The following is a 55,371-nucleotide window of genomic DNA, read 5'->3' on the forward strand; positions in this document are numbered from 1 at the left end:
ATACTATCGCTCGGTCCATCACGACCGAGGTTTCATCCACCCCCCCCCCCCCCCCGCCTGCGGGTGGTTAAGGCCCGCAGGCGGCAACCCACTTTGGCCTCGAAACGACGGAAAATCATGAGACAAAGGTTCCGAAATACATTTCGTATCTCTGGGATTCATCAAATACCAGGGAGACACCATGAGTCTTGAGTTGCAGAGCCAGCCCCGTATCTGTGCAGCGCAGTACATCCGGATGTCCACTGAACATCAGCGTTATTCGCTGGAAAACCAGGCGGTGGCCATCGCCGAATATGCCGAGCGACGCGGATACACTATCGTCCAAACCTACGAGGACGCTGGGAAAAGCGGCCTGAGCATAAGGGGGCGGGACGGACTTAAGCAGTTGCTGGCCGATGTCGTGACCGGCCAAAAGACTTTCTCGGCGATCCTCGTTCTGGACGTCAGCCGCTGGGGCCGGTTTCCGGATACCGACCAGTCAGCACACTACGAGTTTCTCTGTCGTGATGCAGGCGTGGCGGTGGAATATTGCGGCGAGCAGTTCGAGAACGATGGCAGCATGGTGTCTGCAATCCTCAAAAATATGAAACGGGTGATGGCAAGCGAGTACAGCCGCGAGCTATCCGCAAAGGTCTCCAGAGCGCAGCTGCAGCAGGCTCGTCTCGGGTTCAGCCAAGGGGGACCCGTACCCTACGGCGTCCGGCGAATGTTGCTGGATAAAGATGGGGTGCCCCGTTTCCTTCTCGGCTCTGGAGAACAGAAAGGGCTCGCTGGCGACCGTGTTCTCCTTGTCCCTGGCCCGCCAAACGAAATCAGGCTTGTGAGGCGTATCTTCAACATGTTTGTTTCTGAAGGGCAAAGCATGGCTGGCATATCGGTTCGTCTGAACAAAGAGGGAGAGCCGTCCACATGCGGCGAGCCATGGACGACTGGGCGCGTGGCATCCCTCCTCAAAAGCGAGTTGATGATAGGCTACTATGTCTACAACCGAACGTCGCACAGTATGAGTAGCCAATCCAGGCCAAACCCTCCTGGTAAATGGGTCCGAATTCGGGTGATGGAGCCGATTGTTACCGCCAAAATATTCAAGAAAGCCCAACTCGCGAGGGGCAAACACGGATATACCTATACAAAGCCGGAAATGCTCAAGAATCTGAAACGGTTATACAGAGAGAAGAAAAGACTTAGCCTAACTTTGATCAATGCCTGTCCGTATACGGCGTCAGCCAGCTGCTACATCCGGCTTTTCGGCAGCTTGAAGGCCGTCTATGCGGCCGTCGGCTACGTCGCGTATCGGCGGTGGTCTCAGCGGCAGTACTCGGACGGAGAGCTTCTAGACGGATTTCGGCGCTTACGCGCCGCTCACGGGTACCTCACGCGGTCGCTAATTAATGCGGACTCCGATCTGCCCATATACCGCGTGTTCAAAAAGCGGTTTGGTTCGATGGCCGCCGCCTATACGCTGGCTGGCTTTCCAGGAATGGAGTCGGAGCTAGAGCTGAGCGCGGTCGCGCGTATACGGCCCAGCGGCCCGGAGGGACTGCGACGCGACGTCTCGAAGCCTCCGAGCGAAGGCTTGGGCAGGGACCGTGTTCATAGATTTCGGAATTAAGATTGTACCGAGAGCAAGAGACCCCTGCGTGACACTGTAGCTGAGCCGCCACTGTTTGTGAGGTGGGTAATCTGAGAGCCAGAGACTGCGCACTTTTATGGGAGAAGTTTGGAGAGGCCCTACTGCAACATGACGAACCCAGCCCGTTGAAGGACCAAGAGATAATGTTAGCAAACCATTGACGTAACGGATGCGGATGTCAGGCGGGATCGAAGCGTCCGCTACCAGCCTCCGCTACCAGCCCATATGCTTAGCTCGGAAAGGTCGGCGATGTCGCCATAGATCATCGAACCTTTGACGAGAAAACACTTGTCTCCGAGGACTTCGTAGAGTGAGCTTGATGCGGTGCAAACCGGCCGGTTCTTCGAATTGGCGTACGTCCCCAGGGCTGCGGTTTCGACCTTACGGTCCTTGGCTTCGGCATAGCCGACGCTGATCGCGAGGAAAGCGATAGCAATGAGGGGGTTAGGTCGCGCCATGCATCAAAGTAGCATCGGCCCATGGGGCTTCATCCATCGATTGGATGACGCGAGCTCAAGCATCTGGATCAGCACCAGCAGCGAAGTAGTTCCGCCGCGGCCGCTTCGCTGATATGCTTCGCTCATCGCACCGCCCCTCGCTCGCCTCCCTCGCCGGAGTCTGAAACAATGAAATCCGCCAGAATTTGCCTCGCACTCCTAGTGATGCTCGCGCCTTGCGCACTCTCGGGACAGGCGACAGCTGGAGAAGCCATCGCCGGTCGATTCCGCCGACCAGTTCTTCAAGGCCGGGGAGTTTGCTGAGGCCGGCGAACAATACGCCAAAATCACCGCCGACCACCCCGATGACTATTCGGCAACGCTCCAGTTGGGTCGGATCGCGCTGCTTTCCAACCGGCTTGATGATGCCGAGCGTTGGCTGAAAAAGGCCATCGACCTCAGGCCCGGCGAGGCCGACCCCAAGGTCATGCTCGCCGAGGCCTATTATCGCCGCGACGATTTCGAAAAGGCGGCGGCTGCGCTGAATGGCTTCGACGTGGGTACCAACCAGTTGATCGTCGATCAGTATCCGACACTCAATGTTGCGAAGTTGCAGAGTTTCAAGGGCCAGACACCCTATGAGGTGCAGGGCGACGGGCAAATCATGCGTCTCAAGTTCCTGAGGACAGATCCGCTGCCGTTGGTCAGTATCCGCGTAAACGGGGGCGACGAGGTCACTTTCTTCATCGACACCGGGGGCTCGGAGGTTGCACTCGACACGGACTTCGCCAAGGAGCTTGGCGTCCAACTATTCGGAACGGTGCAAGGCACTTTTTCCGGCGGCCAGACCACCGAGGTTCAGCAAGGGCGGATCGAATCGCTCACGATCGGCGACTGGACGGTGAAGAACCTGCCCGTCGCGGTGCTACCCCTCCGCCAACTCTCCGAAGGCCTTCAAGCCAAGCGGATCGACGGTATCATTGGCACCACGCTCTTCTACCATTTCCTTGCAACCCTCGATTTTCCGAACGGCGAGCTCGTCCTCCGCCGGAAAAACGCGGCTAACCTCAAGGAATTCATGGCTGCCTCGGGCAAGAGCGTCGCGGTCCCTTTCTGGATTGCAAGCGACCATTTCATGGTGGGGCGGGGGCGCGTGGAGACGCTTCCACCTACGCTTCTCTTCGTCGACACAGGGCTGGCTGGCGCGGGAGTCAAGCTGGCGGCGTCTGTGATCAAGAAAGCCGGGATAAAGCTTGAGGAAGACAAAGCTACTTCAGGGGCGGGCGCTGGCGGGACGCTGAAGACCGTGCCCTACGTCGTGAATCGCCTCTCCTTCGGAGAGGTGCAGGAAGAGAACGTCCCGGGCCTCTACGATGGGCCATTCCCCTGGGAGAACCTTTTTGGCTTCCACCTCGCGGGCATGGTCGGCCACGATTTCTTCATGCCTTATGCAGTAACCTTCGACTTTGAAAATATGAAGATTCTGTTGCAGTAGGGCTTCGATCCGATGGCTTGAGGGGTGTCCTGTATGGGTCATTTTGCGAAGTAGCTGGGCGGCGCGGCCATATCCACTTTGACGGCGACTCCGGAAGTTGATTCCAGCTCCCCAACACTCGGAGCACGAATCATGCGGTATGAACTCAGCACCTACGAATGGAGTGTCATCCGACAGCGTCGACATTCTTCAACAAGTGCCACACTGGAGAATGAAAAGTATAGCTGCCGCGGTGGCGGCTACTCTAAGCGACAGCCCGCCACCGCAAGGCAGCGGGCTTTGGCATTCTCCAGTCGCGAAGGGCTCATGCCCCCGTTTTCATAGCCCTGCTGTCGGCGAGCACCCTGCTAAGACAGGCGTCCGCCGCTTGGTTCAGTCGTTCGGCGAGGTCCCGACCGATCATGACCAGCGCGCATATTTGGTCCGGCAATGTGACCCTCTTCCCGTCGCGCTCGAACTCCTGCTCCATGGTCCGATCAAAGAGCACTTCGAGCAACTGGTGCAGGTTCCCGATGTCCGATTGCAGGTCGTTGAGGTCGTTCGAAGGCGCGGTCATGATGCCTTTCCTTTGAAGGCTTCATAATAGGCCTCCTTCACCTTGTGGGTCATGTCCACTGCGACGTTGACCATAAAGGAAATCAGCTCCCGGTCCCGGTCAGTAAGCACCTCGTCGTTGGATGTAAGGCCGGTCTGATCCAGCATGTTCACGAGAACGTCCATCATATTATCCGCATCACAGATCAGCGGCTCCAGGTCGTGGAAGGTCATCTTTTCCTTGGCAGCGGCCATCGTCATGCCTCACCTGCCAAGCGCCTGATGTCGGCGGCGATCGACAGGAAGGCTTCGTTCGGATCAGCAAACTTTGCCAGTCCCAACATGTCGCTCACGCGAAGCTTTACCTTCATGCCTTCAAGGGTATGGGCAGGGACCGCGCAAATGCGCATGCCAATTTCCCATTCCTCCTGGCAAATCGCGTTGAATGCCTCTTCGGCAGCGTCCACCCCGCCTTCGCGGTTGATCTCTTCCCATTTGACGTGGCACGCATCATGCAAGGCCTTGTTCGCGGCTTTCTGTTCTTTGATCTCCTTGCTCCATGCGGCGTAGATGGCCGGCCTGTTGTTCAACGCCATGTCTTCAATCGTCATGGAGTTGAACACCGCTCTTACGTCCTCCGGCATGTCCGGCTCCTTCCACTCTGGAGCTCTCGGCGGGTAAAGCTTTTCGCACCGTCTACCGACCTTCCTGCATACCTTCGCCGCCCTTTCCATCCGGGCGTGGGCTTCTTCCAGTTCCTTATCGAGCCGGAACAGCTCGGCGTCTGCGCATTCGAAATGCGAACGGTGGTTGATCATGTTCATCGGGCTTTCCTTTCTCTCTTGGAAGCCTCCCGCTTTTGTCAGTGCAGTTGATTCGGCTTTACCTAAGGTTACTGCGGTGGCCGTCGCTGCGCCGAGCCCGACGAGGATGGTACGGCGGCTGATCGCGGGCAAGCCTTCGGCGGCTGCCCGAACAGGGGTGTTCGGCATTGTAAGCTCCTATCGGTTGATGTTGTTATGCGGCGATGCTGGACAGTGCGGCCTCAAGCGCGCGGCGTCGGGGCCCGATGTTGACGTTGAACGACTTGAACTTGAGGCCGTCGATTTCTGCGCGGATTGCCTCGGCGCGGCGCTGCGCGGGAGTGGTGCCCGACTTGGCTTCTGCCCATGCGGCCTTGAGGCCTGCCGCCAGAAGAAAGGGATATGACCAGTCGCGCCCCTTGTAGGCTTGGGCGTAGCGGTGGGCGGCCTTCATAATTTCCGAGCGGTTGAACATCTGGGGCTTCCGGCTGCCGATTAACGCTTTTCGTTAACTGCAACCTAAATCATTGCCTATAGCCATGTCAAACGATTTTCGTTATAGGTGGTGAAATTAGTTGGGAAAGGAATTAACCCGCACCATGACGCCAGAGCAATGCAGAGCGGCCCGAGGGCTGGCCAACATATCGCAAGACGATCTCGCCAAGGCTGCAAGGGTCGGATTATCGACGGTTCGAAACTTTGAAGCTGGGCGATCCGTCCCCGTGGCCAACAATCTCACAGCTATGGTGCAGGCCATGGAGCGTCTTGGCGTGGTATTCATCCCCGAGAATGGCGGCGGCGCCGGCGTGCGACTCGCAAAGCCTGGGACCAAAGGCTGAACCATGTTCCGCAAGATGAAGCACAATGCGCGGACACGAAGGGCAATCGAGTATTTGCGCAACCATCCTGAGGACGAGGCGGCGGTTAAAGCCATCCTCTCATCGACGCACATCCTAGACGCCAGAAGCGCTCGGGAAGTCGCGCAAAGCACGGGCGGCAGAGAAATGACGGAAGAAGAGTGGCACGTCTTCGGCCCGCGTTGGGAGCGAGCTTGGTATGCAATCGTTCGGTAGTGGTGGAGCGGGCCGACCTTATGAAACGTAGGCGCGAAGATCTGCTGGATGATGACCCAATCACTCTCAAGGAGGCGTGCGACCTTCTGCTGAGGGGAATCGTGTCAGTCTCTGCCCTGCGCGCTGAAATCAGGCGTGGAAACCTGACCGTTGAGCGCATTGGGAAGAACCTCTACACGACACCAGCCCACATTAGGACAATGAGGCTGAAATGCCGCGTGCCCTCGTTATGACGCCCTGGCGCGCATTCATAAGCTCCTGGTGGCCTGGTCGAGATAAAAAAGCCGCCGGGATTATGTTTATCGGCCAAAACGGCAACGGCCCGGGCGACCGCCCGGGGCAGAAAGTTTGATTGGGAATGACCCGCGTTACAGCAGCACTTTGCATACTATTGATTGGATCCAGCGCCTCCTACGCAACGCCTTACACAGTGATAGGCGCGGGCATCCAAACTTGCCCCAGTTGGGTGGCGACCAAAGAAACCACGCGAGAAGTCTCCATGAGCTGGGTGCTGGGCTATGTGTCCGGATTGGACATGGCTAGCTCTTCGCGAAGCGGGAAGAGCTCGCGCTTCAAAACTGTCGATCGCGAAGCGCTGGAACTGTGGCTCACCAACTACTGCACTAGCAACCCGCTAAACTCTATTTATGACGCCTCGCTTGCCCTTTACCTTGCAGTTACCGAGTGACCCATTAGCACCTTCCGGCGGCGGCATTCCTTCTGCTCGAATCGTTAAGCTCACCCTTGCAGATGCGAGGCTTTTGAAGTTCACTGCGTGCAGGGGGAACCATCATGCGCAAACGCCATATTTTCGCGGCGGCGGCCGCGACTATCCTTTTGAGCGGCTGCTCCGGTTCGGGGCTGGGTATGCCCGGCTCGCCTGCTTGGTTGCTTCATCATGCGAAGCCCGAGCATCTGTGAATTGAAAGTGTGCGGCATCCTGCGCATGAGCGCTGGCCCTACTGATGCCGCGCGAACCGGTCCATGGGTGCGTTTGCTTTGGCCAAAATAGCCAGCGCTTGCTCGACTTTTTGAGCCGAGGCGTCAGTGCGCCTGATGTGCCAGATCATTTGCTGCCTCACCCGCGCGAGCCTTTCGGCGCGATATACATCGCCGTATCTCGCAGTTTCAAGGTGGAGGGTCGCGAGCCTCATGGGCGACGATTCCGATTATCTAGCAATAGAATTCGTGAATCCGTCTTTCGTTCCGCCAACCATGACAGTCATGGCTTCATGACCACGAAGCCGAACGCCCTTGTCGCGCACCTTTCCGCGCGACCGTGAGGGCCCACTGGACTCTCGGGAGCAAAGGTCACATTGTTCCCAGGGGGAGTGGGGAACTTGGACAAATCTCGGTATGACAATCGGTCTGGCCAGAGGCGGAAGCGCGCTGCCTTAAGGTGGTATCGTGCGCGACGGCTTTCGGGCGTGCCGATCCGGTTGGTGTATGTGACCATCGCGGCAGTGACCGCCTTGGCGACACAGTACTTTCTGCAGCAAGACGGTTTCCAAGCCGTCTCGAAATGGGCTCCCGTTCCAATAGCGGGTGTTGCTTCCGTGATCGACGGCGACACGATCGAAATCCGCGGCCAGCGTATCCGTTTCAGTGGAATCGACGCCCCGGAAGCCGCGCAACAGTGCGATGACGCCAGGGGCTTCCGCTACCAGTGCGGTGCTAAGTCCGCCGCCGCCCTTGACGCCTTTCTGGCAGCCTCGAGGCCGGTCCGGTGCACTTTCGTCGCTTGGGACCGCTACGGCCGCTTTGTTGCCGACTGCTCGCGGGCCGACGGCAGAAGCGTTGCCTCGTGGCTGGTGGAGAACGGCCAGGCTCTGGATTGGCCTAGCTACAGCCGCGGCGCCTATGCACCGCAGCAGGCAAAAGCGGAAGCGGCGAAAGTCGGTCTTTGGGCTGGCGAGTTCGAGGCGCCATGGGATTGGCGCGCTGCGCACGCGGGAAATGTTCGACCGGCCGTTAGCCTGCCTCTCGGCATCATCAGCGGTCAGAAGCTCGCCCAGAGCTACTCGTGCCAGCCGCGGCGGACTTGCTCGAAAATCAACTCATGCGATGAAGCCCAGTGGTATCTCAGCAACTGCTCATGGGGTGGCAAACTGGACCGTGACGGCGACGGAGTTGCCTGCGAAACGCTCTGCTAGACGAGCCGAGTCCAAGTGCTGGCTGAGGAGCTGAGGGTCCAGCCGTAGGGGAATGGCAGCGGTAATTTCAGGCGGGCCGGCGGCGGCCTGCGCGTGCGGCCCGGGGAGGCTTCGCTTGCCCATCACGGCGTGCTGTTCCTCGACGAGTTTCCCGAATTCTCCGGTGTTATGGAGCAAACTCACCAAATATGATGATGTTTGCCGTCAATTCCAGAGCGGCAACTTTTCCCAGTCGGCCGGGAATCCCATATCCGAAACTTTGATGTTCGGCGCGGCCGGGAATGTTGCCATATGCGCTTTCAGGCGGTCTGCCCATTTCGTTCGTGGATTTATCTGTTTGAGCAGCAGGCGGATAATGGCCAGCGCCGCGTAGAGCCGTTTGTTGCCACCCGCAATCATGTGGTCAAGGACAGGAATTTCCCCCTGACTAGGCAGCGCTGGTTGATCGATCAGTGGCTTGTTCCAAAGGCGCGAGTGATGTGCACAAACATTTCTGATTGCAGAGAGAGACCTAATCCAGGATTTCACAAGATGGAATCGTATCCCGTAGCTAGCGGCGATTAACTGGAGATCGGCATATTTCATGCCCGACAGGAAGATTGAAAGCGGGCCAAAATCTAGCAGCTCTACAGCGACCCAAACCGGCATTTGGTCACCGTTGTATTTGGTGCGAAAATGAACGGCGAACTCCTCCTTTGAATCCGCCTCTTTCCCGTCCAGCTTGTTTAGCCAATCCGTATACATGGACTGCTGCCTTGGCGGGGCGATAGTCGTGAACCGCTTGTCGACCCTAGCAGGGTCGCGGTGCGCTTTAGGCGCATGACGGCCTATGGCTAACGCCACCTCTGTTCGAACAGAAATTTCTATTCGTTCGATTGCGTCCAAAACTAGAAGCCGCAACCCTTTGTCAAAGGCATAGAGGTCCGTAGCGTGCTTGAAAGCGAAAGGCGCTCAGGGGAATAAAGCGAATATTAGGACAACATTTGACATGCATGTGACCGGCTTCAGACGCGGCGGCGCATCGTTTACCGGCCGATTTGCAGAAACGCTCGTGCGACATTGCACATAGGCATCCGACCCAACACGAGCACCGAGAGACTGGCAGTACGCAGCATCCGGGAAGCGTTTGCCGCACCACGTCTTCGCGAGCCGCTGGCCCATGCCCGCCGACGATCTGGTTGCGAAGCTCGTCCTTGAGGCCGGCTTGGACCTCATTCATGGCTTCGGAAACGGCAAGCTCGCTGTCATCATAGGCGCGCTTGAGAATAGCGCTGAGATAATCACTCTTGAAATCGAGCCGCATGTTGGCTTCAATTCCATAGAACCCTGCTGGCCCCCATGCCCCACGAAATGGCTACCTTCATACGAGCGCAAGACGGTACGTCCTACTTTGGTGCCAATGGAGCGGCTGGAAGCATCGTCTTGTCACAGAAGACGGGACGTCTCCTCCTCCAAGAGCGTTCGCCTAATGTGCAGCACCCGCACACGTGGGCCACAATAGGAGGTGCGATCGAGACTGGCTCAAATCCGTTACGCACGGCGGCAGACGAGCTTCTCGAGGAAACTGGCTTCGATGGACCTATTCGCTTCGAAGCCTTAAGCACATTCCGAACCGACTGCGGACGTTTTTCTTATCAGAGTTTTCTCGGCATCGTCGACCAAGAATTCGAGCCTTGGCATAGCAGAGAAGGTTCCCGCACTCGATGGATCGAGTATGGAGATTGGCCAATTCCACTTCATTTCGGCCTTAAGCTCTTGGTGGAAAATGATGATGCAATGTCCAAAATTCGTGACTTTATTGTGCGAGGTAGGCGCGGCGAGAATCTGCTCGCTGCCCAAACGATGCCTGTGCGGACGCTATACCATTGTCTCAACAGGCCACTGGTGGGCAATAGCCTTCGACCGACCTATGTACTTGACGGGACTCTAAGATTATTTGCCGCGAGCGTTGTTTCGAAAGCCGCCGTGTTCGCTTTCGATTATCACAGGAGAAACGAAATTGTGTTCAACGGACCAATCGAGGGTACTCCTGACGAGTTTTGTCTCGTGTATGATTGCGCGCTTGAAGCGCTTTCGATGAGAGGGGCGTCAATCTATTCCTTTCAGAGCGAGGGGTTTGAGTCCTGCCGCAATGCCCCGAGACAATGGATCACCACTCGCGAACTGCCCATCGATTCCTGTATGCTGGCGTTCCAGACGAAAACGGTGGATGATCTTATGCGGCTTGGGGTCCAAGTTTTCTCGCTCAATCTGCTGCACGACCAAGTCAATCTTAATCACGTCCTGAGTGAGTTCACTTCGCTAGGACCGATCGGCTATCTTCGAAAGCTCACCCTGAAGAAAATGGTTATCTGGGAGAACCTCAATCGAGGCATCAACCCGAACGCTGTCCTGTTGGAGCGCATTTGTTGACGGGGCACCCTCCGTTCGACGCCGGGCGCGCCACGCTAACCACTAGGCAGTAATCGTGTGTATCCTCTCGTGGCGCTGTCTTATCTCGTGGCCGACCGATGTTGGATAGCACCCCGATCTCGGAACACAACCGGGCGGGCAGGCAAGCCTCGTCTCGCTGTCTTCGTCGCCCATGAAATATATGGTCTGAATGAGCCGCTGACCTGAGTCCGGCGCATAATGCACAATATTCTCTCTGCCTGCACTAATTGCTTCCACCGCTCTCCACCCGAGCGGTGGCGCAGGAAAGTCCCGTCTCAAGAGGGCTAGGCCGACATAATCGCTGAGACCAAGGACGAATACGTGCTCGCAAAATTCCTCCGCGAAAGCTGGTTTGCTCACCAAGAGGTTGTTGGCCTCATGCACGAGGGGATCGGTCGAGAACTCTATTGGACATAGGACATATCCTTCAGAGCCTCGACAGGCCCGAAAACTCCACGGTACAGCTTGTCCGAATATCCGCCCAGTCGCCCTTCGCGGTGAAGTCGTCAGCGCGTCGCCGTAATGCGGATGACGTTGTCGGGTCTGCACCATCGCTTCACCGCCGCGAAGTGTATTGTGATTGTGCAGAAGACAAATACCGAAATAATCCGCTATCAAGTGACGCTTGAAAACACCTCGCAATGTTTCAAGGTCATCTTCGAAGAATCTCTGTTTCCTAAGCAGATCATCTACAAACTCGATGCCAAACAACGCGTTGTACATTTCATGTGAAAACCGACCAAATGTCGGGCTGGCTCCATCTGTGTGCATCGGCTTCCCCTCCAGATAGTGGACGCTCTACACTCTAGGCGGTGTAACCAGAAGTGGCAAGGATTACCTTCTCGCGTCGATACGTGAACGCTTCTATTCGCAGTTGCTTCCATAACTAGAGACTGCCGATTCAAAATCGTCCTGAGCCGACTTAAGGCGCCGGAACTCGGAATAGCAGTCGTCGCGACCTTGGCTACCACCGACACAATTCGCATACCGTTTGAGCGCGTACGAGATGTCGCTTGTTGCGCTGTTGAAGCTGTCGACCGCATTCTGACATTCCTCAGCGTCGGCCCTGGCAATCTCTGCGGATGCTGCGACGAGCACAAAAACGACTGCAAGCCTAGCGATTGAAGTCCTCATCTGTAGTCCCTCCCATCATGTCGAGCCGCGCAGCTGGCATGCTGATATTGGGCTTGCCCTTGGCGAATGCCAAGGCGCGTTCATAGCAGTCAATCGCGACCTCAGACTGACCGAACAGCTTTGTGCACTTCATTTTCTTCGACGATGGGGATATTGAGTGCATTAGGCGAAAGAATAGGGGGGACATTCCATGAAGACCGCGCCCGCACTTTGTGCTGCTCTCGTCGTTTCTGGGTGCGCCGGAACCAGCGTTGTTCAGACCTCAGGTAATACCGCCATCGTGACGGCCCGTGCAGCGCCTGTTTGTGGCGGTGTAGGCGCCGAGAGAGTCGCCGTAAGAGAAGCCGCCATTGAGACGATTAAAGCTGGGTTCGACAAATACATCATCTACGATGCTGCGGCTCAGAATACGGTCACTGCTACGCAGATGCCGGAGACGGCCACGACAATGGGCACTATCAATGGCGGAATGCTAAATGCGACAACGACCTATCAGCCCGGGCCAACGATCTACTCGGGTCACCATTCCCAGGCTTTCGCCATAAAGATGTTTAAGACGAGCGACCCGGCTGGCGCCAATGCTGTCGATGCTAGGACCACGCTCGGTCCAGAGTGGCCGAAACTGATCAAGCAAGGCTCATTGACGACCTGCACATAAAGATCAACGGGGTCGCTTACTAATGGCCATGAAAAAGCACTTGCGTGATGAGTGGAATAAGGCGGGATACGGTTCACAAATGGGGAGCGCGGAAGTTGTGCCGCCGCCCCCGAGTGAAGTCCTCAGACTGTACCATTTGACATCTGCAGAGTTTGGGATCAGCGATATCGCACTCGGAAGAGTCAAGGTTGCACGCTTTTCAGAGTCGAACGATCCGTTCGAACTCCTCTCTATGAACTGCAAGTCGAAGGACGTTCGGGATGCGGCAAACAGTTACAAAGACGAATATAGCCGCGCACATGGCATCGTATGTTTTAGCGCTAATTGGACCAATCCTGTCTTGTGGGCCCACTATGCAAACAAGCACTCGGGACTGGCTCTCGGCTTTGATTTGCCGGTAGGGCAAACCCTTGTCGTAGACTACCAGGAAAAGCGATCCGCCTTCGCTTTAAGCGGTCCCGTATCCGACCTATCGGACAAGGTTCGAGATCAGCTGTTACGCACCAAGTTCAAACATTGGGAGTACGAGGCCGAACGACGTTTGATAGTCACTCTTGAAGCAGCCCAAAAGGAAGGAAACCTGTATTTTCTCCCCTTCGCCGGTCATCTGACCCTCAGAGAAGTGGTTTTGGGACCGGCATGTAATCTGGCTCTCCGCTCTGTGCGTGCCCTAGTGGACGCTGTCTACGGTGTCTCGGATCCGGTGAGGGTCTTCTGCTCCAGGATTGCCTTTGGCGGTTTCACGGTGGTGCCGAAGGAAAGCACAGTTAATTGGTGATGGTCTGTTCCTACGTGCGCTCCGGTCCCCACGCCGGGCCTAGGATTCAGATGCAGTTTTCAAACCTGACTCCCCTGAAGCCGCTCGGCAGCGTCTAGATATCCGCAATTGTCGATTTCGACAGGGCCAGAAGCAGACTTAGGGAGCGCTTCGCCGCGATGACTTCGCACGTGAAACGGCCATGCTTATACAGCCCATGAGCCTTACCTCTGGGCGCGCCACCACCGGCGCCATGAAACCGGCAAACGCGATGACCCCGCATTGCCGGAGCTTTGCAGCCAACCCCGCTCCGCTTGCTGCGAGCTTTGCAGCGCGGTGCGCGGTTCATGGGGTTATCGATCATTTTCTTCACCTACCCCGCCCCCATGGGCGACGTTGCCGACGATGGCCTGGCCGCCCTTTTCCACGTTCACCCGCTCGATAATCACGCGCTGCTCTCCCTTGCTGCGGTAGCGCTTCAAGGCCTCCACCTGGGCCACATACGTACGGGAAAGGCGGTTCAATGCCCGCTCGTGAGCTTCCCTCAACTCCCACGTTTTGGCTTCTCCCATGCACATAGCCGCATTCATAGTGGCAATGTGAATGGCCGCCATCTGGACACCGAGAGTCGCTTCGATCTGGTCCTTCGGCCGGAGCCCGCATACTATGGAGAGGGCATAGTTCATGTCGCCCTCACGTATCACGTTGCCGACCTGAGCAACCTTGGCCAGTGAATCGAGAGTGCCGGCAAGGAAAGTGCCGCTATCTGCCCCTACGGCTTCGGCCAATAGCTCATAGCCTAGTGCGGGGTCAGGGTGATCCACCGCGAGCGATGCGATGCGCTTGCCGCCATCTTCGCTCATCGAGACTTTCATCTGCGGAACCGGCCGCGTGCTCTCACAGCGCTTTTTGTAGGCGGCCTGGGAGGCAGTTTCCCGCGCGGTGGGTTCGTGCGGCTTTGCAATGGGGTTTGCTGTCTTGGCCCTCTTGGGCATGGGAACGACTGTCATCAGTGCCTCACCACGCCCGTCTGTTGAATGCCGATCGCCATCAAATCCCCAAGCGCGTCCGCAGCCTTGCTGAGCAAGTCCTGGCCCATGGCGTGAAAGAAGCCCGCGTTGCTGATGTCGCCGCGCTCTCGACAAGCGTCCGCCAAAGCATGACAGCCATGGCCGTAGGCGATGAAATTGAACAGGTCGGTGTCGCTCACAGCGGTTGTCGCGAAGACGGCAGAAAGGCTCGTGGCCAAATCCGGGTCCATCTCGCCGCATGCTGCTTCCATGCGCTTTTCGACGTACACCATGTAATCGGAAAGGGTCGGGATGGTCATCTTGCTACAGCTTTCCTTAGGCTAGCTCTCTGGACAGCCTGACTAGGCGCGCTTATGTGTTTCAAATGGATAGGAACATCCGAGGCTTTCTCTACGCCGCTGCTTTCATAATGTTGGCGGCCGCGATGTTCGGCGTTCATTGGCTGATGACCGGCATCAGCAAGGATTTCGGCATCGGCATGACTGTCGGTCTCTTTCTCGGTATCGGCATTGTTGCCTTAGCCTCCAGGCAGGTCAGAGAGTCCGACTAGCGCGCTGGCAGAACTTGCCGCTGCTTCGCGGCTTCCACCGACATCGATTGAATAAGTTCGCGAGCCTTCTGTGCAGAGATATCGCCGCGCCGCTGGGCTGCTTGAACGAGCTGCACCTTGCGGGCTATCGCTGCCGGGTCATTCGATGTGAGCAGCCGTGCCAACTCTGTGTTTGATGCACGCTGGGCTGCCGACTTGGCCCCGCCAATGACCTTATCTACCGTATCGGCCGCAGTGTCGCCAAAGCGCAGATTGAGCGCTGAGCGGACAATTCCGGGGCCGCCCTTCTGCGGAGCGATGTCCTGCATGGCGGCAGCACGGGCAGCGGTTTCCGAGTTGCGCGTTACGATGCCGCTCGTGTCAGCAAACGTGCGCTCACGGTCGAGAATGGCAATGATGCGGTCAGCCCGGCTCTGGCCGAACAGCGATGCCAAGCGGTCGCGGTTCCAATCACCCTCACCCTTCACAAGCCGTTGAAGCGCAACCCGGTCGTTAGCGTTCGTCCCCACGATCCGATCGATTTCCGCCCGCGTACCTTGGCGAAGACGAAGCGGCACGGCTGAGGGCCCGAGCATATCGCCTTGTGGCAGTGCGCCGTTGTTAATCTCTGTCTGCAGCTCTGCCGGCCTTGGCGCAGTGCGACCGCTATCAAGCGCCTGCTGGCCACGCAAAAGGGCGTCGTTCTGCCGGGCGAGTTCCGCGAAGCGAGCGTCCACTTGGCGAAAACCGGGAACCGCGCGTTCAAGCTCTCTGTTGATCTGTTGGCGCGTGGCGGTCAGGGCGCGGATTGCATTGCCGTCTGTCATCCCGTCCATCATTCCGTCGATGGCGTTGCGGGTCTGGAAGAGTGTCTGAGGATTGGGATCGAGAACGTCGGTGCCGGTGACATTGAGCATCCTGCGAACCTGCTGCACCGCCCTTTGTGCATCGCCTCTCAAGCGCACCGCCATAGCGTCAAGATTGTTTGCGATCGGTTCAGCGTTAACAGCGCGGGCGGCCTGGAATGCCTCTTCATAGGCGGGGCCTAGAGCGCGTTGATTGGCTGCTATCTCTTCCGCAATTTGCGAAGGCACGCGAGCCGGGCCAAGCTCGCGTCCGAGCCCTTGAGCGATGCGAGCGTTTGCAGCCGCATCGCGGGCGGCAATAGCAGAACGCACAATGCTCTGCCCTTCACCTGGGGTCGCGGCCAATGCTCCAGCCTGGCGCTGGAGGTTCGGGCCAAGATCCATCGGCATGGCCCTATCGCCGAGGGCCTGAAGGCGCGGAGGCATGTCGAGAGCGGAATCCGCCGTAGCCGCCCGGCCGAACATGCGCTCCGCAGCAGATATCGCTGGCCCGCCATAGCGCTGCGCGAGCGCACCAACGCCTTTCCCGACAAGCTGGCCGATGCCGGGCATTACTGCCCCCAGGCCACCGCCCCACGCCAGACCCTCGGGGATAGCGGCCAGCCCGTTTCGGACCCCGGCATCTGCTCCGCCGATTGCAGCGCCAGTCGCGCCTCCAGCGAGCATCCTGGCCAGCAGGGAAGCAGTCCCCGCACCAAAAGCCTCCGGAGCGGCAAGAACGGCCGGGACAGTCCCAAGAACGCCGCCGGCAATACCGCCGGCCTGAGCTGTACGCGGGTTTTTCGTCCTCACATGCTCATCCGCGCTAAGCATACTTTTTCGAATGTCATTGTAGGATTCATCGGCAAAAGGCCGCGCCAGCCCCGCTGCAATAGCTGCCGCGAGGTTTGTCATTCCTGGTCCTAGAATAGGCATCCCGTTGATTGCGCCCCCCGCGAAAGCGCCGAGCTTATCGCCGGGGCGGTTGATCTCGCCAGACTGCGGGTCATAGCCCGGCACGCCCGGGTCATAGGCAGGCACGCCCGGAGGCTGATTTGTCGTCGGATCAACCGCTGTCGCTGGAACCATCTCAAAGCCTGGCGGCGGCGGAGCGGGCATCGCATTAGCTGCCGGCTGCCGGCGAGGGTCATCCACGATGACAAAGCCCGGCGGCGGGGGCGGTATCTGACCGTTCATTGTACTGGCACCCAGTTGCTGCCGTCCCACTCTATGGTCTCGCCGGTCTGCCGGTTCACGGCTCGATTCCGGTATTTGCCGCCACCTGGAATGGCAGAGGGCGGATTTGGATTGTTGACCCGAGACGGCGCATCGGAGCCTTGCCGCGTTGCATCGAAAATCTGATCGCCAGCGCTCTTGCCGTGAACGACACGGAGCAGGGTCCGCTCATAGTCGTCTAGCTGGTCTTGGAAATAAGGCGACTTCGGATCGAGCGCCCCCGACTTAGCAGCAAGCATCTTGCCTTCGCCCTCGGTGACATTGCCGAGTGCACCGCCGGTCTTGGACTGCGCCCGCATGGCGTTGAGGTTTTCAACAGTGGCATTCGACTTCAGAACATCGACCTGCCGATAAACCTCGGCAGCCGGGGTGTTCGGGATATAGGAGGCGCCAGCCCCAACCAAGCCGGTTGCGCCGGGCTCCTTTGAAAGCGTCCTGATTTTGCTTGCCGCGCCCGTGATGACATCTGTTGCCGTGGCAGCGTTTTCACCTTTGGCCGCATTGGCAAATGATTCATCAGCAGGACCACCCGGAATAGGCTCCATGGTCCAAGCACCGGTTGCCTGGTCTTGTTTTGCCGCATAGCCGGGGGGAATAGTTCCGATGTTCGGCGCCCCAGGCAGGTTGACGTTTACACCGCCCTTGTTGTCTTTCGTCCACTGCTCAAATGAGCCCCGATAGCCGTTTTGCTTGGCGAACTGGAAATTCTGGATGTCGCTGGTCGGTTTGTTTTCGTCGCCGCCGAGCTTCCCGGTCAGGATGTAATTCCGACCCTCTGGCGTGGCGGGGTCTAGATTGTATTGCGCGGCCACCGCAGCCCGCTGGTCGTATTCATTCGGCTCCTGGCTTTTCGACCTCTGAACGATGTAGGAGCGCAATGCGCCCTTGTCCGACGCAAGCACTGTGGCCGTGCCAGGATCGAGGCCCTGGCTTTGCAGCCACTTTGCCGTGACATTCTGGGCGGCACGATTGGGCGCGATGATGTTCTGCAGGAAATCACCAACGCCGCCAAAACCACCAGGTGCGGGCGAGGTGGCGGTGGCCTGTGGGGAGCTTTCCGGGGCCGGCGCGCCTTGCCTGAGCTGCGGTGGCGTTGCTGGCCGCCTCTGGCCCTGCGTAGGCATCGCCTGCTGCTGAGGCGCTTGCTGTGGCATCTGAGGGGCAAAACTCTGCTGTGCCTGCATCAGGGCGGCGGGGTTCGCGTGGTCCCCGACTTGCGACGGGAAGCCGACAGATGGGCCTTGGCCACCGAACAGGCCAGCTAGAAGCTCTTGGAGGTCCATTTTCAGCGTCCTTTCGCAGACTGCATGGCCGCAAGCGCTGCCGATGGATTTAGCACGGCAAATCCGAAGCCGCTTTCCAGCGGTTCCACTCCGGCAAGTTTCCCGGCGCGAGCGTCAGCGACTATTGAGCCGATCGGGCGGCACTCGTCGCGGTGAAGCCTCCAGAACTGCATCAGGGTGAATGGCGAGCTGCCCAAGTCTTCAACCATCAGATGCGCCAGAACTTGGCGCGGGCGTAAACTTCAGTCCCCTGAGAGCTAGCCAAGCCAAGACTGCTTCCGCCTCCGGCGAAGGCGTAATACTGAACGGCGTAGGCTTTCCCTGCGACAACCGGAGCGCCCCCAACAGAGACCATGCCAGTGTCGGGAGAGTTATTCGATCTTGCGGACATGCCCATTCCCGCAGTCGTGCCATCAGTGATGTTTTGCAGCCGCGTGACCAGGCCATTTCCAGCTTGAGCAAGAACTTCCCATTCAACCCAGCCGGCGACGGTGGTTGTGAACTGGTTGGAGGAGATCGAGACGAGGCTATCCGGGTCATAGACTTCGGTGTTGAGAACGTGCGTCGTCCAAGTGGTCGCGACTGTGCTGCCGCCGTTTGTTCCTGAAGTTTTCTGGTCCTCTATAACCGCATCAGGAGCGCCGCCAACCCGAGCGGAGCCTACATAGAAGCCGCCAGCGGCTGTGACAGCATTCGTGTCACTGATGGAGACGCCAGAGGTCTGCGTGGCACCCTTGGTGCCGTCAAAGCGCGGAACGGTGTTGTCTACCGTGGTCGCTGGGTTCTTCGAAAATACCGCTTGCGCGGCCCCATCTCCGATAATCAGCCGATCGTCGTCCGTATCCCACTGAATATCGCCTTCAGCAGTCGGGGTTGGCGCGGTGCCCTGCTTCAAGGTTAGGGTCGGGGTGGTGACGGTTGCCGTGGTGAACGTCGCCCCGGCGTTGGTCCCACCGTTGATCATCGGGCTGGTCAGCGTCTTGTTGGTGAGCGTCTCGGCCCCGGTCTTAGTGACAAAGCTGCTGAAATCCATTGTCGGATTAAGTAACTGCCACCCGCCAGCGGAGGCGTTGAGCGCGCTCGAATACGTCAGCAGATAGATGCCGTCCGCTTGGATCTCTGCCCCTGAAAGAGCAGAGTCGCCGCTCGCGGTCACTTTGCGGATCGACTTTGCTCCGATGCTATTCACATTGAGCGTTGCGGCTGCCGTGTTATCCGTAGCGCCTCGAAGGGCTAGGATCAGCCCGTCTGCATAGGCGGTGAAAGCCGAATTTGCAGTCACGGTTAGGACATTCGCGCTGCCTCCAGCCGTCAACGCACCGCCGATGTCGCCGAGCAATTCAGCATTGCGGGCCATCATTTGCCGGGCACTGCCGTTCACGGTGCTCGGCGGTTGGCCTTCTTGCCAGTTGACGGCACTATCGGCCGTCGCGTTTCCCGCGGCTACCTTGCTCCAGTCCCAGATCGACGACACTAGCGTTCACCTACCGGCCGGGTAACGGCGGCGCGCACGTATTCGGATAGAGTTAGGCCACGCCGCTTGGCAGCGAGGCGAAGTGCTTGCTTCTCTTCGGGCGAAACTCGAAGCCGGATGTTTTCGATCATCGCTGCGCTGAGGCGCATGGGAAATCTCCTGTAACGAACACAGGAAATGTATCATCCTGGGCTATTGCTGGCGTTCCGCATCATCGGCAAAGTGAGGCATAATCCCGCATCAGGGCGATCGAAAAGATTGAGCCTGAATTATTGGATTGGATCATTCACAAGCAGCGGTGACAGTCCCATCTAGCGCCGCCTCACAAGTAAATAGAACTTTAATTCTCAAATTTTTAACCACGACCTGCAATCTTATTAGCAGGGGATACTGCTATGAATGAACTGCATTTCGGTGACAACCTAGACGTGCTGCGGGCAATGCCTGCGGAGTCTGTCGATTTGATCTATCTTGACCCGCCGTTTAATTCGAACGCCAATTACAATGTCCTGTACGGGACTACCCACGGAGGGGCGTCCAAAGCTCAATCCCATGCCTTCGTAGATACATGGACTTGGGGACGAGATGCACAGCGCGCGTTAGACGAAACCGCGTCACGGCATTTGGAGGCCGGCGCGCTTCTCGATGCGTTTCAGAAGGTTTTTCCCACCAGTAATATGATGGCCTACTTAGCCATGATGGCCGTTCGTCTCATAGAGATGCAGCGCGTGCTTAAGCCGACCGGTTCGCTCTATCTTCACTGCGACCCGACCGCGAGCCACTATCTGAAAATCCTGCTCGACTCGATTTTCACCATCCGGGGGTTCGTCAATGAAATCGCGTGGAAGCGCTACGGCGCACATAACGATGTCGGTCAAGGGTCGAAACATTTCGGCCGGGTGCATGACATCCTGTTGTTCTATTCGAAATCCGATGACCGCAGATGGTCGCAACAGTTCACGCCGCTCGATCCGAAATACATCGAAGAGACCTATCGGATGATCGATGAAAAGACCGGGGAGCGGTTTACAACGACGCCCTTGACCGGTCCCGGTGGGGCAGAGAAGGGCAACCCTGTCTTTGAATGGAACGGGCATACTCGCGCATGGCGCTACAGCAAAGAGACCATGCAGAAGCTCCATGACAAAGGGCGACTGTACTACTCGCGAACAGGCTACCCGCGAAAGATTCTGCTTCTCAGTGAATCGCGCGGCGTGCCAGCGCAATCGATATGGACCGATATACCCTCCCTATCCGGCGCGCATGGGGAGCGCATCGGATACCCGACGCAAAAGCCACTGGCCCTTTTAGACAGGATTATTCTTACCTCGTCCAATCCTGGTGATGTCGTTCTTGACCCATTTTGCGGTTGCGGAACGGCGATTGAATCGGCGCAGCGGCTTGGCCGAAAGTGGATAGGCATCGACGTTACTTATCTGGCCATCCACGTCATTGAAGGCCGGTTGCTTAAGGCTTTCAAGGAACCCATCAAGCAACAGTACAGGCTATTTGGCCGGCCCAAAGACCCGGATGATGCGCTTGTCCTCGCCGCGCGCGACTGGCTGGAATTCCAGAAGTGGGCGGTCTTCGCGTTGGGGGGACTTCCAAAGGAAAAGCCGGGGGCGGACGGCGGTATTGATGGGATTATCCGCTATCATCAACTCGGCAGCGAAAGACCGCACCGGGCTATTGTGTCGGTGAAGGGCGGCCTTCACGTCGGTGTCGATGCCATTCACAAGCTGAAGTCGGTTGTTCAGCGGGAGGGTGCGGAAATCGGCGTTCTTGTCTGCGTCAACCCGCCGACCGGGCCTATGATCCGCGAGGCCGCATCAGAGGGCGAGATCGGTCCCACTTCGAGGAAGGTTCAAAAAATCCAGATTGTCACCATCGACCAGTTGTTTCAGCCATATCCTGTGCACTTACCCGGCGTGCTGGATTCGCCGGAGGTGATGGCGACAGCCCCACCGCCAGCCAAGCGCGGGCGGAAGCGTGTCGAAGGCCAAACCGAGATGCTTTTCCCGATTGAGGGCGCAGCAGAAGTACCGAAGCGCAAGGGAAACCGGTCGATACGGGCCGTAGACATCGAAGTGACCCGATCGGGCTACCGCCGCAAGTCGAAGTAGATAAGATTTCTTCTTTTCGCCCTTAGCCGGTTGCGACTTCGCGAGCTTCTTCAACACGCTGAGCATCGTTGGTATGCTGCAAGCGCTGCGGCGTCCCCCGCCATGACAATTGACAGGCCGATTGGGTCAACGCGCCATGGTGCCTTCCTGTGAAGCTGCTTCCCAATCCCGTAACGCTTGCACCACCTGGCAATCGTGTCGGGAGAGGCGCCAGCTATGCCGGCCGCCTGTTGAAGGGTGAGGGTCTTTGGCTTATCCATGCCGGTCCCCGTTCTGTGCAGCAGCCTTTTCCGCCAGATAGGCAGCGATGCTGACAGATCGGACGGCCGACGCCGGGCCGAACGTTCCAAGCTCGGAGCGCCCCGGAACTGGCAGGCGAAAAGCGGCATTCTGGGCTTTTGCCATCGTGGGGCAGAGCGTGCGCTGGATCTTCAGCAGAGCAGGGAAGAGAGGCTGGAGCCGATGCGGCATTTTCTTGCCCTGGCGGCCGAGCCTTATTGCCAGCCATAGCGCCTGCCGTTCGCTCTTGAGGGCGCCGACATCGACACCATGCTTGCGAAGCCAGTCCCGCAAGGGATAGAGCGCTTCCGGCCATTCGTAGGAGCGCTCATCACGCCGTGATGCTCTGAGGTCGTAAGGTGCTGCCTTCGAGGGCTTGCGTCCTTTCTTCCCTCCAAAGCCTCTTGCCGACGATGAGGGAACGCGGTCATTCGAGAAAATGACGGTGTGTGTTTCAGTCTTGTTTCGGTCTCGGTTTTTGTCTCCGTCTCGGTCTCTGTCTAGTTTCAGTCTCTGTCTCTGTATATCGGAGTGCTTGGAAAGGGCTTTCATAGGGCTATCCCCTCCCGTTGCCAGAGAGGTAGTTTGACCCGGTTAAACGGTCATTCCCTGGAAACTTCTCTATTGCAGAAACCACGTTTGTCGAGGTCTGCGCCTTTGTCTCCAAGCTCTCTTCAAGTTCCGCATCTGCGGCCTCCCGAACCGGGTCACTGTCCAGCTCGGAAATCAGCCGCATCACGCCTTGCAGGTGCTTGGGGTTGGTTGTCGGGTTGTGGCGGAACCAACGCGGAACGAAGTACTCAAACGTTTCGGGGTCGTGGACCACCAACTCGCAAACCACTAGCGGCGTGCGGGCCGCCTGCACTCGTTCGATGGGCCAATTAAGGTTCTCTGCGGCGTAGGCGTCGGGGAGCCTGAAGCACCCCGCGCTGGATTGATGCTCGCATGTGAGCAGATAGATGTAGAGCAGCCTGGAATCGTCTGTCTGGCTCCGAAACCTTGGAGAACGCCACACCTTGGGGCTGATTTTGGAATAATCGCGCACCTTAGCCTCCCCCAATCCGGTCAGATATGGACTTGAGGAATTTCAGCCGCTCCTGATAGCCCTCACGGGCAGCCTGCCGCAGATCCGCAGCGGTTTCGGGGGAGAAAACCGCACCACCGCCCATAATGGAGACGACGGTTGCAGCTACTTCCTCGAGACCTTCCGGGCTCTGGGTGATACCGACGTGGATATCGGAATCGGCTACAAGCTTGGCGAATGCGCGGGCTGCATCTTTGATGAAAGGGTCGTCAGGGGTCATCATGCCGCCGCCCTCGCTGTGTCGTTGTCTTCGAGGATGGCTACACTGGAGCGAAGCACATAGCGACAATGCGAGCCCGGATAGGCGCCGGCATGTGCTTCGTGGATGCTTTCGATTACAAGCCCGAAATCATGCCGCAGATCGTGGACGTACGCGGCGAACCGTGGCCCAGGATGCGAAATGGGAGTGCAGCCCTTTTCGCCGGCCTCGATAAGGCTGCGAAGGCACCAAGCCTCACGGCCATAGATGGTCATCGGCTCGCCATCCGGCAGCACCCTGGCGCGAACCCAGATCTTATCCTTGGAGCGGCTCATGATGCGCCTCCCAAACCAGAGAGGGTGCAAACAACACGAGCCGTTTCGATCCGAAGGCGAAAACGGTCCGTCAGCTTTGCAGCGGCGTAGTCGAAGCTTGTTGCGATGTCGGTGCGGTTTTGGTAATCCTGAGGCGCGATACCTTTCGAGACTACCGAGCCGCAGGCCTGCCAGCCTGCGGTTTCATTTTTTGGGGTCATGTCCGCACCTCACGCGGCCACAGAAGTGGATTTGCGGCGGTTGCCTTCCATCCATGAGTCAAGGTCGGCTGTGCTGTAGACCACCGTGCGGCCGAGCTTGATATACTCGGGGCCGTCACCGGTAAGCCGCAGCTTTTCGAGGGTGGAAGCTGAGAGCCCGACATGAAGCGCCGCGCCATCGGTGCGGAGCCTGCGGGCTTCTTGGGTATAGGTGGCGTTCATTTCTTTCTCCGTGCAACACCGCGATAGAGCGGCTAACACGTTGAAAGTGAACCCCATTCCGAGAGTTTGGCAGGGTCAGCAAGGGACAACTTGGGCCAGGGTAATTTAGCGCCAATCTGTCCGCAAATGGGCGCTTATTGTCCTTTTTCCTTGAGATGCCGTCTAATTGTCCGCTGATCGGGAATCGACAGCCCGTAGGCCTTGGCAAACTCTTGTATTTGGGCGTCTCGTTTTTTTGGGGCTAATCCGCGCGGAACATTCCCGCCCCACTGTGGAATTTCAGCCAGAGCGCGGTCTATCGCGGCCCCCTGCGAAGTTTGCCTGCGCTGCGTCTCTGGCGCGCCCGTCTTGTCGGCTCCTGGCGCGGGCAAAGAACGCAAAAGGGCGTCAAGGCTCTCCTCTCCGAAATACAGATAATGGAAGGCGTCCCCGCCAAGAGCGTAGTCAAATGGCTTGGCTGGGTTCATCTGTCCCCAATCAAAGCGAATGGCGGCGCGTTCGGGCTCAGTATGCCAAAGATACACGGGCAGCGGGTCGCTCATCTTGCCGCCCTGCTTGGGCCGCAAAGCAGAAACCAGTTTGCCCTCTCCGCACGCTCTGGACATCAGCGCAACCGTTTCGTTGAAACGCCAGCGCTGCGCTATCAATTCCCCATCAGCCTGTGCGGCGAGGTCTAGGCCAGCATCCCATTCTTCATCTGTAAAAATCAAAGGCTTTGGGCCATAGGCACCGTATTCAGCGGGCTTCCGACCCAGATCCGGCCGATACTTCAGCAGAAGCGTGTTGATGCTTTGCTTCTGCCCCGGCTTTGCCGAGGATTGAGAAAGGCGGATTATGCGACCGTCTGGAAGAGTAAGCTTTGGCAGTCCATATGGATCGGGCGACACGGGTTCTGTGCCAACCCAGTCTTTCCCATGAATCGCCGGCCCAACCTTGAGAACAGCGCGAGCTGCAAACACAAAGCCCGGAACCTCACTAGGCCATCGCCCCCGGTTACTCCAAAACTGAATGCGTCCGCTCATCGCAGCACCTTCGCGATTACACCTTGAGGGCCGCAGGGAAACCGGTGGTGCTAACCGGCTTATCGGATGGCCGTCCTATCCCTGCGGGTCTGTCAGACCTTTTGAACCTTTTGAGTGTTCCGGTTCTGGGGCATTTGAGAATTTTTCATCCTCTTAGTTTCACAACATTTTCCGCCGCTGGCGGCTCTGCATCGCCCATCGCTTCGGAAATGCGCTTGCCTATTGCGTTCGATGCCTTGCGCAGCGGGTCGGCTTCAAGGTGCGCATAGCGTTCGGTCGTGCGGGATTGCGTGTGCCCGAGCAACTTGCCCACGATAGGGAGGCCAAGATTGGCGCCGACGCCTATTGATGCATGGGTGTGCCGCAAATCATGGATGCGCACCCTAAAGCTAGGATTGTCAGCCTGTGCCGCGAGGCCGGCGCGCTTGCGTATCATCTGCCAAGGGCGCTTGAGATCCGAGCGCGGACGACTTTCCATCTTGCCATTCTTGAGAGCTCGCGGTTTGCCGGGGATAACGTAACGATCGATGCGCGGCAGCTCGGCAAGGACCATCTGAGCCGGGGCGTTCAGGATGATTGTCTTCTGTCCCGTCTTGCTGTCGGGCAGAAGCAACAGGCCCCGTTCAAGGTCCACCATGTCCCATGTCAGATGCAGGATTTCCCGCAACCGGGCACCAGTCAGGATAAACAGCCGAAGCGCCGCAGCCGATGCAGGATCTAGCTTAACAACCCGGTTGCCCGCCTTAGGGGCGTGCTTGGCCTTTTTGGACGGGTCAGGCTCCCATGCGATGCCAACGGTTTCAGCTTCACGGATGGCAGAGCCCAGCCGAAGGATTTCCTCTGACGACAGAAACCGCTCTCGCTTCGCCTCCCGATACTTGGCGATGCCGGCAGCGGGGTTTTCCATCTTGGGCAGAATCTTGCCCTTTATAGCCCATCCGTACATCGAACTAATCACGTCCCGAACCCGGTTCGCGGTCGTCGGCTTTGCCTTCAGGCTTATGTGCAGGCCGGCGATATCGCTCGGGGTGACTGCAGCCGCCTTGCGCGTTCCGAATTGCGGCACTGCGTAAGCGTTCAGCATGTGGGCATATTGTGCGTGAGTGTTCGCTTTCTTGAGCGCTTCCACATGGTGGAGGAAGGCATCGGCCAGTTTCGCGAACGTCACGGCGCCGCGCTCTTCGGCTCTGTCCCGCGACGGGTCTTGCCCTTTGACGACAGAGGCCAGGAGGTCCTTCGCAACGTCGCGCGCTTGATCAGGCGTCACCTTGCCCACCTTGGCAATCGTGACCCGCTTGACCGGGGCATTCTTTCCCGAGCCGGCGCGATAGCGGACGATATAGGACATGCCACCAGTAGCGCGGACGCGAAGGCCAAACCCGATCAGCTCGCTATCGAACACATAGAAGTCTGTGCCGTTCGGCTTGGTGGCATCCACCACGCGCTTTGTGATTTTGACGGACTTGGCGCCTTCTGACATTTCCGCTTGCCCGGTTTGAGGTCGGGGCACCGCCGGGGCACCCTAAAAAGGGAAACCCGGCGATACTCACGGAAAGACAGTAGCTGATTTGCCTTGAAAACAACAGGCTTGCGGAAACTCGGTGCAACGAACGGAAACAGAACGAAAGTCAGACCCTATGAATGGCATTCAAGAGGTCGTCGGTTCGATTCCGATTGGCTCCACCAAAAGTTCTTTCACGTTTTCAGAAAATTAGTTTCCACCCCCTCAGGGGCCTTGCCTTGGAAAGGTCCGGGGCACCGCCAGCGCACCGCACAAAACATTTTTCAGGTCCGAAGCAGCAATGCCTGACAGCGGTGGACGAGATATCGATCTTGGCGCCAGTAGCTTGCGTTCATGCACGCCCGGCGGCAAGGATATCGCGGCAACATCGTATGTGGGGGCAATATGGAATCGGAAAACTCGCTGCTCGGGATCTTCATCTCCTGGATGCCGATGCTGATTTATCTCGCAGCAAGCCTTTGGGTTTCTATCTGGCTCACGTTCAAACTCATCCACGTTCAGCAAGCGATGGTGCAGGCGCAAGAAGGCATCTTGACCAAGTTGACTGATATCGACAACCGCATGTCTGGTAAGCCGAGCCAAGACTGAGGTCCGAAGCTACTGTTCCCCAACTGTTTTCAGCTGCAGCGGTCGACCGGGATACCGCTAATTATACCGGCCAATTGGATGCGGTGGCTCGACGGCGCCCGGTATCGCCACATGAAAATCGGTCTTTTGGACTAACGCTTCATTTTGTCGATACGCTCGCTAAGAGCCTTCACCGCTGCCGTATTTTCCCGAATTTCTTTGGCGATCTCTTTCGCGGCGTTTGCCATGACGATCCTTGAGCGGTTTGCCATCCAAAGCAGAAACGCCATAAGAATCAGGAAAGGGATGCCAACGAGAAGTGCTCGCATTATTGCAGCTTGGTGGCTCATTTCGCTTTCTCCGAGCCGTAGGCTGCCACGCCGTCGACGATCTTCGTGATGTGCTGAGCTTCTGCCATCGGTTCCCTCTTCAGCTGTGACGGACGCCAGCGATAATCGCGTTTATCGGTAGTCACCCCCAAGCCGGAATCGATTCCCTTTTGGGCCGAGGCCGAGCGGCTTCAATTCGTCCAGATCGAACACTGAACCACTTGACCCGTTGCCTGATCACGAACCCTTTTCGAAAACACGCGATGGAGGCCCATTGCGCGTGATCTAGCTTCCTTCGTCGCAACGTAATCGGGATAGCCGACATGCCACTGCCAGAGGAAGTTTGGTGGGGCAGGTTTCCACGTAACCTTGGATCCAAAGGCCGCATTGTCCGGATCTGTTCTATCGAACCGGCAGTCGACGGCTACGGGCATCATGCCCTTCTTAGCCATTGCGTCGGAAACCCCGTAAGCAGTTCGCTTCGTAAGCCATCCATCCGCGCCGCTAGTCGAAACTGTAGTGCACCCTGCCAGAGATATGCTCGACATCAAAAGCCCGATGGCCAATGCGTTGCCTGCGAATGATCGCCGAGTGCCAACCTGATTCTGTTTCATACCCGATCCCCACAACTGAAAGTAGTGCAGGCTAGATGGGGATACGGCGCGAAACAAGGGAGCGCGCCTCTTCTTTGGTTCGGCCGGTCGTGCGCCGTGCGCGGTGCGACAGGCGAGCGGCGAGCGGCAAAATTTCAAACTGAGACACTATCTAACTGCCACCTAATACAGGTTCTTTGAGCTAACTCCCCCTGGCGCGCGTACTGGTCGCGAATCCCATTCGTCGCGCGCTATTGGAGTCTGGATATAGTGCGCCAGAATCCAGGGTCGCGTCCCGTCTGTTTCCGGTCTGTTTTCAGGCATGAAATTCCCTTGCCCGGGTCGCTGTTCCTTCACTGTTTTCAGTGCGCATCGGACACTGTTCCGCCGCTGTTTTCAGCGAGAGTGCCAACTGTTTCCTAACTGTTTTATCAGTTGCAGCGCTTAACCGAAATCGTCCATTAAATTGGACTAAGCCATCGTCGCATATAACTGGCTTGGAAATGACTCCCCCACTCTTTGCGCTCCCGGGCTGCCCGCCGCCTATCGCGGAACCTAGCTGAGACTAGTGTAGTCGGCCGCCCGGCTTGGGCTCGCCGGTCCAAAAGTAGTGAGCCCGTGCCCGGTCAGTGCATTTTTCTGGCTGTGGTTTGAACCGCGAGCGCCGGGTCTGAACCAGGCAGCGGGCTGAAATGACCGCTGAGCAAAACTCCGTTACTTGTTGCAGTTCTGCATATCCGACGTCATGGCGCCGCTGGGGGTATTGTTGTCGGTATCGCTGCCCGCCGTATCCTTGCAGCGGTCCTCCATACCGTTTGTCTGCGGCGTGGTGGCGTTCGTTGCGTTCGGATCGATCGTGTTCGGGGTAGTTGCGCTGCCGGTCCCGATGTTGCCGCCGGAAGTGCCTGTGTTGACGCCGGTATTGCCATCGGCGCTACCGGCCCCGGAGCCCATCGATTGTGCCATGGCAGATGTGGCCAGGCCGATAGCAAGTAGGAATGCAGAGAGAATTTTCATCATCTTAGTGTCTCCATCGAGTTGCATCGCTCTATCGCGATCTATACCCAACGAGAGTTTTTTCGAGATGTTCCGTTTGGCATAAATAGTGATCGATACAACCATTATGGATCTTTGTTGCTCGTCGTTTCGTGAATGCGGCTGCGAAATTCCTGCCGCATAGCGGCAATTTCGTCTGGAACCAAATCGAGCATGCCGCGTTATGGCGCTTGCGGGGAGTTGTGTCGGCCGCAGGGGACAGTTTCACCAGGACATTCAAGAAATCCGTGAGCTGGGAGGGGCGCTGTGAGCGTGCTTGCATCCACAAGGCAATTGGACCACCGTCAAATACTGAACGCGCTGAAGGCTTTTCGGAGCGGTGATTTCTCCGTTCGCATCGATAATGTCTACACCGGCCTCGATTCCGAGATCGCCGACACCTTCAACGAAATCGTAGAACTCAACGATCAGGTCACGCGCGAGTTCGAACGCCTCAGCAAGGTCGTCGGCAAGGATGGCCGGATCGGCGAACGCGGCCGTGTCCGCAACGCTACCGGCAGTTGGGAATCGAGCGTCCGTTCCGTCAACGATCTGATCGAGGACATGGTTCAGCCGACGGCCGAAGTGGCGCGCGTCATCGGCGCGGTCGCCAAAGGCGACCTGTCGCAGACGATGATGGTCGAAATCGACGGCCGGCAGTTGCGCGGCGAATTCCTGCGCATCGGCAAGATCGTCAACACCATGGTCGGGCAACTGGCCTCCTTCGCCTCGGAGGTGACGCGCGTGGCGCGCGAGGTCGGCACCGAAGGCAAGCTCGGCGGCCAGGCCCGCGTGAAAGGTGTGGCCGGGACCTGGAAGGACCTGACCGACAACGTCAACGCCATGGCGACGAACCTGACCGGGCAGGTGCGCAACATCGCCGAGGTGACGACCGCCGTCGCTTCCGGCGACCTGTCGAAGAAGATCACCGTCGATGTGAAGGGCGAAATCCTCGAGCTCAAGAACACCATCAACACGATGGTCGACCAGCTCAATTCCTTCGCCTCGGAAGTGACGCGCGTTGCGCGCGAGGTCGGTACAGAAGGCAAGCTCGGCGGCCAGGCGCGCGTCGAAGGTGTCGGCGGCACCTGGAAGGACCTGACCGACAACGTCAACCTGATGGCAGAGAACCTGACCGGCCAGGTGCGCAATATCGCCGAGGTGACCACTGCTGTGGCGCTTGGCGACCTGTCGAAGAAGATCACGGTCGACGTCAAGGGCGAGATCCTCGAGCTGAAATCAACCATCAACACCATGGTCGACCAGCTGAACTCATTTGCCGGCGAAGTGACGCGCGTCGCCCGCGAAGTCGGCACCGAGGGCAAGCTCGGCGGCCAGGCGCAGGTGCGCGGCGTTGCCGGCACCTGGAAGGACTTGACCGACAACGTCAATTCGATGGCCGAGAACCTGACCGGCCAGGTCCGCAACATCGCCGAGGTGACGACCGCGGTTGCTTCGGGCGACTTGTCGAAGAAGATCACCGTCGCCGTGCAAGGCGAAATCCTCGAGCTCAAGGACACCATCAACACGATGGTCGACCAATTGAACTCCTTCGCCTCGGAAGTGACGCGTGTGGCGCGCGAGGTCGGCACCGAAGGCAAGCTCGGCGGCCAGGCCGAGGTGAAGGGCGTCGGCGGCACCTGGAAGGATCTGACCGACAACGTCAACCTGATGGCCGCCAACCTGACCGGCCAGGTGCGCAACATTGCCGAGGTGACGACCGCCGTGGCCCGCGGCGACCTGTCGAAGAAGATCACCGTCGACGTCAAGGGCGAAATCCTGGAGCTCAAGGACACCGTCAACACGATGGTCGACCAGCTGAACTCCTTCGCCTCCGAAGTGACGCGTGTGGCGCGCGAAGTGGGATCGGAAGGCAAGCTCGGCGGCCAGGCGCATGTCGAGGGTGTCGGCGGCACCTGGAAAGATTTGACCGACAACGTCAATGCCATGGCCGGCAATCTGACCGTGCAGTTGCGCGACGTGTCCAAGGTGGCGACGGCAATTGCGACCGGCGACCTCACCCAGAAGATCACGGTCGATGCACTGGGCGAGATCCTGCAGATCAAGGACGTCATCAACACGATGGTCGACCAGCTGAATTCCTTCGCCTCCGAGGTGACGCGCGTGGCGCGCGAAGTCGGTTCCGACGGCAAGCTCGGCGGCCAGGCGCAGGTGCGCGGCGTTGCCGGCACCTGGAAGGACCTGACCGACAACGTCAATGCGATGGCCGCCAACCTGACCGGGCAGGTGCGCAACATCGCCGAGGTGACGACTGCGGTGGCGCTTGGCGATCTGTCGAAGAAGATCACGGTCGACGTGCGCGGCGAGATCCTCGAGCTGAAGGACACCATCAATACGATGGTCGACCAGCTGAATTCCTTTGCCTCGGAAGTGACGCGCGTGGCGCGCGAGGTCGGCACCGAGGGCAAGCTCGGGGGTCAGGCGCAGGTGCGCGGCGTTGCCGGCACCTGGAAAGATCTGACCGACAATGTGAATTCAATGGCCGAGAACCTGACCGGCCAGGTCCGCAACATCGCCGAGGTGACGACGGCTGTGGCGCGCGGCGACCTGTCGAAGAAGATCACGGTCGACGTCAAGGGCGAGATCCTGGAGCTGAAATCGACCATCAACACCATGGTCGACCAGCTGAACTCCTTTGCCGGCGAAGTGACGCGTGTCGCCCGCGAGGTCGGCACCGAGGGCAAGCTCGGCGGCCAGGCACGGGTCGAGGGCGTCGCCGGCACCTGGAAGGACCTGACCGACAACGTCAACCTGATGGCGACGAACCTGACCAACCAGGTGCGCGGCATCGCCGATGTCGTGACCGCGGTCGCGCAAGGCAATCTCAAGCGCAAGCTGACGGTCGATGCCAAGGGCGAGATCGCCTCGCTCGCCGACACCATCAACGGCATGATCGAGACGTTGGCGACCTTCGCCGATCAGGTGACCAACGTCGCCCGCGAGGTGGGCATCGAAGGCAAGCTCGGCGGCCAGGCCCGCGTGCCCGGCGCCGCCGGCCTTTGGCGCGACCTGACCGACAACGTCAATCAGCTTGCGGCCAACCTGACCACCCAGGTGCGCGCCATCGCCGAAGTGTCGACTGCGGTGACCAAGGGCGATTTGACCCGCTCGATCAGCGTCCAGGCCTCCGGCGAGGTCGCGGCGCTGAAGGACAACATCAACGAGATGATCCGCAATCTGAAGGACCAGACGCTGAAGAATGCCGAGCAGGACTGGCTGAAGACCAATCTCGCCCGGTTCTCGCGCATGCTGCAGGGCGAGCGCGACCTGGCAACGGTCTCGCGTCTCATCATGTCCGAACTCGCGCCGCTGGTGAATGCGCAATATGGCGTGTTCTACGTGACCAACCGCGACGAGGATGAATTCTATCTGGAACTCGCCGCCTCCTATGGCGCCGAAAGCAAGGCGGAGATCAAGCAACGCCTCGATCTGCGCGAAGGCCTTGTCGGGCAAAGTGCCGCCGACAAGCGCGCCATCATGCTGGACAATGTGCCGCCGAATTTCCTGCGCGTCACGTCGGGCCTTGGCAATGCCGCGCCGGCCAACGTGATCATTCTTCCGGCTCTGTTCGAGGACGAGGTGAAGGCCGTCATCGAACTCGCCTCGTTCAGCGAATTCCGCGACACGCACCAGTCATTCCTCAACCAGCTGATGGAATCCGTCGGCATCGTTCTCAACACCATCGCCGCCACCATGCGCACCGAAGGCCTGCTCAAGCAGTCGCAGCTGCTGACCTCGGAGCTGCAGGCGCGTCAGACCGAGCTGACCAAAAAGCAGGAAGAGCTGCACGCCACCAACGAGGAGCTGCAGGAAAAGGCGCAGCTGCTCGAGAACGAAAAGAAGCAGGTGGAGAACAAGAACCTCGAAATCGAGATGGCGCGCCGTGCGCTGGAGGAGAAGGCCGAGCAGCTGGCGCTTACCTCGAAATACAAGTCGGAATTCCTCGCCAATATGAGCCACGAACTGCGTACGCCGCTGAACTCGCTGCTCATCCTTTCAAACCTGCTCGCAACCAACCAGCAAGGCAATCTCAACGATAAGCAGGTCGAGTTCGCGCGCACCATCAACTCGGCCGGCACCGACCTTTTGAGCCTCATCAACGATATCCTCGATCTGTCGAAGATCGAATCGGGTACCGTCTCGATCGATATCAACGACATGCCGGTGGTGCATCTTCGCCAGCATATGGAGCGAACCTTCCGGCAGCTGGCGACCGACAAGGGGCTTGGCTTCGCCATCAACGTCGATCCCGAGCTTCCGGAGACCGTCCGCACCGACGAGAAGCGCTTGCAGCAGATTGTGCTCAACCTCTTGTCGAACGCGTTCAAGTTCACCTCCGAGGGCGAAGTCAGCTTGAATTTCCGGGCCGAAAAGACTGGCCGTCACAACGGCTCGGTGCAACCGATGGAAGCGCTCGCTATCGCGGTCACCGATACGGGCATCGGTATTCCGCAGGACAAGCAGAAGCTGATTTTCGAGGCCTTCCAGCAGGCCGACGGCACCACCAGTCGCAAATATGGCGGCACCGGGCTTGGGCTCTCGATCAGCCGGGAGATCGCCCGGCTGATCGGCGGCGAATTGCGGGTCGAGAGCACGCCGGGCAAGGGTTCGACGTTCACGCTGGTCATCCCGTTCGACGGACCTCGGATGGCCTTGGCCCCGCAAGCGGCCTTGCTGCCGGCGATGGAGGTGGTCGCGACGACGGCGCAGCCGAGCCCGCCATCCTCCGAATTGCTTGATGACCGCGATACGATCTCACCGGAAGATAGGGTCGTGCTGATCGTCGAGGACGACCCGACCTTTGGCGGTTTGCTGCTCGGCCTGGCGCGTTCGGCCCGGCTGAAGGGCGTCCTGTCGACCGCGGGCTCTGGCACGCTGGCTTTGGCCCGCAAGCTGGTTCCCGATGCGATCACGCTGGATCTCGGACTATCGGATATCGACGGCTGGGTGTTGTTCGATCTGCTTCGCCATGACCCGAAAACCAAGGACATTCCCGTCCATGTCATCTCGGGTGCCGAAGATATCGAGGTGCTTGCCCGCAAGGGCGCATCCACCATTTCAACCAAGCCCGTGTCGGCGGACGAACTGATGAAGGTCTTCCAGGACATTCACTCCAGAAAGCTCCGCGTCCAGCGCCGCGTTCTGATTGCCGATACCGATCCCGAGCGCCGTCTCTCGTTGATCGAGGCGATCCGCGACGGCGTCACCTCGGTCACCGCGATCGGCCGCGTCGCGGCGAATGCCGACGACATCGGCATCGCCGGCTATGATGCCGTTGTGCTCGGCCTTGGCCGCTCGGCCAAGGACAACGCCCAGATGCTGGATGAGATTGCCGTCCTGTTCGGGCAGTCCGTGTCGCGACTGTTGTTCTTCGCGCCGCATCCGGAAGCGCTGCAACAGTCGCTCGCCTTGCATCCGGCATTGGCGGACGTTCCGCGGGCGGAGAATTTCGCGCAGCTGGCTCTCCTGATATCCGCAACGCTCCCGGGGCGAGGCCACGACAGTTCGGCAGCCGAACAGCCGGATAAATTCGACCTCGCCGGCGCAAAGGTCCTCATCGTCGACGACGACATCCGCAACATCTATTCGCTCACCAGCGTTCTTGAGACCTATGACATCCAGGTGCTGCACGCGGAGCGCGGTAGGGAAGGTATTGCGCTTCTGGAGCAGAGCCCGGATATCGACGCCGCATTGATCGATATCATGATGCCGGAGATGGACGGCTACGAGACGATGCGGCAGATCCGCGGCATGCCGGCAATCGCCCATATCCCGTTGATCTCGGTTACCGCCAAGGCAATGAAGGGCGACCGGCAGAAGTGCCTCGACGCCGGCGCCTCTGACTATATCGCCAAGCCGGTCGACCTCGACCTGCTGCTGGCCTTGCTGCGTGTCTGGATCGGCCGCTCGCGATCCCGTGTCCATCGTCCGGAAAAGACGCTCATGGCAGTGAACTGACGGCCGCTCGATGCAGAAACTGTCGAGAAACGGAGCGAGGAAGCTGGAGGTTATGGCCCCGGCGACAGGGCCGGCAAAGGCGCGCATCCTGGCCGTGGATGACGACGAGCGCAATCTGCTGGCGATCGGCGAGGTTCTGGCCCCTGTCGGCGAAGTCGTCTGCGTGCAGTCGGGCGAAGAGGCGCTGCGCGCTCTGCTGAAGGAGGATTTCGCAGTCATCCTGCTGGATGTGCTGATGCCTCGGCTGGACGGCTACGAGACCGCTGGATTGATTCGCCAGCGCGAGCAATCCAGGCGAACGCCGATAATCTTTCTCACCGCCATCAACAAGGAAGACGCCCACATGCTGCGCGGCTATGACGCCGGCGCGGTGGATTACGTGTTCAAGCCCTTCGACCCGGCCATGCTGCGTTCCAAGGTAGCCGTGTTCGTCGAACTTCATGAGAAGACGCTCGAAATCCAGCAAAAGGCGGCTGCCGAGCAACGGCTGCTGGCCCAGGCACTGCAGGCGCAGCAGGAAAAACTCGAGGCCGAGCGGGCGCTGCGTAGCGCCCAGGAGCGGCAGCATGCCATTTTGAGCTCTCTTCCGGTCTGCTTCCACGCAAGGGCGGCGGAGCCGCCGTTCGGCGCCAGCTTTGTGACTGAAGGGGTCGAACGCTTGACCGGCTTTCCTGCCGAACGGCTGACCTCCGATCCAGGCTTCGGCCTAAGCCGGGTTCATCCCGACGATCTGCCGAGAGTGAGGCAAGCCCTGCTCGCAGCCAAGGCCATCGGCTCCTACACCTGCGAATTCCGCTGGCAATGCGCCGACGGCAATTACCGGATTTTCCTCGACCAGGGCGTCCTGTCGAACGGTTCCGATGGCCAGAGGCCCGAGATCCTCGGCACATTGCTGGACGTTACCGAGCGGCGCGAGCTTGAGAACCAGCTGCTGCAATCGCAGCGCCTCGACGCGATTGGCAAGCTTACCGGCGGCCTGGCGCATGATTTCAACAATCTGCTTGCCGCAATTCTCAGCGGATTGGGATTGCTCGAGCGCCACGCCGAGTTCGATGGACAGGCCAGGCAAGTTCTGGAACTGACGCGCCGGTCGGCAAAACAAGGCGCCGAGCTCGTCAGCCGCATGCTTGCGTTCTCGCGCCGCCAGACACTGAGGCCGCAGGCCGTGCGCCTCGCTGCGCTTGGCGGCACCATGAACGGGTTGGTGGCCCCGGTTCTGGGCGGCCTGATCCGTTTCGATTGGCTTGTCGACGACACGGTGTGGCCGGCGCATGTCGATGCCGGCCAGCTGGAGCTGGCGCTGATGAACCTGGTTTTCAACGCGCGCGATGCCATGCCGTCCGGCGGCACGATAATCGTGGAGGCGCAAAATCGAACGCTAGGCAGTGCAGCCGAGGATATTTCGGCGGGCGACTATGTCGTGGTCACCGTCAAGGATACGGGGTCGGGCATACCGGCCGACATTCTCGCCAAGGTCGTCGAACCGTTCTTCACCACAAAACCGGTCGGCAAGGGCACTGGCCTCGGTCTGAGCACGGTGCATGGCTTCGTCAAGCAATCGGGCGGCACGCTCCGCATTGAGAGCACCGTCGGCAGTGGAACATCCGTCCAGCTCTGGCTGCCGCGTTCAATCGAGCGCCCGGTGGAAATCGCCGACAAGTCCGATGCCGACAACACCGTCGTGAATGCCGGCGAGGACTATCCGTCGGTCCTGCTGATTGACGACAGCAATGTACTGCGGGAACTGACGGCGCAATCGCTTCGCCAACATGGCTTTGCGGTTACCTGCGCCGGGGGCGGTGCGGAAGCGCTGGCGATGATCGAGCGGGCGCCGTACGATTTCGATGTCATCGTCACCGATTTTGCCATGCCGCTCGTCTCGGGGCTCGAGGTCATCCGGTTCGCCCGCAATCTGCGGTCCGATTGGCCGGCGGTGATGATAACCGGATATGCCGACGCCGACGCGATCGCCGACCGGCCCCCCGACGTGCCGCTGCTCGGCAAACCGCTGCGCGAAAAGGACCTGATGGAGAGCATTCTTGCAGCGGCTGCGCGCGCCGGATCGCCGAGGGCCAAGCAGGCCAGCCGGTGAAAGGCGGACCATTGGAACCTGATCCATGGGTTGCCGTTGGGTAGGTCTCTGGCTGCGCTAGGATCGGAGGAGAGACTGATGGCGACAGCGGACTGGCCTCTTCCTGAACGCTTCACCTTTCAAGGGAACTCGATCGCCTGGGGCGCGATGGGCGAGGGCTCACCCGCGGTATTGCTGCATGGCACGCCTTTCTCATCGTCGGCATGGCGTAGAATTGCGCCTTTGCTCGGCCAACAGAGGCGAATCTATTGCTTTGACATGCTCGGCTATGGTCGATCTGATAAACCCGATAGCGACGTGTCTCGTGGCATTCAGAACGAGCTTTTCGCGGCCCTTTACGATCATTGGGGCCTGCGTGCCCCCGATGTCGTCGCGCATGATTTCGGCGGCTCAACAGCGTTACGCGGTCATTTGCTCAATGGGCTCGACTATCGGTCGCTGGTGCTGATCGATCCGGTCGCAATCAGCCCGCAAGGCTCACCACTTGTTCAGGCCGCCAAGAAACACGAGGCGGTCTTTTCCGGCCTTCCGCACTACATTCATGAAGCAATCCTGCGCGCCTATATCGGCGCCGCCGTAGCGAATGCGCTGCGCGAGGAAGAGATGGCGCTCTACCTCGCGCCGTGGCTGGGAGCCGAAGGTCAAAAAGCTTTCTGGCGCCAGGTCGCTCAGATGGATGACAAATACTCGCAAGAGGTCGAGTGGCGCTACGGCGAGATTCGTTGCCCCGTTGCCATCCTGTGGGGCGAGGACGACCAGTGGATTCCCATCGATGACGGTCGCGAGCTCGCGCGCCGCATTTCGAGTGCTTCCTTCCATGTCGTGCCGAACGCGAAGCATCTTATGCAGGAGGACGCGCCGGAAGCGATCGTGGCGACAGTGCTTGGCTTCTGGCGAGACCTGGAGGAGCGGGCAAATGTCCGCAAAAAACCGGCTTCGGCCGCTCGATCTCCATCGCGTCAATGAAGGCTTTGGGCGATCGGTTTGATCCGGTTGCCGATGCCAAGGACAGGAATCCACCCCTTAGCGGCAGTCTCGAATCGAAACGGTACGTTTCGTATCTTTGACCCTAGCAGCATCCAGCCTGTGCGCAACACGGAGCGCCGGCCATGGCGCGCTCGACGGGCTGTGATGCGGTTGATAAGCCCTCTCCCCAAGGAGAGTCGGACATGACCGTTGCGATCGAGATGGGCCAGACGAGCGCGGGCGCCCCGGCGGCGCTGGATCTTGAGGAACTGCTGGCGACGCGGCTTCTGGTGCAGGGCAATTCGGGTTCCGGCAAATCCCATCTGCTGCGCCGGCTCTTGGAGCAGAGTGCGCCCTGGGTACAGCAGACCATCATCGATCCCGAAGGCGACTTCGTCACGCTGGGCGACCGTTTCGGCCATCTGGTGATCGATGCCGAGGAGCATACCGAGCGCGGCCTGCAGAGCGCCGGCGAGCGGGCGCGCATCCACCGCGTCTCCACGGTGCTCAATCTCGAAGGGCTCGACGCCGAGAACCAGATGCGGCGCGCCGCCGCCTTTCTCGGCGGGCTGTTCGAGGTCGCCCGCGACCACTGGTATCCGATGCTGGTGGTGGTAGACGAGGCGCAGCTGTTCGCGCCGGCGGTTGCCGGCGAGGTTTCCGACGAGGCGCGCAAACTCTCGCTCGGCGCCATGACCAATTTGATGTGCCGTGGCCGCAAGCGCGGGCTGGCCGGCATCATCGCCACCCAGCGGCTGGCCAAGCTCGCCAAGAACGTCGCCGCCGAGGCTTCCAATTTCCTCATGGGCCGGACTTTTCTGGACATCGACATGGCGCGCGCCGCCGATCTTCTCGGCATGGAGCGGCGCCAGGCGGAGGCTTTTCGCGACCTCGAGCGCGGGCAGTTCATGGCGCTCGGCCCGGCGCTGTCGCGCCGTCCGCTCGGTCTGCGCATCGGCCCGACCGATACGAGTCCGCGCAACGCGACCCCGCGCCTGATGCCGCTGCCGGAATCGGCGCTGGAGGATGCCCGCGCCATCATCCTGGCGGCCCCGCCGCCGGAAACCGTCCGGCCGCAGCGCCGCTCCTCGCCGGACCTGCTCGATCAGCTGATGGCGGCGAAATCGGCGGCGCTGGAAATCCGCCCCGAACCGGTGGAGCCGCCGATCAGCGCCGAGGATCTGGCGGAGCGGCGCGAGCGCGTCGACCGGGTGCTGCGCGCCGTGCTGGCGCAGCCCGATGCCGGCTTCCGCGTCATCGGCGTGCTCTATCAGGAGTTCGTCGTCCGCTGCCGCATAGAAGGCCTCGCCTCGGTCGTGCCGGACCTGCCGGAGTTCCGCCGCATGCTGACGCGCGCCCGCGCCGGGCTCGGCTCCGACATGATAGGCGACGATGCCTGGCAGGACGTCTCGGCGCGCGCCTCGCTGCTGCCCGAGGACATGCAAGGCGTCTTCATGATGATCGCCCGCGCGGCGAAGGAAGGCTGGCCCTGCCCGAGCGACGCCGCGATCGCCCGCGCCTACGGCTCGCACTCGCTACGCCGCGCACGGCGCCTGCTGACCTATATCGAGGAGCAGAGGCTGATCGTGTGTCAGCTTGACGGGGGCGGACGGCGGACGGTGACGCTCGTGGAGCTGGCCTGGGCGACGGCGCCGGGCGATCCGAATGCGGTGGAGGCGGAGCAGCGGAGTGCGGTGGGGTGAGGCGGCGGCCGAGCGCGGTCTTCATCATACGACGACGATTGGCGCGACGCAGATCCGCTATTGTAAGTTGTTCGACGCTACAGCACTCCCTCTTGCCGACGGCGCTTTACATATCTTCTAAATTATCAGCGGGTCGGTTTGCCAATGAAGAGATCAGCCGCGATCAACTGACGAAGACAAGAAATACGGCAGGACTGTAGCGCAAATATCCGCCGAACCTACGCTACCTCGGCCGATTACCCCTTCGGTTCATTCTGTTGACATCTCCTGCTTCTGGAGAGATGGTAAGATACTACGCGGCGGCCCTTTTTCCGAAGATTTTATTCTGCAGCTTTATCAAAGGATTTTGGCAATGCGTTTGTCTCGATCGCGCCGACTTATGGCCATCGCTTTGACGGCAATCGCAGCCGTGACGCTTCCCTCTTATGAACATGCCGAAGACAAGCTGCTGACGGAAGCGGTGCAGTTCAACGGTACGATCCTGTATCTCTCCACCAAGGTGCCTGGCCTGATCTTCGGCGCCGTGCGCAACGGCGAGACGGCCTTGGCCGGTTTCGGCAAGATTGCCGACGGGAGTGAAAAAGTGCCCGACGGCGACACAATGTTCCGCATCGCGTCCGTGAGCAAAGTGTTCTGCGGCGGTGTGCTTTCCTCGCTGGCGATCGACGGCAAGGTACAACTCACCGACCGGCTGCAGGATCGCCTTGGCTGGGACGTCAGGCTCCCGGAGAAGGACGGCCGCGCCCTCCGCCTGATCGATCTCGTCGCGCAAGCTTCCGGCCTTCCGCGGGAGGTGCCAGTGGCCGAGGCGCCCCCCTCAGACCCTTTCTCTACGAACACCAAAGAGGCGCAGATTGCCGCCCTCAAGGACAATCCGCTGCTGTTCGCGCCGGGCACCGCCGTTCTCTATTCGAACTTCGGATACGACCTCCTCGGAGCGGCGCTCGCTAATGTCTCTGGAAAGCCTTATGCCGAGGTCCTTCGAGAGCGTGTCCTCGATCCCCTCGGCATGAAAGACACGGTTTTCAACCCGAGACCGGAGGACGAGCCGCGCCTGATGCAGGGCCATAACTTCGACGGCAGCCCCATGCCAATCGTGCCGACGAGCACAGCCATGGAGTGCGCCCGTGGATTGTACTCGACCGCGGACGACCTGCTGCGCTGGATGAACTGGCATGTCGACAACAAGCCTTCCGCGGCCGACGCCGAGTTGCGCCTTTTGAACCACGCGGCTTTTTTGTACCGGGACGGGCTCGCGTCGGTGATGGGGCTGGATGACGGTGGGCCGATGGACGCCATGGGTCTCGGATGGGTCATCATGCTCCCTAACGAGCATCGCCCGCTCATCCTCCAGAAGAGCGGCGGCCTGCAACGGATGTTTCTCTATGTTGCGATTGCACCGACACGCGGCGTCGGCACTTTCTTCGTCATGAACGAATTCAATGCCGCCGGCTTCATGGCTGGGGTCAAGACGACGAACGATCTCGTCGCAGAGATCGCTCCACGCTGATTTTCGCGCTGATCGGGAGGACGTGCGCGATGATTGGCGCTATGGAGGGGCCTGACGGACGGTATATTTCCCGGCAAGGCAAGCGCGACATCGGCTATTTCCGGCCGACCGCTTAGCCTCCTGAGGATGACCTTTGCCGGCTTCATCGCTGCTCACGGCCTGCTCATGCTGCGGCCAAGGTTCTGCCTCTCTCGCCTCTTCGGCATCCCGCTTTCGTAGCCGACCGCGAATGCCGCGCTGCTCGCAGTCCCGACACCATCAGCCGCCTCTTGGCGCAACCCGATGCCGGCTTCCGCGTCATCGGCGTGCTCTATCAGGAGTTCGTGGTCCGCTGCTGCATCGAGGGCCTCGCCGCGGTCGTGCCGGACCTGCCGGAGTTTCGCCGCATGCTGACCCGCGCCCGCGCCGGGCTCGGCTCCGACATGGCAGGCAACGACGCCTGGCAGGATGTCTCGGCGCGCGCCTCGCTGCTGCCCGAGGACATGCAAGGCGTGTTCATGATGATCGCCCGCGCCGCCAAGCAGGGCTGGCCCTGCCCAAGCGATGCCGCGATCGCCCGTGCCTACGGCTCGCACTCGCTACGCCGCGCACGGCGCCTGCTGACCTATATCGAGGAGCAGAGGCTGATCGTGTGTCAGCTTGACGGGGGCGGACGGCGGACGGTGACCCTGGTGGAACTGGCCTGGGCGACGGCGCCGGGCGATCCGAATGCCGAGGAGGCGGAGCAGGGGAGCTTGGCGGGGTGAAGCGGCGGGGCAGGCGCACTGAGAAAGCGCCGCTGGATCAGGCCGGGGTGAAGTCTGCTTTGCGCCGCATTAACGTCATTCTCCATTCGAAGCGCTCAGGCCGGAAGCTGCCGTGCGTAAGGACGCCCAGTCATTGCCCGCCGCGGATAAGTTTGCAGCTGGACAATAATGGCCAGCCGGGCGATCCCGGTATTTAGCGTTGCTTCGGCGGGTCAATACTGAGCCTGCGCTTGCGCGCCATCCCTCTCGACAAGACCAACGGCTGGACGGGATCGAGCGCAGGCGGGTTCAGTTGGTGCTGGTTGTGGGGGTGAACCCGCACTGCTTCTGTTCCATATCGATCTGCTTCGTGATGCGGACGGCGTTCTGTGCGTAGGCCTCCGTCACGGAACCACTATTCACGGTCTTGTCCTTCAGCGGACTCACGCCTGCGCACAGGTGGAAAACATGCGGCTCGGTGGACTTCGCGGCTCCGTTTTCGGGCGCGATCCAGTAGACGACATCCTGACCGGCGGGGTGGCTCGCGTCCCGCGTCGCCGCCGCCACCGCGGCGGTGTCCGTCGCGATCGCCTGCGCCTGAGCGGCGACATCGGGCGAACAGGCGGTGGTGGGCTGCCCCGACTTGATCTGGGCTGCGCATGCGTTCATATCCTGGGTGTACTGTTCGACCGACGGGGGTTTGAAACTGATCCCCATGACCGTCGCGAGCACGGCCAGCGCAGCGCCGAGGCCGCCGGCAACCTTCTTGGTTTGCGGATCCATGTTTTTGTCGGTGAGGATCAGGAAAACCAGCGGAAGGAAGGCAATCAGCGTGATGATTGCGCCGAGCTGGTTTTGGAAGAAGAACCTGGCCGCGTCGGATGCACGGGCCGGATCGTGCCTGTTGGCCGCCTTCCACAGCAAGTTGCCGGCGATTGCAAAAATCGCGATGCCGACCAGAAGGCCGATGATCAGCGGCAGGTGTCCCTGGTCGAACTTGTTCTGGCGAAGCAGAATAACCCCGTAGATCTCGCCGCCAATGGCGACGATCCACGAGAGTGCGGCGAAAAGGCGAAGACGCGTGGCGGAGGACTTCTGGCCCTGCGTCGCTTGCCAATCCTTGGTAACGTCTGGCTTGTTGTCGGTCATCGACCAGATCCCCTGATATCGACACTTCTGCGGGCGGCAACCCGCCCTGCGTAGCGTCATTGAACGATCGTCACCTGCCTTAGCGACGCGGCGAAAATGTGAACGCCACGGCAGGCCTCCACATCCATATTGCGCATGAGTGAATCCGTCCATACCCACGGAGGCAGACGCCTATGCGGCGATGGCTCCGTTCTTCTTAATCTCTGGCTCGAACTTGACGCTGCCTTCCCTCGCTTGCCTCGCTTCCCTGGCGATCCGCCTCGTTGTCGCCGACGGCATAGAGAAGGCGGTCAAAGCCGGTGCGGCTCAAGGTGAAGGCTGGTGCCGGCGCCCGCGGCATCAAGTTGGTCGCTGCGGCCGTTGCATCTAATGCCTCAGGCGGCGCCTGGACGCCAGCTTCGTTTCCATAAATCTCGCCATGCCGCATTGCACAATCGCCTCGCCTGCGCAAAATGCGGCATGATCCGCAAATCCCTCACTGTTCTGGTGATCGATGAAAACCACATCCGCGCTTCGATCATCGAAGCGGGATTGCGGGAGGCCGGGCATCAGCAGGTCACGGTCATCCATGATGTCGCCGGCATAGCGCGGCGGATCGCCGAGATCGAACCCGACGTCATCGTCATCGACCTCGAAAATCCCAACCGCGACATGCTCGAAAACATGTTCCAGCTTTCGCGCGTGGTGAAGCGGCCGATCGCCATGTTCGTCGACCGCTCGGACCAGGCTTCGATCGAAGCCGCGGTGGAAGCCGGGGTGTCGGCCTATGTCGTCGACGGCCTGCGTCAGGAGCGGGTCAAGCCGATCCTCGATATGGCGATCAGCCGCTTCAACGCGTTTTCGCGCATGGCGCGCGAACTGGAAGAAGCCCGCAGCGAATTGGAAAGCCGCAAGGTAATCGATCGCGCCAAGGGCATATTGATGAAGTCGCGCGGCCTGTCGGAGGACGCGGCCTATACGCTGCTGCGCAAGACCGCCATGAACCAGAACCGCAAGATCGCCGAAATCGCCCAGAGCCTGGTGACGGCGGCAGGCCTTCTGGATGCCGAGGAGAGTTGACGATGGCGGCCGAGCACCGGATCAATGCTGGCTTCATGCCGCTCTTCGACAGCGCTGTCCTTGTCGCGGCGAAGGAAATCGGCTTCGCGCTACGCGAAGGCATCGACCTGACGCTCAACCGGGAAACGTCGTGGGCCAACATCCGTGACCGCATCGCCATCGGCCATTTCGATCTCGCGCATATGCTGGGGCCGATGCCGATCGCCTGCAATCTGGGGCTGACGCCGCTCGCCTCCGACACGGTCGTGCCGTTCTCGCTCGGCCTCGGCGGCAATTGCGTGACGGTTTCGAACGCCGTCTGGGCCGGCATGGCCGCGCACGGCGCCCGACCCGACCTCGATCCGGCGCGGGCCGGCAAGGCATTGGGAGCGCTGATTCGTGAACGGGCGAATGCCGGTGGCGATCCGCTTCGCTTCGCCGTCGTCCATCCGCATTCCGGGCACAATTACGAACTGCGCTACTGGCTCGCCGCCTGCGGTATCGACCCATCGCGTGAAATCGAAATCGTCATCGTGCCGCCCCCCTTCATGGCGGACGCGCTCGCTGCCGGCAGGATCGACGGCTACTGCGTCGGCGAACCCTGGAACAGCGCCTCCGTCGTCGCCGGCACCGGCCACATCGCCACGGTCAAGGCGGCCATCTGGAAGACCAGCCCGGAGAAAGTCGTCGGCGTGCGCAAGGCATGGGCGGAAAAACAGCCGGACGCGCTCTCAGCCTTGCTGCGCGCGCTTCATCACGCGGCGCGCTGGTGCCAGGATCCGGCAAACCGCGGCGAACTTGCGGCCCTGATGGCGCAGCCGGCCTTCCTCGGGCTTGAGCCGGCGCTGCAGATGCCGATCCTCAGCGGACATCTTGCGCTCGGCGGCGGCGCCGAACTGAGCGTCGGCGATTTCTTTCTGCCTTTCGACAAGGCGGCAAACTTCCCGTGGAAGAGCCATGCGCTGTGGTTCTACACGCAGATGGTGCGCTGGGGGCATGTCGCGCACACGCCGGAAAACCTCGCTATTGCCCGCGACTGCTACCGCCCCGATCTCTACCGCTCGGCATTGAAGCGGCTTGGCGTGGCGCTTCCCGGTGCCAATGCCAAGGTCGAGGGCGCGCTGAAGGCCGCGACTCCGGTCGGTTCGGCGGGGGCAAGCCTGGTGCTCGGTCCCGACGGTTTCTTCGATGGCCAAATCTTCGATCCCGACGAGATCGACGCCTACATTGCCGGCCAGAAATTGGCGCGCGCCGAAGCCTGATCATTTCCGCGGCATTCTTGTGCACTGCACAAAAAATGTGCGTGCAACTGCGCTAATGAACAATGTTTGGCTTGCTCGCCCGGCGGGCCGGCGCGCCGACGATTTGGCATGCCCTTGATATCATTGATGTTTGTCGTCCATTCCGAAACTGGCACGGTTCCTGCTTTGTAATAGGCAGACTCTTGTCGGGTCACGGAATACGCGTCCAATGGCGGGCGCTACAGGCAAAGCTGCCGCTCAGGTCAACACGCGATCCCGGATGGACGGACGCGCGCGGCCTGGCCGGCGGCTTTTTGTTTTGGTCGAACACGCAATCGACGGCGCCGATCCCAAGCCGCGCCCAACCGGAGATGACGATGACGAAACGCACCAATAGCCATTCCGCCCAAACGGCGATCAGCCGCCGGGATTTCCTGAGGATCAGCGCGGCCACCGCGGCAACGCTGGCCGCGGCGCGTTCGCTGCTGCCCTCCGGCGCCTATGCGGCGACCACCGTACCGGAAGTCACGGGCGCCAAGCTCGGCTTCATCGCATTGACTGATGCGGCGCCGCTGATGATTGCCAAGGAGAAAGGCCTGTTCGAGAAATTCGGCATGCCCGATGTCGAGGTGCTCAAGCAGGCTTCGTGGGGGGCAACGCGCGACAATCTGGTGCTCGGCGGCGAAGCCAACGGCATTGACGGCGCCCATATCCTGACGCCGATGCCCTATCTGATGCACACCGGCAAGGTGACGCAGAACAAGCAGCCGCTGCCGATGGCGATCGTGGCCAGGCTCAACTACGACTGCCAGGGCATTTCCGTCGCCCAGGAATATGCCGCCACCGGCGTCGGCCTCGATGCCTCAAAGCTGAAGGAAGCCTTCGCCGCCAAGAAGGCCGCGGGCAAGGAGGTCAAGGCCGCCATGACCTTCCCGGGCGGAACGCACGACCTCTGGCTGCGCTACTGGCTGGCTGCCGGCGGCATCGATCCCGACAAGGATGTCTCGACCATCGTCGTGCCGCCGCCGCAGATGGTCGCCAACATGAAGGTCGGCAACATGGACGTGTTCTGCGTCGGCGAGCCATGGAACGAGCAGCTCGTCCATCAGGGCGTCGGCTTCACCGCCGCCACCACCGGCGAACTGTGGAAGGGCCATCCGGAAAAGGCGCTCGGCCTGCGCGCCGCCTTCATCGACAAATATCCGAACGCCACCAAGGCGATCCTGATGGCCGTCATGGAGGCCCAGCAATGGTGCGAGGCAAAAGAAAACAAGGACGAGATGGCCGCCATCATCGGCAAGCGGCAGTGGATGAACGTGCCGACCGCCGACATCATCGGCCGCCTCAAGGGCGACATCAACTACGGCAATGGCCGCGTCGCCAACGGCACCGATCTCTACATGAAGTTCTGGCAGGGCGGCGTGTCCTATCCCTTCAAGAGCCACGACAGCTGGTTCCTCGCCGAGAACATCCGCTGGGGCAAGTTCGCGCCGACCACCGACATCAAAGCACTGGTCGGCCAGGTCAACCGTGAGGATCTGTGGCGCGAGGCGGCCAAGGATCTTGGTGTCGCCGCGGCCGATATTCCGGCGTCTTCGTCGCGCGGCACCGAAACCTTCTTCGACGGCAAGATCTTCGATCCGGAGAATCCGTCGGCCTATCTCGACAGCCTGAAGATCAAGGCGTCGGCCTGAGCCCGACATAGATGCGCGACAGTGCGTTGGCAACGCCGCCCGTTGTGCATGTGCTGCCAAGGAGTTTTCGAGAAATGTCTATCCAAGCCATCGAGGACAGCAAGGTGAAGCCGTTCCCCGCGCCGGCCAAGCCCGCCGAGGTCATCGCTTTCACCGCCAGGGCGCGGCGCCGCTTCGACCCGGCCGCGATCGCCGGCAAGCTGGCCAGCACGCTGGTGCCGCCGGTCATTGTCATCACCATCATGCTCGTCGTCTGGCAGGTCGCCTGTTCGTCGCCCACAGCCAGCCTGCCACCGCCAAGCCAGGTGTGGAACGAGGCCTATGACCTGATCGCCCATCCGTTCTTCGACAACGGCCCGCAGGATATCGGGCTCGCCTGGCGGGTGCTGATCTCGCTGCAGCGCGTCGCCGTCGGCTTCGGCCTTGCGGCGATCGTCGGCGTTGCGCTCGGCGCGCTTGTCGGTCAGTCGATCTGGGCGATGCGCGGCCTCGATCCGGTGTTCCAGATCCTGCGCACGGTGCCGCCGCTCGCCTGGCTGCCGCTGTCGCTGGCGGCGTTCCGCGATTCCAGCCCGTCGGCGATCTTCGTCATCTTCATCACCTCGATCTGGCCCATCATCATCAACACCGCGGTCGGCGTCCGCAACATCCCTGAGGACTACCGCAACGTCGCCCGCATCCTCAGGCTCAACCAGTTCGAATTCTTCGTGAAGATCATGGTGCCGGCAGCTGCACCTTACATTTTCACCGGCCTGCGCATCGGCATCGGTCTGTCCTGGCTCGCCATCGTCGCCGCCGAAATGCTGACCGGCGGCGTCGGCATCGGCTTCTTCATCTGGGACGCGTGGAACTCATCGCGGCTGCCCGACATCATCGTCGCGCTCGCCTATATCGGCGTCACCGGCTTCTGCCTCGACCGCCTGGTCGCGGCGGTCGGCGTCTTCGTCACCCGCGGCACAACGGCAAAGTGAGGAGAGGGACGATGACGGCCTATCTGAAACTCGACCACATCGACAAATCCTTCGCCCGCGGCAGCCAGGTCAGCGACGTGCTGAAGGACATCCGGCTGACCATCGACAAAGGTGAATTCGTCTCGATCATCGGCCATTCAGGCTGCGGCAAGTCGACCTTGCTCAACCTGATCGCCGGCCTGACCAAGGTCTCGGCCGGCGCCGTGCTGCTCGAGGACAAGGAAGTCGACAGCCCTGGCCCGGAACGCGCCGTGGTGTTCCAGAATCACTCGCTGCTGCCCTGGCTCACCGTCTACGAGAACATCAATTTGGCAGTCACGAAGGTCTTTGGCCGGAGCAAGAGCCGGGCCCAGCGGCATGAATGGATCATGCGCAATCTCGATCTCGTGCAGATGGCGCATGCCAAGGACAAACGTCCGGCCGAGATTTCGGGTGGCATGAAGCAGCGCGTCGGCATCGCCCGGGCGCTGGCCATGGAGCCGAAGATCCTGCTGCTCGACGAGCCCTTCGGCGCGCTCGACGCGCTGACGCGCGCCCATCTTCAGGACGCGGTGATGGATATCCATTCGAGGCTCGGCTCGACGACCGTCATGATCACCCACGATGTCGACGAGGCGGTGCTGTTGTCCGATCGCATCGTCATGATGACCAACGGCCCGGCGGCCACCATCGGCGAGGTGCTTCCCGTGCCGCTGGCCCGGCCGCGTCGGCGGATCGAGCTTTCCTCTGACCGCACCTTCCTGCGCTGCCGCGAGGCGGTGCTGAAATTCCTCTACGAACGCCACCGCTTCGTCGAAGCCGCGGAGTAAGGCAATAACCGGAAAACTCGTCATCATCATTGGCAATCTGCATCGGCAATGGGCAATCTGCCGCATTGCACAAATATTATGCTGCTGTGCAAGGCATTCTGACTAATCTTTGATCCGCTGCCGAGCTTGGTCAAGAGTCGCGCGGCTGCAGTTCACATTGATTTCTTTCGATAATTCAGAGCGCTGTCGACTTGGCACGCTTCCTGCTTTTCAAAATGTAGGTCCGCAAGGGCCAAGTGACACGGCGTCCAATGGCGGGCGCTACAGGCAAAGCTGCCGCTCAGGTCCACACGCGCTCCCGGAACTCCGGACGCGAAGACCTGGCCGGCGGCTTTTTTGTTTTGATGCAATCGACGGCGCTGGTCCCAAGCGGCGCCCAACCGGAGACGACGATGACGAAACGGATCGGAACTGGCGCGTCCCTCGCGGACTTCACGCGCGCCGCGATTTTCTCGCCGTCAGCGCGCTGCGGGCGATGCCGCGCCGCTGACAGTCGCGAACGAACAGCACAAGGGCGGTGCTTCCCACGCCGCTAACCGGAGCCAGAAAATGACCGTAAATCTCCCAGCCGCGCCCAGCCAGGACAGTGCTCCCCGGCAGGCGCTTGTCATGTCCACCATCGCCTTCACCGTCTGCTTCGCGGTGTGGACGATCTTTTCAATCATCGGCGTGCGCATAAAGCAGGAGCTGGGGCTGAACGAGACGGAGTTCGGCCTGCTCGTCGGCACGCCGATCCTCACCGGCTCGCTCGTGCGTATGGTGCTCGGTGTCTGGACCGACCGTTTTGGCGGACGGCTGGTATACACCGCGACCATGCTTGCGGCGGCGGTCGCGACCTTTCTGCTCGCTTTTGCGCACACCTACGGGCAGATGCTGGTCGCTGCGCTGGGCGTCGGGCTCGCTGGCGGTTCCTTCGCCGTCGGTGTCGCCTATGTCTCGCGCTTCTTCCCGGCCGGCAAGCAGGGCACGGCGCTTGGCATTTTCGGTGTCGGCAATGTCGGCGCCGCGGTCACCAAGTTCCTGGCACCGTTCGTGCTTCTCTCCTGGGGCTGGCAGTCGGTCGCGCTGATCTGGGCGGCAGCACTCGTCGTCATGGCCGCCGTCTTCTGGTTCACGACCGGCGACGATCCGGTCATCCGCGAGCGCCGCGCCGGCAAGGCCGCGCCCTCGAGAAGCTTCTGGCAGGAATTCGCGCCGCTCAAGAACCTGCAGGTCTGGCGCTTCGCCTTCTATTATTTCTTCGCCTTCGGTGCATTCGTGGCGCTCTCGCTATGGCTGCCCCGCTACCTGATCGGCGTCTACGGCTTCGGGCTTGCGACCGCCGGTATGATCGGCGCGGCCTATTCAATTCCGGCAAGTATTTTCCGCGCCTATGGCGGCGTGCTTTCCGACCGGATCGGCGCCCGCACCGTGCTCTACTGGACCTTCGCTGTCAGTGCCGCCGCGACTCTCGTTCTGTCTCTCCCCTCGGCAGACTACGTCGTGCGCGGTGTCAGCGGGCCGATCGCCTTCCATTTCGAGGTCGGCCCGCTCGCCTTCATAGCCGTTGCCTGTGTGCTCGGCTTCTTCATGAGCCTTGGCAAGGCTGCCGTCTACAAGCACATCCCGGCTTACTATCCGCAGAGTGTCGGCGCGGTCGGCGGCGTTGTCGGCATGATTGGCGGGCTCGGCGGCTTTATCCTGCCAATCGTCTTCGGCGCGCTCAACGACCTCACCGGCGTCTGGTCGAGCTGCTTCATGCTGCTCTTCGTCATCGTCGCCACCTGCTTTGCCTGGATGCATTTTTCCATCCGGCGGATGGAGCGCACGGCGTCTGACGAAGCTTCAGGCCTTTCCTACGCGGCTGAGTGAGACCGGAGTGGATCAGGACATGACCGAGAAACTCGTTATCATTGGCAACGGCATGGCCCCCGGGCGCATGCTGGAGCACCTCCTGGAAAAGGCGCCTGGGCGCTACCAGGTCACCATCTTCAACGCCGAGCCGCGCGTGAACTACGACCGCATCATGCTGTCGCCGGTTCTGTCGGGCGAAAAGGCCTATGAAGAGATCATCATCCATGGCGACGGCTGGTACATCAAGCACGGCATCACCCTCTACAAGGGCCACAAGATCGTCGCCATCGACCGGCAGGCAAAGACCGTCACCTCCGATCATGGCGTGACCGAGCCCTATGACAAACTCGTCATCGCCACCGGCTCGGTGCCGTTTATCATTCCGGTGCCGGGCCATGACCTGCCGGGCGTGCTCACGTATCGCGATCTGGACGACGTCCGGGCCATGATGCTTGCCGCCCAGTCGCGGGCCAAGGCTGTGGTCATTGGCGGCGGCCTGCTCGGGCTCGAGGCAGCAGCGGGCTTAAATGCGCAAGGCATGGACGTCACCGTGCTGCATGTCATGCCGACGCTGATGGAGCGTCAGCTCGATCCGGCCGCCGGATATCTCCTGCAGCGCGCCGTCGAGCAGCGCGGCATCAAGGTCATCACCAAGGCCAACACCCAGGCGATCACCGGCAACGGCAAGGTCGAGCGGGTGGAGCTTGCCGACGGCACTGTCATTCCCGCAACGCTCGTCGTCATGGCCGTGGGCATCAGGCCGAACGCGGTCCTGGCGAAGGAAGCCGGCATTGCCGTCAATCGCGGCATTGTCGTCGACGCCGGCATGCGCAGCAACGATCCCGACATCTATGCAATCGGCGAATGCGCCGAGGTCAACGGCCAGGTCTACGGGCTGGTCGCGCCGCTCTACGAGATGGCGCGCGTCGCCGCCAGCCATCTGGCCGGCAATGAGGCAGCGGCTTTCGTCCACATGGACACGCCGACCAAGCTCAAGGTCACCGGCATCGAACTGTTCTCGCTCGGCGACTTCGCCGAGGGCGATGACCGCCAGGAGATCGTGCTGCGCGATGCGGCGGCCGGCGTCTACAAGCGCCTGGTGCTCAAGGACGACCGCATCATCGGCACAGTGCTCTACGGCGAGACGGCCGACGGCGCCTGGTTCAACGACCTCAAGAAGAAGCAGACCGATATATCCGAGATGCGCGATACGCTCATCTTCGGCCAGTCCTACCAGGGAGGCGCCCCCCTGGACCCTATGGCGGCCGTTGCAGCCTTGCCGGATGATGCGGAAATCTGCGGTTGCAACGGCGTATGCAAGGGAAAGATCACCGGCGCGATCACGGCCAAGGGCCTGACCTCGCTCGACGACGTGCGCGCGCACACCAAGGCGTCTGCCTCCTGCGGCTCGTGCACCGGACTGGTCGAGAAGTTGATGGTGCTGACCATCGGCGACAAATACAACCCCGCGGCGGTCCAGCCGATGTGCAGTTGCACCGCGCTTGGCCATGACGAGGTCCGCCGGCTGATCAAGGCCAAGGGCCTGAAGACCATTCCCGCCGTCATGCAGGAGTTGGAATGGAAGACCTCCTGCGGCTGCGCCAAATGCCGGCCGGCGCTAAACTATTATCTCGTCTGCGACTGGCCCGACGAATACGCCGACGACTACCAGTCGCGCTTCATTAACGAGCGCGTTCACGCCAACATCCAGAAGGACGGCACCTATTCGGTGGTGCCGCGCATGTGGGGCGGCGTCACCAACGCCGCCGAATTGCGCGCCATCGCCGACGTCGTCGACAAGTTCGAGATCCCGATGGTCAAGGTCACCGGCGGCCAGCGCATCGACATGCTCGGCATCCGCAAGGAAGACCTGCCGGCGGTGTGGGCCGATCTCGGCCAGGCTGGCTTCGTCTCCGGCCACGCCTATGCCAAGGGGCTGCGCACCGTAAAGACCTGCGTCGGTTCCGACTGGTGCCGCTTCGGCACGCAGGATTCGACCGGTTTGGGCATCCGTATCGAAAAATTCATGTGGGGCTCCTGGACCCCTGCCAAGGTCAAGATGGCGGTATCGGGCTGTCCGCGAAACTGTGCCGAGGCGACCTGCAAGGATGTCGGCGTGATCTGCGTCGATAGCGGCTACGAGATCCATTTCGCCGGCGCCGCCGGGCTCGACATCAAGGGCACCGAAGTGCTCGGCCTGGTCAAGACCGAGGACGAGGCGCTGGAGCATATCGTGGCGTTGACGCAGATGTATCGCGAGCAGGGCCGCTATCTCGAGCGTATCTACAAATGGGCCAAGCGCGTCGGCATCGCCGAGATCAAGCGCCAGATCATGGACGATGGCGAGAAGCGCAAGGCCTATTTCGCGCGCTTCGTCTTCTCGCAGAAATTCGCCCAGGTCGACCCGTGGTCGGAACGTGCTTCCGGCAAGGACAAGCATGAATTCCGGCCGATGGCTTCGGTCGGCTTTGCGCAGGCGGCGGAGTAGGCGCGTGTTCCCGAAAAGTGGAATGCGGTTTCCGGACAAGAACACGCGCAAAAGAGGAATAGCCACATGAATTGGGTATCCATCGGCACGCTCTCGGACATTCCGCGTCGCGGTGCGCGCTGCGTCGCCGCACCCGAAGGAAAGATCGCCGTCTTTCGCACGGCCGACGATCAAGTCTTCGCCATCGACGACCATTGCCCGCACAAGGGTGGGCCACTCAGCCAGGGCATCGTCCATGGCACGGCGGTGACCTGTCCTTTGCACAATTGGGTGATCTCGCTCGAGACAGGCAAGGCGCTCGGCGCCGACGAGGGCGTGGTGCGCACCATTCCGGTGCGGATCGACGGCGAGCGGCTGTTCATTGCGCTGGAAGCGCTGGCCAGCCGCGCGGCGTGAACCATGCAGATTGATGAAGCGCGCGAGGTGAGGACCACCTGCCCCTACTGCGGGGTGGGTTGCGGCGTGCTGGCGAAGGTCGCCGCGGACGGTGAAATAACCGTTCGTGGCGACCCGGACCACCCGGCGAATTTCGGCCGCCTCTGCTCCAAAGGCTCCGCACTGGCCGAGACCATCGATCTCGACGGCAGGCTGCTTCATCCGGAAATCCACGGTCGCCGTACCGACTGGGACCAAGCGCTCAATCTAGTCGCTTTGACCTTCTCGCAAACCATTGCCGAACACGGCCCCGATTCGGTCGCCTTTTATGTTTCCGGCCAGTTGCTGACCGAGGACTACTACGTCGCCAACAAGCTGATGAAGGGGTTTGTCGGCTCGGCCAATATCGACACCAATTCGCGCCTGTGCATGGCCTCGTCGGTCGCCGGCCACCGCCGCGCCTTTGGCTCGGACACGGTTCCGGGAAATTACGAGGATCTGGAACTTGCCGACCTGATCGTGCTCGTCGGCTCCAATCTCGCCTGGTGCCATCCGGTGCTCTATCAGCGCATTGCCGCTGCCCGGGAAAAGCGGCCCGAGATGAAGGTGGTGCTGATCGACCCACGCCGCACCATGACATCGGATATCGCTGACATGCATCTGGCGATCGCGCCCGATGGCGACGTCGCTTTGTTCACAGGGCTGCTCGCCTATCTCGGCCAGCATAACGCGCTGGACCGTACCTATATCACGGCGCACACGACCGGATTCGGGCAAGCGCTTTTCGCTGCCTCGGCGCTCGACCTTGCCGGCATCGCGGCTGCCACGGGTCTCAGTGAGGACGAACTGTCCCGCTTCTACAGCCTGTTTGCCGCGACGGCGAAGACGGTGACCGTCTACAGCCAGGGCGTAAACCAGTCGTCTTCGGGCACCGACAAGGTCAACGCCATCATCAACTGCCATCTCGCCACCGGCCGCATCGGCAAGCCCGGCGCCGGGCCGTTTTCGGTGACCGGCCAGCCCAATGCTATGGGCGGCCGCGAGGTCGGCGGCATGGCCAACATGCTGGCCGCCCACATGGAGATCGAAAACCCCGAGCACCGCAACCGCGTGCAGCGCTTCTGGAACGCGCCGACCGTCGTCGAAAAGCCCGGCCTGAAAGCGGTCGAGATGTTCCAAGCGGTGGCCGACGGACGCATCAAGGCGCTGTGGATCATGGCGACCAATCCGGTCGATTCGATGCCGGACGCCGATACCATCGAGGCGGCGATCAAGACTTGCCCGTTTGTCGTTGTCTCGGACGTGCTGGGCGAGACCGACACGGTCCGCCATGCTCAGGTCCGGCTGCCGGCGGCGGCATGGGGCGAGAAGGACGGCACCGTCACCAATTCGGAGCGCCGCATCTCGCGCCAGCGGGCTTTTTTGGCCACGCCCGGCGAGGCAAGGCCAGATTGGTGGATCATCGCTGAAGTCGCCAGGCGGATGGGGTTTGCCGAAGCTTTTTCGCATGTGTCGGCGGCCGACATCTTCGCCGAGCATGCGGCGTTGTCGGGTTTCGAGAATGACGGCGCGCGCGATTTTGATATAGGCGCGTATGGCGCGATTGATTCAGGGACCTTTGAGAAATTGGCGCCATTCCAATGGCCAGCGCCGAGCCAAGGCACCCCCCTCTGGCCTGCCGGAGGACAAAAGCACCCGCTTCTTTGCCAACGGCAATTTCTACACACCCGACGGCAAGGCACGCTTTATTGCCATCCGCCCAACCGCCCAAACCCGCACC

Annotated in this window: 47 protein-coding genes and 4 pseudogenes; 28 read left to right on the forward strand and 23 right to left on the reverse strand. The window is 60.5% G+C overall.

Annotation, left to right across the window (positions count from 1 at the left end; translation table 11 throughout):
• The first annotated feature begins 181 nt into the window (after positions 1–181).
• Positions 182–1,612 (forward strand): recombinase family protein, encoded by a 1,431-nt coding sequence (locus tag NKI22_RS28935; protein ID WP_352959336.1) that lies wholly within the window; start codon positions 182–184, stop codon positions 1,610–1,612.
• A 720-nt stretch (positions 1,613–2,332) separates the two neighbouring features.
• The gene (locus NKI22_RS28940) at positions 2,333–3,565 is read left to right on the forward strand and encodes an aspartyl protease family protein (RefSeq protein WP_352959415.1); all 1,233 of its coding nucleotides are present in this window, start codon (positions 2,333–2,335) and stop codon (positions 3,563–3,565) included.
• 304 nt (positions 3,566–3,869) lie between these two features.
• Here NKI22_RS28940 and NKI22_RS28945 read toward each other — a convergent pair whose 3' ends face one another.
• The 4 genes from NKI22_RS28945 to NKI22_RS28960 are packed head-to-tail and all read right to left on the reverse strand — an operon-like array spanning position 3,870 to position 5,377.
• Positions 3,870–4,121 (reverse strand): hypothetical protein, encoded by a 252-nt coding sequence (locus NKI22_RS28945; RefSeq protein WP_352959338.1) that lies wholly within the window; start codon positions 4,119–4,121, stop codon positions 3,870–3,872.
• Positions 4,118–4,360 (reverse strand): hypothetical protein, encoded by a 243-nt coding sequence (locus NKI22_RS28950; RefSeq protein WP_352959340.1) that lies wholly within the window; start codon positions 4,358–4,360, stop codon positions 4,118–4,120. Before NKI22_RS28950 ends, NKI22_RS28945 begins: the two co-directional genes overlap by 4 nt.
• A complete protein-coding gene (locus tag NKI22_RS28955; protein WP_352959342.1) occupies positions 4,357–5,091 on the reverse strand; it encodes a hypothetical protein in 735 nt (244 codons plus the stop codon). Before NKI22_RS28955 ends, NKI22_RS28950 begins: the two co-directional genes overlap by 4 nt.
• Before the next feature lie 25 nt (positions 5,092–5,116).
• A complete protein-coding gene (locus NKI22_RS28960; protein WP_352959344.1) occupies positions 5,117–5,377 on the reverse strand; it encodes a hypothetical protein in 261 nt (86 codons plus the stop codon).
• A gap of 124 nt (positions 5,378–5,501) precedes the next feature.
• On the opposite strand from NKI22_RS28960, the gene NKI22_RS28965 reads away from it, so the two are divergent.
• From NKI22_RS28965 to NKI22_RS28985, 5 genes and pseudogenes are all read left to right on the forward strand, one after another.
• Complete coding sequence (locus tag NKI22_RS28965; protein WP_352826708.1) at positions 5,502–5,741, forward strand: helix-turn-helix domain-containing protein; 240 nt, start codon at positions 5,502–5,504, stop codon at positions 5,739–5,741.
• Positions 5,742–6,474: 733 nt separating this feature from the next.
• Entirely contained in the window at positions 6,475–6,663 is a 189-nt protein-coding gene (locus NKI22_RS28970) for a hypothetical protein (RefSeq protein ID WP_352959346.1), read from the forward strand.
• A gap of 104 nt (positions 6,664–6,767) precedes the next feature.
• On the forward strand, positions 6,768–6,896 hold the full coding sequence (locus NKI22_RS28975) for a hypothetical protein (protein ID WP_352959348.1): 129 nt from the start codon (positions 6,768–6,770) through the stop codon (positions 6,894–6,896).
• 521 nt (positions 6,897–7,417) lie between these two features.
• On the forward strand, positions 7,418–8,128 hold the full coding sequence (locus tag NKI22_RS28980) for a thermonuclease family protein (RefSeq protein WP_352959350.1): 711 nt from the start codon (positions 7,418–7,420) through the stop codon (positions 8,126–8,128).
• Positions 8,129–8,206: 78 nt separating this feature from the next.
• A pseudogene (locus NKI22_RS28985) lies at positions 8,207–8,290 on the forward strand (ATP-binding protein); the annotation flags it as partial.
• A 42-nt stretch (positions 8,291–8,332) separates the two neighbouring features.
• On the opposite strand, the pseudogene NKI22_RS28990 reads toward NKI22_RS28985, so the two are convergent.
• Positions 8,333–9,058: pseudogene (locus NKI22_RS28990) on the reverse strand (Abi family protein); the annotation flags it as partial.
• 492 nt (positions 9,059–9,550) lie between these two features.
• On the opposite strand from NKI22_RS28990, the gene NKI22_RS28995 reads away from it, so the two are divergent.
• Positions 9,551–10,540: an NUDIX domain-containing protein gene (locus tag NKI22_RS28995; protein WP_352959352.1), complete on the forward strand. Its 990-nt coding sequence runs from the start codon at positions 9,551–9,553 to the stop codon at positions 10,538–10,540.
• Positions 10,541–10,582: 42 nt separating this feature from the next.
• Here the strand turns inward: NKI22_RS28995 and NKI22_RS29000 are convergent, their stop codons facing one another.
• Positions 10,583–11,332: a hypothetical protein gene (locus NKI22_RS29000; RefSeq protein WP_352959354.1), complete on the reverse strand. Its 750-nt coding sequence runs from the start codon at positions 11,330–11,332 to the stop codon at positions 10,583–10,585.
• Positions 11,333–11,885: 553 nt separating this feature from the next.
• Between NKI22_RS29000 and NKI22_RS29005 the strand changes: the two genes are divergently transcribed.
• Positions 11,886–12,353, forward strand: a complete 468-nt coding sequence (locus NKI22_RS29005; protein ID WP_352959356.1) for a hypothetical protein — start codon at positions 11,886–11,888, stop codon at positions 12,351–12,353.
• A 22-nt stretch (positions 12,354–12,375) separates the two neighbouring features.
• Positions 12,376–13,131: a DUF2971 domain-containing protein gene (locus tag NKI22_RS29010; protein WP_352959358.1), complete on the forward strand. Its 756-nt coding sequence runs from the start codon at positions 12,376–12,378 to the stop codon at positions 13,129–13,131.
• A gap of 332 nt (positions 13,132–13,463) precedes the next feature.
• On the opposite strand, the gene NKI22_RS29015 is transcribed toward NKI22_RS29010, so the two are convergent.
• Positions 13,464–14,120 carry a hypothetical protein gene (locus NKI22_RS29015; RefSeq protein WP_352959360.1) on the reverse strand — a complete coding sequence of 219 codons (657 nt, stop codon included), beginning with the start codon at positions 14,118–14,120 and terminating at the stop codon, positions 13,464–13,466.
• Complete coding sequence (locus NKI22_RS29020) at positions 14,120–14,440, reverse strand: hypothetical protein (protein ID WP_352959363.1); 321 nt, start codon at positions 14,438–14,440, stop codon at positions 14,120–14,122. Before NKI22_RS29020 ends, NKI22_RS29015 begins: the two co-directional genes overlap by 1 nt.
• Before the next feature lie 65 nt (positions 14,441–14,505).
• Between NKI22_RS29020 and NKI22_RS29025 the strand changes: the two genes are divergently transcribed.
• Positions 14,506–14,691 carry a hypothetical protein gene (locus NKI22_RS29025; RefSeq protein ID WP_352959366.1) on the forward strand — a complete coding sequence of 62 codons (186 nt, stop codon included), beginning with the start codon at positions 14,506–14,508 and terminating at the stop codon, positions 14,689–14,691.
• Here NKI22_RS29025 and NKI22_RS29030 read toward each other — a convergent pair.
• From NKI22_RS29030 to NKI22_RS29045, 4 genes are all read right to left on the reverse strand, one after another.
• Positions 14,688–16,430: a hypothetical protein gene (locus tag NKI22_RS29030; RefSeq protein WP_352959369.1), complete on the reverse strand. Its 1,743-nt coding sequence runs from the start codon at positions 16,428–16,430 to the stop codon at positions 14,688–14,690. The genes NKI22_RS29025 and NKI22_RS29030 overlap by 4 nt on opposite strands.
• Positions 16,431–16,708: 278 nt before the next feature.
• Entirely contained in the window at positions 16,709–18,034 is a 1,326-nt protein-coding gene (locus NKI22_RS29035) for a hypothetical protein (protein ID WP_352959372.1), read from the reverse strand.
• A gap of 208 nt (positions 18,035–18,242) precedes the next feature.
• Entirely contained in the window at positions 18,243–19,508 is a 1,266-nt protein-coding gene (locus tag NKI22_RS29040) for a hypothetical protein (protein WP_352959375.1), read from the reverse strand.
• Entirely contained in the window at positions 19,508–19,657 is a 150-nt protein-coding gene (locus NKI22_RS29045; protein ID WP_352959378.1) for a plasmid mobilization protein, read from the reverse strand. Before NKI22_RS29045 ends, NKI22_RS29040 begins: the two co-directional genes overlap by 1 nt.
• 246 nt (positions 19,658–19,903) lie before the next feature.
• On the opposite strand from NKI22_RS29045, the gene NKI22_RS29050 reads away from it, so the two are divergent.
• Positions 19,904–21,631 carry a DNA methyltransferase gene (locus NKI22_RS29050; RefSeq protein ID WP_352959381.1) on the forward strand — a complete coding sequence of 576 codons (1,728 nt, stop codon included), beginning with the start codon at positions 19,904–19,906 and terminating at the stop codon, positions 21,629–21,631.
• 252 nt (positions 21,632–21,883) lie between these two features.
• Here the strand turns inward: NKI22_RS29050 and NKI22_RS29055 are convergent, their stop codons facing one another.
• The 8 genes from NKI22_RS29055 to NKI22_RS29090 form a co-directional block, all read right to left on the reverse strand.
• Positions 21,884–22,462, reverse strand: a complete 579-nt coding sequence (locus NKI22_RS29055; RefSeq protein ID WP_352959384.1) for a hypothetical protein — start codon at positions 22,460–22,462, stop codon at positions 21,884–21,886.
• 4 nt (positions 22,463–22,466) lie between these two features.
• Entirely contained in the window at positions 22,467–22,955 is a 489-nt protein-coding gene (locus tag NKI22_RS29060) for a hypothetical protein (RefSeq protein WP_352959387.1), read from the reverse strand.
• A gap of 1 nt (position 22,956) precedes the next feature.
• A complete protein-coding gene (locus NKI22_RS29065; protein ID WP_352959390.1) occupies positions 22,957–23,217 on the reverse strand; it encodes a hypothetical protein in 261 nt (86 codons plus the stop codon).
• Positions 23,214–23,528, reverse strand: coding sequence for a winged helix domain-containing protein (locus NKI22_RS29070; RefSeq protein WP_352959393.1), 315 nt, complete (start codon positions 23,526–23,528; stop codon positions 23,214–23,216). Before NKI22_RS29070 ends, NKI22_RS29065 begins: the two co-directional genes overlap by 4 nt.
• On the reverse strand, positions 23,525–23,728 hold the full coding sequence (locus NKI22_RS29075; protein WP_352959396.1) for a hypothetical protein: 204 nt from the start codon (positions 23,726–23,728) through the stop codon (positions 23,525–23,527). Before NKI22_RS29075 ends, NKI22_RS29070 begins: the two co-directional genes overlap by 4 nt.
• 9 nt (positions 23,729–23,737) lie before the next feature.
• Positions 23,738–23,950 (reverse strand): helix-turn-helix transcriptional regulator, encoded by a 213-nt coding sequence (locus tag NKI22_RS29080; protein WP_352959399.1) that lies wholly within the window; start codon positions 23,948–23,950, stop codon positions 23,738–23,740.
• Positions 23,951–24,084: 134 nt separating this feature from the next.
• On the reverse strand, positions 24,085–24,972 hold the full coding sequence (locus tag NKI22_RS29085; protein WP_352959402.1) for a hypothetical protein: 888 nt from the start codon (positions 24,970–24,972) through the stop codon (positions 24,085–24,087).
• Between the two features lie 145 nt (positions 24,973–25,117).
• Entirely contained in the window at positions 25,118–26,452 is a 1,335-nt protein-coding gene (locus NKI22_RS29090) for a site-specific integrase (RefSeq protein ID WP_352959405.1), read from the reverse strand.
• A 426-nt stretch (positions 26,453–26,878) separates the two neighbouring features.
• Between NKI22_RS29090 and NKI22_RS29095 the strand changes: the two genes are divergently transcribed.
• The gene (locus NKI22_RS29095) at positions 26,879–27,082 is read left to right on the forward strand and encodes a hypothetical protein (protein WP_352548929.1); all 204 of its coding nucleotides are present in this window, start codon (positions 26,879–26,881) and stop codon (positions 27,080–27,082) included.
• Between the two features lie 131 nt (positions 27,083–27,213).
• On the opposite strand, the gene NKI22_RS29100 is transcribed toward NKI22_RS29095, so the two are convergent.
• Together NKI22_RS29100 and NKI22_RS29105 are read right to left on the reverse strand one after the other, a co-directional pair.
• Positions 27,214–27,411, reverse strand: coding sequence for a hypothetical protein (locus NKI22_RS29100; protein WP_031193688.1), 198 nt, complete (start codon positions 27,409–27,411; stop codon positions 27,214–27,216).
• Positions 27,412–28,697: 1,286 nt separating this feature from the next.
• Positions 28,698–29,105: a hypothetical protein gene (locus tag NKI22_RS29105; protein ID WP_352959408.1), complete on the reverse strand. Its 408-nt coding sequence runs from the start codon at positions 29,103–29,105 to the stop codon at positions 28,698–28,700.
• Between the two features lie 186 nt (positions 29,106–29,291).
• Here NKI22_RS29105 and NKI22_RS29110 point away from each other — a divergent pair, with 186 nt between their 5' ends.
• The 6 genes and pseudogenes from NKI22_RS29110 to NKI22_RS29135 form a co-directional block, all read left to right on the forward strand.
• Positions 29,292–34,997 (forward strand): HAMP domain-containing protein, encoded by a 5,706-nt coding sequence (locus tag NKI22_RS29110; RefSeq protein ID WP_352483997.1) that lies wholly within the window; start codon positions 29,292–29,294, stop codon positions 34,995–34,997.
• A gap of 52 nt (positions 34,998–35,049) precedes the next feature.
• On the forward strand, positions 35,050–37,089 hold the full coding sequence (locus tag NKI22_RS29115) for a PAS domain-containing hybrid sensor histidine kinase/response regulator (RefSeq protein ID WP_352817015.1): 2,040 nt from the start codon (positions 35,050–35,052) through the stop codon (positions 37,087–37,089).
• Between the two features lie 78 nt (positions 37,090–37,167).
• On the forward strand, positions 37,168–38,055 hold the full coding sequence (locus NKI22_RS29120; protein WP_352640724.1) for an alpha/beta fold hydrolase: 888 nt from the start codon (positions 37,168–37,170) through the stop codon (positions 38,053–38,055).
• Positions 38,056–38,258: 203 nt separating this feature from the next.
• Positions 38,259–39,758 carry a helicase HerA domain-containing protein gene (locus NKI22_RS29125; protein WP_352495732.1) on the forward strand — a complete coding sequence of 500 codons (1,500 nt, stop codon included), beginning with the start codon at positions 38,259–38,261 and terminating at the stop codon, positions 39,756–39,758.
• Between the two features lie 379 nt (positions 39,759–40,137).
• A complete protein-coding gene (gene ampH / locus NKI22_RS29130) occupies positions 40,138–41,268 on the forward strand; it encodes a D-alanyl-D-alanine-carboxypeptidase/endopeptidase AmpH (protein WP_352852266.1) in 1,131 nt (376 codons plus the stop codon).
• A gap of 269 nt (positions 41,269–41,537) precedes the next feature.
• Positions 41,538–42,014: pseudogene (locus NKI22_RS29135) on the forward strand (ATP-binding protein); the annotation flags it as partial.
• A 288-nt stretch (positions 42,015–42,302) separates the two neighbouring features.
• Here NKI22_RS29135 and NKI22_RS29140 read toward each other — a convergent pair.
• Positions 42,303–43,142 carry a hypothetical protein gene (locus NKI22_RS29140; RefSeq protein ID WP_023718009.1) on the reverse strand — a complete coding sequence of 280 codons (840 nt, stop codon included), beginning with the start codon at positions 43,140–43,142 and terminating at the stop codon, positions 42,303–42,305.
• Between the two features lie 459 nt (positions 43,143–43,601).
• Here NKI22_RS29140 and NKI22_RS29145 point away from each other — a divergent pair, with 459 nt between their 5' ends.
• The 9 genes and pseudogenes from NKI22_RS29145 to NKI22_RS29185 form a co-directional block, all read left to right on the forward strand.
• Positions 43,602–44,201 (forward strand): ANTAR domain-containing response regulator, encoded by a 600-nt coding sequence (locus NKI22_RS29145; RefSeq protein ID WP_352959411.1) that lies wholly within the window; start codon positions 43,602–43,604, stop codon positions 44,199–44,201.
• 2 nt (positions 44,202–44,203) lie between these two features.
• Positions 44,204–45,442: a CmpA/NrtA family ABC transporter substrate-binding protein gene (locus NKI22_RS29150; RefSeq protein WP_031193676.1), complete on the forward strand. Its 1,239-nt coding sequence runs from the start codon at positions 44,204–44,206 to the stop codon at positions 45,440–45,442.
• Between the two features lie 356 nt (positions 45,443–45,798).
• Positions 45,799–47,115 carry a CmpA/NrtA family ABC transporter substrate-binding protein gene (locus NKI22_RS29155; protein WP_023718005.1) on the forward strand — a complete coding sequence of 439 codons (1,317 nt, stop codon included), beginning with the start codon at positions 45,799–45,801 and terminating at the stop codon, positions 47,113–47,115.
• 74 nt (positions 47,116–47,189) lie between these two features.
• Positions 47,190–48,086 (forward strand): nitrate ABC transporter permease, encoded by an 897-nt coding sequence (gene ntrB / locus NKI22_RS29160; RefSeq protein WP_023718004.1) that lies wholly within the window; start codon positions 47,190–47,192, stop codon positions 48,084–48,086.
• Between the two features lie 11 nt (positions 48,087–48,097).
• Complete coding sequence (locus NKI22_RS29165; protein ID WP_023718003.1) at positions 48,098–48,895, forward strand: ABC transporter ATP-binding protein; 798 nt, start codon at positions 48,098–48,100, stop codon at positions 48,893–48,895.
• 549 nt (positions 48,896–49,444) lie between these two features.
• On the forward strand, positions 49,445–50,746 hold the full coding sequence (locus tag NKI22_RS29170; RefSeq protein WP_352495737.1) for an MFS transporter: 1,302 nt from the start codon (positions 49,445–49,447) through the stop codon (positions 50,744–50,746).
• Positions 50,747–50,765: 19 nt separating this feature from the next.
• On the forward strand, positions 50,766–53,216 hold the full coding sequence (gene nirB, locus NKI22_RS29175) for a nitrite reductase large subunit NirB (RefSeq protein WP_023718002.1): 2,451 nt from the start codon (positions 50,766–50,768) through the stop codon (positions 53,214–53,216).
• Between the two features lie 66 nt (positions 53,217–53,282).
• Complete coding sequence (nirD, locus tag NKI22_RS29180; RefSeq protein WP_023718001.1) at positions 53,283–53,612, forward strand: nitrite reductase small subunit NirD; 330 nt, start codon at positions 53,283–53,285, stop codon at positions 53,610–53,612.
• Between the two features lie 3 nt (positions 53,613–53,615).
• Positions 53,616–55,371 (forward strand): annotated as a pseudogene (locus tag NKI22_RS29185) (molybdopterin-dependent oxidoreductase); the annotation flags it as partial.

It is taken from the genome of Mesorhizobium sp. M0778, assembly GCF_040320105.1.
GTDB lineage: Bacteria > Pseudomonadota > Alphaproteobacteria > Rhizobiales > Rhizobiaceae > Mesorhizobium.

Coding starts and splice junctions, on each gene's coding strand:
- NKI22_RS28965 (WP_352826708.1), top strand. CDS start 5,502: ATGACGCCAGAGCAATGCAGAGCGGCCCGAGGGCTGGCCAACATATCG.
- NKI22_RS28960 (WP_352959344.1), bottom strand. CDS start 5,377: ATGTTCAACCGCTCGGAAATTATGAAGGCCGCCCACCGCTACGCCCAA.
- NKI22_RS29145 (WP_352959411.1), top strand. CDS start 43,602: ATGATCCGCAAATCCCTCACTGTTCTGGTGATCGATGAAAACCACATC.
- NKI22_RS28935 (WP_352959336.1), top strand. CDS start 182: ATGAGTCTTGAGTTGCAGAGCCAGCCCCGTATCTGTGCAGCGCAGTAC.
- NKI22_RS28950 (WP_352959340.1), bottom strand. CDS start 4,360: ATGACGATGGCCGCTGCCAAGGAAAAGATGACCTTCCACGACCTGGAG.
- NKI22_RS29165 (WP_023718003.1), top strand. CDS start 48,098: ATGACGGCCTATCTGAAACTCGACCACATCGACAAATCCTTCGCCCGC.
- NKI22_RS28970 (WP_352959346.1), top strand. CDS start 6,475: ATGAGCTGGGTGCTGGGCTATGTGTCCGGATTGGACATGGCTAGCTCT.
- NKI22_RS29025 (WP_352959366.1), top strand. CDS start 14,506: ATGGATAGGAACATCCGAGGCTTTCTCTACGCCGCTGCTTTCATAATG.
- NKI22_RS28955 (WP_352959342.1), bottom strand. CDS start 5,091: ATGCCGAACACCCCTGTTCGGGCAGCCGCCGAAGGCTTGCCCGCGATC.
- nirB (WP_023718002.1), top strand. CDS start 50,766: ATGACCGAGAAACTCGTTATCATTGGCAACGGCATGGCCCCCGGGCGC.
- NKI22_RS29020 (WP_352959363.1), bottom strand. CDS start 14,440: ATGACCATCCCGACCCTTTCCGATTACATGGTGTACGTCGAAAAGCGC.
- NKI22_RS29005 (WP_352959356.1), top strand. CDS start 11,886: ATGAAGACCGCGCCCGCACTTTGTGCTGCTCTCGTCGTTTCTGGGTGC.
- NKI22_RS29095 (WP_352548929.1), top strand. CDS start 26,879: ATGGAATCGGAAAACTCGCTGCTCGGGATCTTCATCTCCTGGATGCCG.
- NKI22_RS29080 (WP_352959399.1), bottom strand. CDS start 23,950: ATGAACGCCACCTATACCCAAGAAGCCCGCAGGCTCCGCACCGATGGC.
- NKI22_RS29030 (WP_352959369.1), bottom strand. CDS start 16,430: ATGACAAACCTCGCGGCAGCTATTGCAGCGGGGCTGGCGCGGCCTTTT.
- NKI22_RS29010 (WP_352959358.1), top strand. CDS start 12,376: ATGGCCATGAAAAAGCACTTGCGTGATGAGTGGAATAAGGCGGGATAC.
- ntrB (WP_023718004.1), top strand. CDS start 47,190: ATGTCTATCCAAGCCATCGAGGACAGCAAGGTGAAGCCGTTCCCCGCG.
- NKI22_RS29170 (WP_352495737.1), top strand. CDS start 49,445: ATGACCGTAAATCTCCCAGCCGCGCCCAGCCAGGACAGTGCTCCCCGG.
- NKI22_RS29150 (WP_031193676.1), top strand. CDS start 44,204: ATGGCGGCCGAGCACCGGATCAATGCTGGCTTCATGCCGCTCTTCGAC.
- ampH (WP_352852266.1), top strand. CDS start 40,138: ATGGCCATCGCTTTGACGGCAATCGCAGCCGTGACGCTTCCCTCTTAT.
- NKI22_RS29075 (WP_352959396.1), bottom strand. CDS start 23,728: ATGACCCCAAAAAATGAAACCGCAGGCTGGCAGGCCTGCGGCTCGGTA.
- NKI22_RS29140 (WP_023718009.1), bottom strand. CDS start 43,142: ATGACCGACAACAAGCCAGACGTTACCAAGGATTGGCAAGCGACGCAG.
- NKI22_RS29045 (WP_352959378.1), bottom strand. CDS start 19,657: ATGCGCCTCAGCGCAGCGATGATCGAAAACATCCGGCTTCGAGTTTCG.
- NKI22_RS29050 (WP_352959381.1), top strand. CDS start 19,904: ATGAATGAACTGCATTTCGGTGACAACCTAGACGTGCTGCGGGCAATG.
- NKI22_RS29085 (WP_352959402.1), bottom strand. CDS start 24,972: ATGAGCGGACGCATTCAGTTTTGGAGTAACCGGGGGCGATGGCCTAGT.
- NKI22_RS29125 (WP_352495732.1), top strand. CDS start 38,259: ATGACCGTTGCGATCGAGATGGGCCAGACGAGCGCGGGCGCCCCGGCG.
- NKI22_RS28975 (WP_352959348.1), top strand. CDS start 6,768: ATGCGCAAACGCCATATTTTCGCGGCGGCGGCCGCGACTATCCTTTTG.
- NKI22_RS29105 (WP_352959408.1), bottom strand. CDS start 29,105: ATGGTTGTATCGATCACTATTTATGCCAAACGGAACATCTCGAAAAAA.
- NKI22_RS29115 (WP_352817015.1), top strand. CDS start 35,050: ATGGCCCCGGCGACAGGGCCGGCAAAGGCGCGCATCCTGGCCGTGGAT.
- NKI22_RS29055 (WP_352959384.1), bottom strand. CDS start 22,462: ATGAAAGCCCTTTCCAAGCACTCCGATATACAGAGACAGAGACTGAAA.
- NKI22_RS29065 (WP_352959390.1), bottom strand. CDS start 23,217: ATGATGACCCCTGACGACCCTTTCATCAAAGATGCAGCCCGCGCATTC.
- NKI22_RS29100 (WP_031193688.1), bottom strand. CDS start 27,411: ATGAGCCACCAAGCTGCAATAATGCGAGCACTTCTCGTTGGCATCCCT.
- NKI22_RS29120 (WP_352640724.1), top strand. CDS start 37,168: ATGGCGACAGCGGACTGGCCTCTTCCTGAACGCTTCACCTTTCAAGGG.
- NKI22_RS29155 (WP_023718005.1), top strand. CDS start 45,799: ATGACGAAACGCACCAATAGCCATTCCGCCCAAACGGCGATCAGCCGC.
- NKI22_RS29070 (WP_352959393.1), bottom strand. CDS start 23,528: ATGAGCCGCTCCAAGGATAAGATCTGGGTTCGCGCCAGGGTGCTGCCG.
- NKI22_RS29035 (WP_352959372.1), bottom strand. CDS start 18,034: ATGGACCTCCAAGAGCTTCTAGCTGGCCTGTTCGGTGGCCAAGGCCCA.
- NKI22_RS29090 (WP_352959405.1), bottom strand. CDS start 26,452: ATGTCAGAAGGCGCCAAGTCCGTCAAAATCACAAAGCGCGTGGTGGAT.
- NKI22_RS29000 (WP_352959354.1), bottom strand. CDS start 11,332: ATGCACACAGATGGAGCCAGCCCGACATTTGGTCGGTTTTCACATGAA.
- NKI22_RS28945 (WP_352959338.1), bottom strand. CDS start 4,121: ATGACCGCGCCTTCGAACGACCTCAACGACCTGCAATCGGACATCGGG.
- nirD (WP_023718001.1), top strand. CDS start 53,283: ATGAATTGGGTATCCATCGGCACGCTCTCGGACATTCCGCGTCGCGGT.
- NKI22_RS29015 (WP_352959360.1), bottom strand. CDS start 14,120: ATGACAGTCGTTCCCATGCCCAAGAGGGCCAAGACAGCAAACCCCATT.